The sequence below is a fragment of the Streptomyces sp. NPDC058773 genome (assembly GCF_042746015.1).
Classification (GTDB): domain Bacteria; phylum Actinomycetota; class Actinomycetes; order Streptomycetales; family Streptomycetaceae; genus Streptomyces.
On sequence record NZ_JBHYPE010000008.1, the window covers coordinates 170,585 to 227,003 of the forward strand.

The 56,419-nt window shown below is 69.7% G+C and carries 51 protein-coding genes and 1 riboswitch (1 of these 52 only partly in view); of the genes, 25 read left to right on the forward strand and 26 right to left on the reverse strand.

The window, feature by feature from the left end; genetic code table 11:
* Window positions 1-204 precede the first annotated feature (204 nt).
* The gene (locus ACFW5B_RS10270; protein WP_386436150.1) at window positions 205-1,803 is read right to left on the reverse strand and encodes a peptidoglycan DD-metalloendopeptidase family protein; all 1,599 of its coding nucleotides are present in this window, start codon (window positions 1,801-1,803) and stop codon (window positions 205-207) included.
* Between the two features lie 215 nt (window positions 1,804-2,018).
* Here ACFW5B_RS10270 and rpsB point away from each other — a divergent pair, with 215 nt between their 5' ends.
* From rpsB to ACFW5B_RS10315, 9 genes are all read left to right on the forward strand, one after another.
* Window positions 2,019-2,894, forward strand: a complete 876-nt coding sequence (rpsB, locus tag ACFW5B_RS10275; protein WP_386436153.1) for a 30S ribosomal protein S2 — start codon at window positions 2,019-2,021, stop codon at window positions 2,892-2,894.
* Between the two features lie 108 nt (window positions 2,895-3,002).
* Window positions 3,003-3,839, forward strand: a complete 837-nt coding sequence (tsf, locus tag ACFW5B_RS10280; RefSeq protein ID WP_386436156.1) for a translation elongation factor Ts — start codon at window positions 3,003-3,005, stop codon at window positions 3,837-3,839.
* A 162-nt stretch (window positions 3,840-4,001) separates the two neighbouring features.
* On the forward strand, window positions 4,002-4,772 hold the full coding sequence (pyrH, locus tag ACFW5B_RS10285; protein WP_018087130.1) for a UMP kinase: 771 nt from the start codon (window positions 4,002-4,004) through the stop codon (window positions 4,770-4,772).
* 175 nt (window positions 4,773-4,947) lie between these two features.
* The gene (gene frr, locus ACFW5B_RS10290; RefSeq protein ID WP_006602824.1) at window positions 4,948-5,505 is read left to right on the forward strand and encodes a ribosome recycling factor; all 558 of its coding nucleotides are present in this window, start codon (window positions 4,948-4,950) and stop codon (window positions 5,503-5,505) included.
* Window positions 5,505-6,671, forward strand: a complete 1,167-nt coding sequence (locus tag ACFW5B_RS10295; protein WP_386436161.1) for a phosphatidate cytidylyltransferase — start codon at window positions 5,505-5,507, stop codon at window positions 6,669-6,671. Before frr ends, ACFW5B_RS10295 begins: the two co-directional genes overlap by 1 nt.
* Window positions 6,672-6,857: 186 nt before the next feature.
* The gene (gene rlmN / locus ACFW5B_RS10300) at window positions 6,858-7,964 is read left to right on the forward strand and encodes a 23S rRNA (adenine(2503)-C(2))-methyltransferase RlmN (protein ID WP_386436163.1); all 1,107 of its coding nucleotides are present in this window, start codon (window positions 6,858-6,860) and stop codon (window positions 7,962-7,964) included.
* Window positions 7,965-7,998: 34 nt separating this feature from the next.
* A riboswitch (TPP riboswitch) is annotated at window positions 7,999-8,119 on the forward strand.
* Between the two features lie 103 nt (window positions 8,120-8,222).
* Window positions 8,223-9,299 (forward strand): thiamine ABC transporter substrate binding subunit, encoded by a 1,077-nt coding sequence (locus ACFW5B_RS10305; RefSeq protein ID WP_386436166.1) that lies wholly within the window; start codon window positions 8,223-8,225, stop codon window positions 9,297-9,299.
* On the forward strand, window positions 9,275-11,020 hold the full coding sequence (locus ACFW5B_RS10310) for an ABC transporter permease (RefSeq protein WP_386436168.1): 1,746 nt from the start codon (window positions 9,275-9,277) through the stop codon (window positions 11,018-11,020). Before ACFW5B_RS10305 ends, ACFW5B_RS10310 begins: the two co-directional genes overlap by 25 nt.
* On the forward strand, window positions 11,021-12,094 hold the full coding sequence (locus tag ACFW5B_RS10315; protein ID WP_386436171.1) for an ABC transporter ATP-binding protein: 1,074 nt from the start codon (window positions 11,021-11,023) through the stop codon (window positions 12,092-12,094).
* A 7-nt stretch (window positions 12,095-12,101) separates the two neighbouring features.
* On the opposite strand, the gene ACFW5B_RS10320 is transcribed toward ACFW5B_RS10315, so the two are convergent.
* The 6 genes from ACFW5B_RS10320 to ACFW5B_RS10345 all read right to left on the reverse strand — a co-directional run bounded on the left by ACFW5B_RS10320 (window position 12,102) and on the right by ACFW5B_RS10345 (window position 18,414).
* The gene (locus tag ACFW5B_RS10320; RefSeq protein ID WP_386436174.1) at window positions 12,102-13,055 is read right to left on the reverse strand and encodes a hypothetical protein; all 954 of its coding nucleotides are present in this window, start codon (window positions 13,053-13,055) and stop codon (window positions 12,102-12,104) included.
* A 164-nt stretch (window positions 13,056-13,219) separates the two neighbouring features.
* Window positions 13,220-14,386 carry a Rossmann fold nucleotide-binding protein gene (locus ACFW5B_RS10325; RefSeq protein WP_386436177.1) on the reverse strand — a complete coding sequence of 389 codons (1,167 nt, stop codon included), beginning with the start codon at window positions 14,384-14,386 and terminating at the stop codon, window positions 13,220-13,222.
* A 57-nt stretch (window positions 14,387-14,443) separates the two neighbouring features.
* Window positions 14,444-15,625 carry a hypothetical protein gene (locus ACFW5B_RS10330; RefSeq protein ID WP_386436180.1) on the reverse strand — a complete coding sequence of 394 codons (1,182 nt, stop codon included), beginning with the start codon at window positions 15,623-15,625 and terminating at the stop codon, window positions 14,444-14,446.
* Complete coding sequence (locus ACFW5B_RS10335) at window positions 15,607-16,350, reverse strand: ABC transporter ATP-binding protein (protein WP_386436183.1); 744 nt, start codon at window positions 16,348-16,350, stop codon at window positions 15,607-15,609. The genes ACFW5B_RS10330 and ACFW5B_RS10335 overlap by 19 nt, the downstream gene beginning before the upstream one ends.
* A gap of 214 nt (window positions 16,351-16,564) precedes the next feature.
* Window positions 16,565-17,926 (reverse strand): aspartate aminotransferase family protein, encoded by a 1,362-nt coding sequence (locus ACFW5B_RS10340; RefSeq protein ID WP_386436186.1) that lies wholly within the window; start codon window positions 17,924-17,926, stop codon window positions 16,565-16,567.
* A gap of 2 nt (window positions 17,927-17,928) precedes the next feature.
* Entirely contained in the window at window positions 17,929-18,414 is a 486-nt protein-coding gene (locus ACFW5B_RS10345) for an Lrp/AsnC family transcriptional regulator (RefSeq protein WP_386436189.1), read from the reverse strand.
* A 180-nt stretch (window positions 18,415-18,594) separates the two neighbouring features.
* Here ACFW5B_RS10345 and ACFW5B_RS10350 point away from each other — a divergent pair, with 180 nt between their 5' ends.
* Complete coding sequence (locus ACFW5B_RS10350) at window positions 18,595-20,049, forward strand: gamma-aminobutyraldehyde dehydrogenase (protein WP_386436192.1); 1,455 nt, start codon at window positions 18,595-18,597, stop codon at window positions 20,047-20,049.
* 122 nt (window positions 20,050-20,171) lie between these two features.
* A complete protein-coding gene (locus ACFW5B_RS10355; RefSeq protein WP_386436195.1) occupies window positions 20,172-21,353 on the forward strand; it encodes a spermidine/putrescine ABC transporter substrate-binding protein in 1,182 nt (393 codons plus the stop codon).
* A gap of 65 nt (window positions 21,354-21,418) precedes the next feature.
* On the opposite strand, the gene ACFW5B_RS10360 is transcribed toward ACFW5B_RS10355, so the two are convergent.
* The 4 genes from ACFW5B_RS10360 to ACFW5B_RS10375 form a co-directional block, all read right to left on the reverse strand.
* Window positions 21,419-21,727 carry an MTH1187 family thiamine-binding protein gene (locus ACFW5B_RS10360; protein ID WP_386436198.1) on the reverse strand — a complete coding sequence of 103 codons (309 nt, stop codon included), beginning with the start codon at window positions 21,725-21,727 and terminating at the stop codon, window positions 21,419-21,421.
* A 43-nt stretch (window positions 21,728-21,770) separates the two neighbouring features.
* The gene (locus ACFW5B_RS10365; protein WP_386436201.1) at window positions 21,771-22,910 is read right to left on the reverse strand and encodes an MAB_1171c family putative transporter; all 1,140 of its coding nucleotides are present in this window, start codon (window positions 22,908-22,910) and stop codon (window positions 21,771-21,773) included.
* Complete coding sequence (locus ACFW5B_RS10370; RefSeq protein WP_386436204.1) at window positions 22,895-23,392, reverse strand: hypothetical protein; 498 nt, start codon at window positions 23,390-23,392, stop codon at window positions 22,895-22,897. The genes ACFW5B_RS10365 and ACFW5B_RS10370 overlap by 16 nt, the downstream gene beginning before the upstream one ends.
* A gap of 116 nt (window positions 23,393-23,508) precedes the next feature.
* Entirely contained in the window at window positions 23,509-24,300 is a 792-nt protein-coding gene (locus ACFW5B_RS10375) for a hypothetical protein (protein WP_386436206.1), read from the reverse strand.
* 413 nt (window positions 24,301-24,713) lie between these two features.
* On the opposite strand from ACFW5B_RS10375, the gene ACFW5B_RS10380 reads away from it, so the two are divergent.
* Window positions 24,714-25,256: a ParH-like protein gene (locus ACFW5B_RS10380; protein WP_386436209.1), complete on the forward strand. Its 543-nt coding sequence runs from the start codon at window positions 24,714-24,716 to the stop codon at window positions 25,254-25,256.
* Window positions 25,253-26,488 (forward strand): MAB_1171c family putative transporter, encoded by a 1,236-nt coding sequence (locus ACFW5B_RS10385; RefSeq protein WP_386436212.1) that lies wholly within the window; start codon window positions 25,253-25,255, stop codon window positions 26,486-26,488. The genes ACFW5B_RS10380 and ACFW5B_RS10385 overlap by 4 nt, the downstream gene beginning before the upstream one ends.
* Window positions 26,489-26,649: 161 nt before the next feature.
* On the opposite strand, the gene ACFW5B_RS10390 is transcribed toward ACFW5B_RS10385, so the two are convergent.
* Window positions 26,650-27,117, reverse strand: coding sequence for a helix-turn-helix domain-containing protein (locus ACFW5B_RS10390; protein WP_386436215.1), 468 nt, complete (start codon window positions 27,115-27,117; stop codon window positions 26,650-26,652).
* 534 nt (window positions 27,118-27,651) lie between these two features.
* Between ACFW5B_RS10390 and ACFW5B_RS10395 the strand changes: the two genes are divergently transcribed.
* A complete protein-coding gene (locus ACFW5B_RS10395; RefSeq protein WP_386436218.1) occupies window positions 27,652-28,662 on the forward strand; it encodes a ParB/RepB/Spo0J family partition protein in 1,011 nt (336 codons plus the stop codon).
* A gap of 149 nt (window positions 28,663-28,811) precedes the next feature.
* On the forward strand, window positions 28,812-29,279 hold the full coding sequence (locus ACFW5B_RS10400) for a GNAT family N-acetyltransferase (RefSeq protein ID WP_386436221.1): 468 nt from the start codon (window positions 28,812-28,814) through the stop codon (window positions 29,277-29,279).
* A 113-nt stretch (window positions 29,280-29,392) separates the two neighbouring features.
* Here the strand turns inward: ACFW5B_RS10400 and ACFW5B_RS10405 are convergent, their stop codons facing one another.
* Window positions 29,393-30,328, reverse strand: coding sequence for a LysR substrate-binding domain-containing protein (locus tag ACFW5B_RS10405; protein WP_386436224.1), 936 nt, complete (start codon window positions 30,326-30,328; stop codon window positions 29,393-29,395).
* A 100-nt stretch (window positions 30,329-30,428) separates the two neighbouring features.
* Here ACFW5B_RS10405 and ACFW5B_RS10410 point away from each other — a divergent pair, with 100 nt between their 5' ends.
* Both ACFW5B_RS10410 and ACFW5B_RS10415 read left to right on the forward strand, forming a co-directional pair.
* Window positions 30,429-31,706 (forward strand): MFS transporter, encoded by a 1,278-nt coding sequence (locus ACFW5B_RS10410; RefSeq protein WP_386436227.1) that lies wholly within the window; start codon window positions 30,429-30,431, stop codon window positions 31,704-31,706.
* Window positions 31,707-31,902: 196 nt separating this feature from the next.
* Window positions 31,903-32,394: a hypothetical protein gene (locus tag ACFW5B_RS10415; protein WP_386436230.1), complete on the forward strand. Its 492-nt coding sequence runs from the start codon at window positions 31,903-31,905 to the stop codon at window positions 32,392-32,394.
* Window positions 32,395-32,456: 62 nt separating this feature from the next.
* On the opposite strand, the gene ACFW5B_RS10420 is transcribed toward ACFW5B_RS10415, so the two are convergent.
* The gene (locus ACFW5B_RS10420) at window positions 32,457-33,470 is read right to left on the reverse strand and encodes a GlxA family transcriptional regulator (protein ID WP_386436233.1); all 1,014 of its coding nucleotides are present in this window, start codon (window positions 33,468-33,470) and stop codon (window positions 32,457-32,459) included.
* 141 nt (window positions 33,471-33,611) lie between these two features.
* Between ACFW5B_RS10420 and ACFW5B_RS10425 the strand changes: the two genes are divergently transcribed.
* Window positions 33,612-34,412: a thioesterase family protein gene (locus tag ACFW5B_RS10425; RefSeq protein ID WP_386436236.1), complete on the forward strand. Its 801-nt coding sequence runs from the start codon at window positions 33,612-33,614 to the stop codon at window positions 34,410-34,412.
* A 253-nt stretch (window positions 34,413-34,665) separates the two neighbouring features.
* On the opposite strand, the gene ACFW5B_RS10430 is transcribed toward ACFW5B_RS10425, so the two are convergent.
* From ACFW5B_RS10430 to ACFW5B_RS10475, 10 genes are all read right to left on the reverse strand, one after another.
* Window positions 34,666-35,487 carry a VOC family protein gene (locus ACFW5B_RS10430; RefSeq protein WP_386436239.1) on the reverse strand — a complete coding sequence of 274 codons (822 nt, stop codon included), beginning with the start codon at window positions 35,485-35,487 and terminating at the stop codon, window positions 34,666-34,668.
* A gap of 13 nt (window positions 35,488-35,500) precedes the next feature.
* Window positions 35,501-36,832, reverse strand: coding sequence for a hypothetical protein (locus ACFW5B_RS10435; RefSeq protein ID WP_386436241.1), 1,332 nt, complete (start codon window positions 36,830-36,832; stop codon window positions 35,501-35,503).
* Window positions 36,829-37,911, reverse strand: a complete 1,083-nt coding sequence (locus ACFW5B_RS10440) for an NAD(P)/FAD-dependent oxidoreductase (protein WP_386436244.1) — start codon at window positions 37,909-37,911, stop codon at window positions 36,829-36,831. The genes ACFW5B_RS10435 and ACFW5B_RS10440 overlap by 4 nt, the downstream gene beginning before the upstream one ends.
* A complete protein-coding gene (locus ACFW5B_RS10445) occupies window positions 37,908-39,242 on the reverse strand; it encodes a SidA/IucD/PvdA family monooxygenase (RefSeq protein ID WP_386436247.1) in 1,335 nt (444 codons plus the stop codon). The genes ACFW5B_RS10440 and ACFW5B_RS10445 overlap by 4 nt, the downstream gene beginning before the upstream one ends.
* Before the next feature lie 68 nt (window positions 39,243-39,310).
* On the reverse strand, window positions 39,311-39,679 hold the full coding sequence (gene panD, locus ACFW5B_RS10450; RefSeq protein WP_386436250.1) for an aspartate 1-decarboxylase: 369 nt from the start codon (window positions 39,677-39,679) through the stop codon (window positions 39,311-39,313).
* A 105-nt stretch (window positions 39,680-39,784) separates the two neighbouring features.
* Complete coding sequence (locus tag ACFW5B_RS10455; protein ID WP_386436253.1) at window positions 39,785-41,359, reverse strand: class I tRNA ligase family protein; 1,575 nt, start codon at window positions 41,357-41,359, stop codon at window positions 39,785-39,787.
* A complete protein-coding gene (locus ACFW5B_RS10460) occupies window positions 41,356-41,712 on the reverse strand; it encodes a cupin domain-containing protein (protein ID WP_386436256.1) in 357 nt (118 codons plus the stop codon). The genes ACFW5B_RS10455 and ACFW5B_RS10460 overlap by 4 nt, the downstream gene beginning before the upstream one ends.
* A gap of 97 nt (window positions 41,713-41,809) precedes the next feature.
* Window positions 41,810-43,054 carry an FAD-dependent oxidoreductase gene (locus tag ACFW5B_RS10465; protein ID WP_386436259.1) on the reverse strand — a complete coding sequence of 415 codons (1,245 nt, stop codon included), beginning with the start codon at window positions 43,052-43,054 and terminating at the stop codon, window positions 41,810-41,812.
* 640 nt (window positions 43,055-43,694) lie between these two features.
* Window positions 43,695-44,771, reverse strand: a complete 1,077-nt coding sequence (locus tag ACFW5B_RS10470; RefSeq protein ID WP_386436262.1) for an adenosine deaminase — start codon at window positions 44,769-44,771, stop codon at window positions 43,695-43,697.
* Window positions 44,772-44,876: 105 nt separating this feature from the next.
* Window positions 44,877-45,506, reverse strand: a complete 630-nt coding sequence (locus ACFW5B_RS10475; RefSeq protein ID WP_386436265.1) for an NADAR family protein — start codon at window positions 45,504-45,506, stop codon at window positions 44,877-44,879.
* A 202-nt stretch (window positions 45,507-45,708) separates the two neighbouring features.
* Between ACFW5B_RS10475 and ACFW5B_RS10480 the strand changes: the two genes are divergently transcribed.
* The 6 genes from ACFW5B_RS10480 to ACFW5B_RS10505 all read left to right on the forward strand — a co-directional run bounded on the left by ACFW5B_RS10480 (window position 45,709) and on the right by ACFW5B_RS10505 (window position 53,054).
* Complete coding sequence (locus ACFW5B_RS10480) at window positions 45,709-47,226, forward strand: gamma-aminobutyraldehyde dehydrogenase (RefSeq protein ID WP_386436268.1); 1,518 nt, start codon at window positions 45,709-45,711, stop codon at window positions 47,224-47,226.
* Window positions 47,227-47,371: 145 nt separating this feature from the next.
* Window positions 47,372-48,619, forward strand: a complete 1,248-nt coding sequence (locus ACFW5B_RS10485) for a PotD/PotF family extracellular solute-binding protein (RefSeq protein WP_386436271.1) — start codon at window positions 47,372-47,374, stop codon at window positions 48,617-48,619.
* Window positions 48,620-48,674: 55 nt separating this feature from the next.
* Window positions 48,675-49,838: an ABC transporter ATP-binding protein gene (locus ACFW5B_RS10490; RefSeq protein WP_386436274.1), complete on the forward strand. Its 1,164-nt coding sequence runs from the start codon at window positions 48,675-48,677 to the stop codon at window positions 49,836-49,838.
* On the forward strand, window positions 49,835-50,773 hold the full coding sequence (locus ACFW5B_RS10495) for an ABC transporter permease (RefSeq protein WP_386436277.1): 939 nt from the start codon (window positions 49,835-49,837) through the stop codon (window positions 50,771-50,773). Before ACFW5B_RS10490 ends, ACFW5B_RS10495 begins: the two co-directional genes overlap by 4 nt.
* On the forward strand, window positions 50,773-51,630 hold the full coding sequence (locus ACFW5B_RS10500; RefSeq protein WP_386436280.1) for an ABC transporter permease: 858 nt from the start codon (window positions 50,773-50,775) through the stop codon (window positions 51,628-51,630). Before ACFW5B_RS10495 ends, ACFW5B_RS10500 begins: the two co-directional genes overlap by 1 nt.
* A 5-nt stretch (window positions 51,631-51,635) precedes the next feature.
* Complete coding sequence (locus tag ACFW5B_RS10505) at window positions 51,636-53,054, forward strand: NAD(P)/FAD-dependent oxidoreductase (protein WP_386436283.1); 1,419 nt, start codon at window positions 51,636-51,638, stop codon at window positions 53,052-53,054.
* Window positions 53,055-53,102: 48 nt separating this feature from the next.
* Here the strand turns inward: ACFW5B_RS10505 and ACFW5B_RS10510 are convergent, their stop codons facing one another.
* Both ACFW5B_RS10510 and gabT read right to left on the reverse strand, forming a co-directional pair.
* Window positions 53,103-53,759, reverse strand: a complete 657-nt coding sequence (locus ACFW5B_RS10510; protein WP_386436286.1) for a phosphatase PAP2 family protein — start codon at window positions 53,757-53,759, stop codon at window positions 53,103-53,105.
* A gap of 689 nt (window positions 53,760-54,448) precedes the next feature.
* A complete protein-coding gene (gene gabT / locus ACFW5B_RS10515; protein WP_386436289.1) occupies window positions 54,449-55,798 on the reverse strand; it encodes a 4-aminobutyrate--2-oxoglutarate transaminase in 1,350 nt (449 codons plus the stop codon).
* 276 nt (window positions 55,799-56,074) lie between these two features.
* Here gabT and ACFW5B_RS10520 point away from each other — a divergent pair, with 276 nt between their 5' ends.
* Window positions 56,075-56,419 carry the 5' portion of an ATP-binding protein gene (locus ACFW5B_RS10520; RefSeq protein WP_386436292.1) on the forward strand. 1,866 nt of this gene lie beyond the right edge of the window, so 345 of the gene's 2,211 nt are visible here — the first part of the coding sequence; the start codon lies at window positions 56,075-56,077; the stop codon falls past the right edge of the window.

Below are 56,419 nucleotides of genomic sequence, written 5' to 3' on the forward strand. Positions count from 1 at the left end.
CAGCCCGCAGCCCGCAGCCCGCAGCCCGCAGCCCGCAGCCCGCAGCCCGCAGCCCGCAGCCCGCAGCCCGCAGCCCGCAGCCCGCAGCCCGCAGCCCGCAGCGATGTGGCGCCGGCGTGCGGCTTGCGTCAGCTGCGGCTGGGCCTGGGCGTGTGCGCCGTTGCCGGTGTGGACGTCACGACCGCCTCGCTGAGCCGGTTGCGCTCACCGTGCCGCGATCATCTGCCCGTCGCGATCACAGCCATGTCGCGTTCCCTCACCACCTCGCCGGAGCGTGCGCGAGGCCCAGCGCCGGCCCCGCCGCCTTCGTGTGCCCTCCTTGCTTTCCGCAGTGCGAGCCGAGGGGAGTCGGCCGCATGCCCAGGTCGCTACGGCTGCGAGGGCTGCCGCTTGCAGGAGGGCAGCTGCTGTCGGTGCCGGGCTTCTTTCCTGAGCTGTCGGTTCCTGTGTTTCTGGGTGAGCTGTTGGCTCCGGTTGTTCCGGGGGCTGGGGAACGCTGTGGTCGCCCGTGGGTACCGGCACTCCGATGATCGGCAGGAGTCGGGAGGGGCCGCCGCGGAGCATGCTGCGGGGCAGCAGGGACAGCGGGTCCAGGTAGGTCTTGCCGCGGCGCAGGCCCCAGTGGAGGCAGGGCTCCCGGCAGTGGAAGGGGCCGCCGCGTTGCAGGACGGCGACCGGCTGGCCTGCTGTGACGCGCTGACCTTTCCGGACCGTGGAGCGTACGGGTTCGTAGGTGGTGCGTAAGGGGGGACGGCCCGAGCGGGACACCTCGAGGGTCAGGACGCCGCGGCCGGCGACGGTCCCCGCGTAGGTCACCCGGCCCGGCGCCGCGGCGCGCACGACGGCACCGGCGGATGCGGCCAGGTCCACCCCGCGGTGTCCCGCGGCCCAGGGGGAAGGAGGCGGGTCCCAGCCCCGGATCACCGTGGGCTGGATGCCCACGGGGCCTCCCACCGGCCACGATCTGTCCTCAGCGGACGGCGGCGCAGCACGTGCCGCAGGCGACACGCCCTTGGCGCGCCTCACCGTCTCGCCGCGTTCCGCATCCGCCATCCGGTCCGAGCTCCGCTCCACCACAACACTCGCCGCCCGTCCCAACCCGAGCCCGCGCTCCGCCCTGTGCTGTGCCCCACGGACCGTCGTTTGCTCTGCCGCTGTGGCCAGAGACGGAGCGGTAGTGGCCGCGAGTGTCGGAATGACGAGTGTGAGGATCGCGGCTGCCGTTGGGGCGAGGAGTGCGCCCGCCGCGCGGGCGGGGAAGAAGCAGCTCGGGCCGTAGCCCTTTGGACCTCGGTGCCGTGCCGGAGGGATGGGCCCGGACGGCTGGAAGCTGGACCCCGGCCGCACCTGGTCCCGCACCCGGCCCCGGGCCCGCACCCGGCCCCGAAGCCGGAAAGAAGGGCAGTGGAACCGGGCGGGGAGCCCGAACCGGGCCGGCAGCCCGAACCGGGCCGGGGACCGAAGCCGGCAGCCGGCTTGGCCTTGGGAAGCAGGAAAGGTCTCCCCCTCATGCACCCGTCTCCTGTCATCCCCGGAAAGCCGCCGGCCGGCTGCTCGCGGTGCTGGGAACGGCGAGCAGAGCGGGGAGGTCGGCCAAGGCCGCCCGCACCCCCCACCCCCGTCGAAGCCCCCAAAGCTCTCGCTCCCGCCTTGATTTCGTCCGTTGTCACGTCGCATGTGCCGACGGTGACGCACGCGCTGTGCTGCGTGGGGATCTTGGTCGGGAGCTGTGGATGAGGGGCCGGTTGTGGACAACGGTGTCACTCGTGCGGGGCTCGAAAAGGAGCGTGTCGCCCGGTGCATCGGCCGTCCCGTACACTTCTGGTGGCGATCCGGGTCACCGGGTCGACTTCGCACGCCCCGCCGTCAGTGCACCAGTCCCGTTCGGGCAGCACGACGGCCGCGCCCCTCGGTCCTCGGACGGCTCCGCAAGGTGTCTTCCCCGGCAGGCGCGTCGGGGCGTCAGGCACCGCGGCCGACCGGCCGCAGTGGAACCGAGAACAACAAGGAGTACGGCCATGGCCGTCGTCACGATGCGGGAGCTGCTGGAGAGCGGCGTCCACTTCGGGCACCAGACCCGCCGCTGGAACCCGAAGATGAAGCGCTTCATCTTCACCGAGCGCAACGGCATCTACATCATCGACCTGCTCCAGTCGCTGTCGTACATCGACCGCGCCTACGAGTTCGTCAAGGAGACCGTCGCCCACGGCGGCTCGGTCATGTTCGTCGGCACGAAGAAGCAGGCCCAGGAGGCCATTGCCGAGCAGGCGACCCGCGTGGGCATGCCCTACGTGAACCAGCGCTGGCTCGGCGGCATGCTGACCAACTTCTCGACCGTCTACAAGCGCCTGCAGCGCCTGAAGGAGCTCGAGCAGATCGACTTCGAGGATGTGGCCGCCTCCGGCCTCACCAAGAAGGAGCTCCTCGTCCTCTCCCGCGAGAAGGCCAAGCTGGAGAAGACCCTCGGCGGTATCCGCGAGATGCAGAAGGTGCCCAGCGCCGTCTGGATCGTGGACACCAAGAAGGAGCACATCGCCGTCGGTGAGGCGCGCAAGCTCAACATCCCGGTCGTCGCGATCCTCGACACCAACTGCGACCCGGACGAGGTCGACTACAAGATCCCGGGCAACGACGACGCGATCCGCTCCGTCACCCTGCTCACCCGCGTGATCGCCGACGCCGTCGCCGAGGGGCTCATCGCCCGCTCCGGCGCCGCCACCGGCGACCAGAAGCCCGGCGACAAGGCTGCCGCCGAGCCGCTGGCCGAGTGGGAGCGCGACCTGCTCGAGGGCGAGAAGAAGGCTGACGACGAGGCCCCCAAGGCCGAGGAGAAGCCTGCTGAGGCCCCCGCCGCCGAGGCCGAGAAGCCGGCCGCGGACGCCGAGCAGGCCTGACCCGCAGCATCCGGCTGATGACGGCGGGGGAGGGCGCCACGAGCGCCGCCCCCGCCGTCCACCCGTAGATCTTTCGACTTCGAGATTTCGAGAAGAGATTCACAGACCATGGCGAACTACACCGCCGCTGACGTCAAGGAGCTCCGCGAGCTCACCGGCGCCGGCATGATGGACTGCAAGAAGGCCCTGGACGAGGCCGAGGGCAACGTCGACAAGGCCGTCGAGGCGCTGCGCATCAAGGGCCAGAAGGGCGTCGCCAAGCGCGAGGGCCGTTCCGCCGAGAACGGTGCGGTGGTCTCCCTCGTCGCCGACGACAACGCCTCCGGTGTCATCGTCGAGCTGAAGTGCGAGACGGACTTCGTCGCCAAGGGCGAGAAGTTCCAGGCCGTCGCCAACGAGATCGCCGCGCACGTCGCGAAGACCTCCCCGGCCGACATCGAGGCCCTGCTCGCCTCCGAGATCGAGGCCGGCAAGACCGTCCAGGCGTTCGTCGACGAGGCCAACGCCACCCTGGGCGAGAAGATCGTCCTGGACCGCTTCGCGCAGTTCTCCGACGGCTACGTGTCGGTGTACATGCACCGCACCATGCCCGACCTTCCCCCGCAGATCGGTGTCCTCGTCGAGCTCGACAAGGAGAACGCCGAGGTCGCCAAGGGCATCGCGCAGCACATCGCCGCGTTCGCCCCGAAGTACCTCGCCAAGGACGACGTGCCGGCCGAGGTCGTCGAGGCCGAGCGCCGCGTCGCCGAGGAGACCACCCGCGCCGAGGGCAAGCCCGAGGCCGCTCTTCCGAAGATCGTCGAGGGTCGCCTCAACGGCTTCTTCAAGGACGCGACGCTGCTCGGCCAGCCGTACGCGCTCGACAACAAGAAGTCCGTCGAGAAGGTCCTCCAGGAGGCCGGTGTCACCCTGAAGCGCTTCGCGCGCATCAAGGTCGGCATCTGAGCCTGTCGCGAAGGCAGCGAATGACCTACGACCCCGCTAGGGTCGTACGCAGTCGGCCGCTCAACGGCCGGCCGCAGATGTGACGAGGAGGCCATTGCCGCAGAGGGATCTGGACCAGACCCACGGCAGTGGCCTTCTTCGTATGTGCACGAGGAGAGCTCAATGATTCACGGTGCCGACGGCGCGCACACAGACCATGCCGGTCACGGCGGCAGGCGACGCTTCCTGCTGAAGCTGTCGGGCGAAGCGTTCGCCGGCGGCGGGGGACTGGGCGTCGACCCCGACGTCGTGCACGCGATGGCCCGCGAGATCGCCGCCGTGGTGCGCGACGGCTACGAGATCGCCATCGTGATCGGCGGCGGAAACTTCTTCCGCGGCGCCGAACTCCAGCAGCGCGGTATGGACCGGGCCCGCTCCGACTACATGGGCATGCTCGGCACGGTCATGAACTGTCTGGCCCTCCAGGACTTCCTGGAGAAGGAGGGCATCGACTCCCGCGTCCAGACGGCCATCACCATGGGCCAGGTCGCGGAGCCGTACATTCCGCTGCGCGCGGTGCGCCACCTGGAGAAGGGCCGGGTCGTCATCTTCGGCGCCGGTATGGGCATGCCGTACTTCTCCACCGACACCACCGCCGCCCAGCGCGCCCTGGAGATCGACGCCGAGGCCATGCTGATGGGCAAGAACGGGGTGGACGGCGTCTACGACTCCGACCCCAAGAAGAACCCGGACGCGGTGAAGTTCGACGCCCTCGAATACGGCGAGGTGATCACCCGCGACCTGAAGGTCGCCGACGCCACCGCCATCACGCTGTGCCGGGACAACAAGCTCCCGATCCTCGTGTTCGAACTGCTCGCCGAGGGCAACATCGCGCGCGCGGTGAAGGGTGAGAAGATCGGCACGCTCGTCAGCGATCAGGACACCCGGGCCTGACGGCCTCAACTGCCGTGATTCCGTACGGGCATCGGCCCGCACGGGCGGCAACGCCCTACCGGGGTAACACCCCGGTACGGGGATGGACAACGGCCTGCCGGTCGGACACCGTGCAGGAGAAGACGCGCGGCAGGGGCGAGGCTCTGCTTCTTACCGAAAAGACCAGGAGCAAGTGGTGATCGAAGAGATCCTCCTCGAGGCCGAGGAGAAGATGGAGAAGGCCGTCGTGGTCGCCAAGGAGGACTTCGCCGCGATTCGCACCGGGCGTGCGCACCCGGCGATGTTCAACAAGATCGTGGCGGACTACTACGGTGCCATGACGCCGATCAACCAGCTGGCGTCGTTCTCGGTGCCCGAGCCGCGGATGGCCGTGGTGACCCCGTTCGACAAGAGCGCGCTGCGCAACATCGAGCAGGCCATCCGCGACTCCGACCTCGGCGTCAACCCGAGCAACGACGGCAACATCATCCGAGTGACGTTCCCGGAGCTGACCGAGGAGCGCCGCAAGGAGTTCATCAAGGTCGCCAAGAACAAGGGCGAGGACGCGAAGATCTCGATCCGCAGCGTCCGGCGCAAGGCCAAGGAGACCCTCGACAAGCTGGTCAAGGACAAGGAGAGCGGCGAGGACGAGGTGCGCCGCGCCGAGAAGGAGCTCGACGACACCACCGCGAAGTACGTCGCGCAGGTGGACGAGCTGCTCAAGCACAAGGAATCCGAGCTCCTCGAGGTCTGATGAACGAGTCTTCCTGGGGGGCCCCGCCCGGCGCCGGTCAATGGGGACCGCCCGATCACGGCCCGGCCCCCTCGCTGCGCGGGTCGGCGCCCCCCGCCCCGGCGGGTCCGGTGTACGACTGGGGCGATGCGGCGCAGACTCGGCCCATGCCCTTTGTGCCCGGGCAAGGCGGACACCAGGATGACAACCGGGAACATCGGGACATCCGGGATAGCCGGGATCACCTGGACGACCGGGGGGCTGCTCGACGGAGCGGCCCCCTGTTCCGCGACGAAAAGCCGCAGGAGCCCATGCCCACCTCTCTTTCCGGGTCCGACAGCTCGTCGGACCCAGAGAAGCCGAAGAAGAAGAGCGCGGGCCGTAATCTGCCCGCCGCCATAGGGGTCGGCGTCGGTCTCGGCGCGGTCATTCTGGCGTCGCTCTTCGTCTACAAGCCCGTCTTCATCGGCGTGATAGCGATCGCCGTGGTCGTGGGCCTGTGGGAGCTGACCTCGCGGCTGGCGGAGCGCAAGGACATCCGGGTGCCGCTGGTGCCGCTCGCGGTCGGCGGCACCGCCATGGTGGTCGCCGGATACGTCCGCGGCGCCGAGGGCGCCTGGGTGGCGATGGCGCTCACCGCGCTCGCGGTGCTGGTGTGGCGGATGACCGAGGCGCCGGAGAACTATCTGCGGGACGTCACCGCCGGTGTGTTCGCCGCGTTCTACGTGCCGTTCCTCGCGACGTTCGTGGCGCTGATGCTCGCGGCGGAGTCCGACGGGCCGCAGCGGGTGCTGACGTTCCTGCTGCTGACGGTCGTCAGCGACACCGGCGCGTACGCGGTCGGCTGGCGGTTCGGCAAGCACAAGCTCGCCCCGCGCATCAGCCCCGGCAAGACCCGCGAGGGACTCGTCGGCGCGGTGCTCTTCGCGATGGTGGCCGGCGCGCTGTGCATGGAGTTCCTGATCACGGACGGCGCCTGGTGGCAGGGCCTGCTGCTCGGCCTCGCCGTCGCGGGCAGCGCGACCCTCGGTGACCTCGGCGAATCCATGATCAAGCGGGACCTCGGGATCAAGGACATGGGCACCCTGCTCCCCGGTCACGGCGGCATCATGGACCGGCTCGACTCGCTGCTGCCGACCGCGCCCGTGGTCTGGCTGCTGTTCGTGGTCCTCGTCGGAGCCGGCTGAGCGCGGGGTTGTCACGGTGAGGGCAGGGAGAGGGATTCCTCTCCCTGCCCTTCTCCATGTGCGGACCGCCCGCCGGCGGGGACGGACTCGGTCCTGCCCTCGCCGATGGACCGGCCTCCGCGGGTGACCGTGCTCTCAGGGCTCCGGCCTGGGGCTCCTCAGATGATCTGCCACACTGGACCCACCATGCCTGCACCCGGAGAACTCACTTTCGTCGCGCCGCGCGGGGCCAAGAAGCCGCCGCGGCACCTTGCCGATCTCAGCCCCGTCGAGCGTCGTGAAGCGGTGGCCGCGATCGGGGAGAAGCCGTTTCGCGCCAAGCAGTTGTCGCAGCACTACTTCGCCCGCTATGCGCACGACCCGGCGCAGTGGACCGACATCCCGGCGGCGGCGCGCGAGAAGCTGGCGAGTGAGCTGCTGCCGGAGCTGATGACGGTGATGCGGCACATCTCGTGCGATGACGACACCACGCGCAAGACGCTGTGGAAGCTGCACGACGGGACGCTCGTCGAGTCGGTGCTGATGCGCTACCCGGACCGGGTCACGATGTGCATCTCCTCGCAGGCCGGTTGCGGGATGAACTGCCCGTTCTGCGCCACCGGCCAGGCCGGGCTGGACCGCAACCTCTCGACCGCCGAGATCGTGCACCAGATCGTCGACGGGATGCGTGCGCTGCGCGACGGCGAGGTGCCGGGCGGTCCCGCGCGGCTGTCGAACATCGTCTTCATGGGGATGGGCGAGCCGCTGGCCAACTACAAGCGGGTGGTCGGCGCGATCCGGCGGCTGACCGACCCCGAGCCGGACGGGTTGGGCCTGTCGCAGCGGGGGATCACCGTCTCCACGGTCGGCCTGGTGCCGGCGATGCTGCGGTTCGCGGACGAGGGCTTCAAGTGCCGGCTGGCGGTCTCCCTGCACGCGCCGGACGACGAGCTGCGGGACACCCTGGTACCCGTCAACACGCGCTGGAAGGTGCGGGAGGTGCTGGACGCGGCGTGGGAGTACGCCGAGAAGTCAGGCCGCCGGATCTCCATCGAGTACGCGCTGATCCGGGACATCAACGACCAGGCGTGGCGCGGTGACCTGCTGGGCCGGCTGCTGAAGGGCAAGCGGGTCCATGTGAACCTCATTCCGCTGAACCCGACGCCCGGCTCGAAGTGGACCGCCTCGCGCCCCGAGGACGAGCGGGCGTTCGTCCGGGCCATCGAGGCGCACGGGGTGCCGGTGACCGTCCGCGACACCCGCGGCCAGGAGATCGACGGCGCCTGCGGGCAGCTCGCGGCCTCGGAGCGCTGACCGCCCCGCTGGTACGGTGTGGTCGAACACATACACATTCCGACAGGGGAGCGCCACAGCGCTGAGAGTGCGGAAGCGTCGTCGTCACACGGTGCCCGCAGACCCTTGAACCTCGCCCGGGTCATTCCGGGTAGGAAGTTCGGTCGTCACTCATGCTGTTGCGCCCTGCCCCGGGCCGCTTCCGGTACGTCCACGTACGACGGAGCCGCGGACCCGGGGCAGGGCCGCGTCTCTTCCTGGCCAGCCAGGAGGAAATCAGTGAGCACCACCAGAAGGATCGCCGCGACCGCCGTCGCCGCCGCGGTCGGCATGACCGCGCTCGCCGCGTGCGGTGGCCAGGGTGGCGCGGGCGCGGATGCCAAGACCGTCACGCTCGTCAGCCATGACTCGTTCCAGGTCTCGAAGTCCGTCCTCGCCGCCTTCGAGAAGGAGAGCGGCTACAAGGTGAAGACCCTGCGGGGCGGGGACGCCGGCAAGGCCGTGAACCAGGCCGTGCTGTCCAAGGGCAACCCCCAGGGCGACGTGCTCTTCGGCATCGACAACACCCTGCTCTCACGCGGTCTGGACGAGGGCCTCTTCAGCCCGTACGAGGCCAAGGGGCTGGACAAGGTCCCCGCGGAGCTGCAGCTCGACAAGGGCGAGCACCGGGTGACGCCGCTCGACTACGGCGACATCTGCGTCAACTACGACCGCGGCTACTTCGACCGGCACAAGACCGCGCCGCCGAAGACCTTCGACGATCTCCTCGAACCCCGCTACAAGGGGCTGCTGGTCACGGAGAACGCCGCCACCTCCTCCCCGGGCCTCGCCTTCCAGCTCGCCACCGTCGCGAAGTACGGCGAGAAGGGCTGGCAGAGCTACTGGAAGAAGCTCAAGGCCAACGGCGTCGAGGTCGTCGACGGCTGGGAGCAGGCCTACAACGACCGCTTCTCCGGCTCCGCGGCCGGCAAGGGCAAGGGCGACAAGCCGCTGGTGGTCTCCTACGCCTCCAGCCCGCCCGCCGAGGTGCTCGGCAAGAAGCCCGCGCCCAAGGAGGCACCGACCGGTGTCGCGGCCGGCACCTGCTTCCGGCAGATCGAGTTCGGCGGTCTGCTCAAGGGTGCGAAGAACGAGAAGGGCGGCAAGGCGCTGCTGGACTTCCTGCTGAGCAAGCAGTTCCAGGAGGACGTGCCGCTGCAGATGTTCGTCAACCCGGCTCGCAAGGATGCCGAGGTGCCCGAGCTGTTCACCAAGTACGGCACGACGATCGACCAGCCCAACACGCTGGCGCCCGGGGCGATCACCAAGAACCGTGAACAGTGGATCAAGCAGTGGACCTCGCTCGTTCTGAAGTAACGCCCGCGGAGGTCACGGGGGCCCGGCGGGGCAGGCCCGCGCGGGGGACGGCGGTGCGGCTCGGCCTGATGGCGGTGCCGTGCGCCTTCTTCGCGCTGTTCTTCGCCTATCCCGTGCTGGCGATCGTCGGACGCGGGCTCAAGGACGGCGGGCAGTGGCAGCTCGGCCGGTTCGGAGCCGTGCTGAGCGACCCGGATGTCGCCCAGGTGCTGTGGTTCACCGTCTGGCAGGCGGCGGCCTCCACCGGGCTGACGCTGCTGATCGCGGTGCCCGGCGCCTATGTCTTCGCGCGCTTCGACTTCCCCGGCAAACAGCTGCTGCGGGCGGTCGTGGCGGTGCCGTTCGTGCTGCCCACCGTGGTGGTCGGCTCGGCCTTCCTCGCCCTCCTCGGGCGGGGCGGGCTGCTGGACGACCTGTGGGGCGTGCGGCTGGACACCTCGGTGTGGGCGATCCTGCTGGCACATGTCTTCTTCAACTACGCCGTCGTCGTACGGACCGTCGGCGGGCTCTGGGGGCAGCTCGACCCGCGGCAGGAAGAGGCGGCGCGGGTGCTGGGAGCCGGGCGGTTCGAGGCCTGGCGGCGGGTGACGCTGCCCGCGCTGGGCCCGGCCGTCGCGGCCGCCGCCCTGATGGTCTTTCTGTTCACCTTCACCTCCTTCGGGGTGGTGCAGATCCTCGGCGGCCCCACCTTCTCGACGCTGGAGGTGGAGATCTACCGGCAGACCGCGGACTACCTGGATCTGCCGACGGCCGCCGTACTCACCCTGGTCCAGTTCGGCGCGGTGCTGGGCGTACTGGCGCTGCACGCCTGGACCGTGCGCCGCCGGGAGTCCGCACTGCGGCTGGTGGACGCGGCGCGCACCGCCCGCCGGCCGCGCGGCCCCGGCCAGTGGGCGCTGCTGTGGGGGACGCTCGCGGTCATCGCCGTCCTGCTCGTCGTGCCGCTGCTGGTGCTCGTGGAGCGGTCGTTCGCCGGGCCGGACGGCTACGGAACGGTCTTCTACGCCTCGCTGCGCTCCGCCGCGCGCGCCGACAGCACCTTCGCCGTCGCCCCCCTCGACGCCCTGTGGAACTCCCTCGCCTACGGGGCCGCGGCCACCGCCATCGCCCTGGTGGTGGGCGGACTGGCGGCCGCCGCCCTGGCCCTGCCCCGGCTGCGCCGCGGACCGTCCGGGCGGACCCCCGTGGTCAGCCGGTTCGTCCGCGGCTTCGACGCGCTGCTGATGCTGCCGCTGGGCGTCTCGGCGGTGACCGTGGGGTTCGGCTTCCTGATCACCCTCGACGAGCCGCCGCTCGATCTGCGTGCCTCGTGGTGGCTGGTCCCGCTCGCCCAGGCCCTGGTCGGGGTGCCATTCGTGGTCCGGACGATGCTGCCGGTGCTGCGGGCGGTCGACGGGCGGCTGCGGGAGGCGGCCGCCGTGCTCGGCGCCTCGCCCTGGCAGGTGTGGCGCGAGGTCGACCTGCCGATGGTGCGGCGTGCGCTGCTGATCGCCGCGGGCTTCGCCTTCGCCGTGTCGCTCGGTGAGTTCGGCGCGACGGTGTTCATCGCGCGGCCGGACCAGCCGACCCTTCCGGTGGCCGTGGCCCGGCTGCTGGGACGTGCGGGGGAGCTCAACTACGGGCAGGCGATGGCCTTGTCGACCCTTCTGATGGTGGTGTGCGCCGCCGCGCTGCTCATACTGGAGCGCCTGCGCCCCCTCGACCGATCCGGGGAGTTCTAGATGACGGCACGGGCCGGGAGCACGGCACAGGAACTGCTGCGGCTGGGCGGGGTGACCGTCCGCTTCGGCGCCGGCGGGCGGCCCGCGCTGGACGCGGTCGACCTGGACGTCGCCGCGCGGGAGATCGTGTGCGTCCTGGGGCCCAGCGGCAGCGGCAAGTCCACGCTGTTGCGCGTCGTCGCCGGGCTCCAACAGGCCGACGCGGGGCAGGTGTTGCTGGAGGGGCGGGACCAGTCGGGCGTGCCGGCGCACCGGCGTGGGGTCGGCCTGATGTTCCAGGACCACCAGCTCTTCCCGCAGCGCGATGTCGCGGGGAACGTCGCCTTCGGGCTGCGGATGCGGCGCGCCCCGCGGAGCGACCGGGAGCGTACGGTCGCCGAACTGCTGGACCTCGTCGGGCTGCCGGGCGCCGAGCGGCGCGCCGTGGCGTCTCTGTCCGGCGGCGAACAGCAGCGGGTCGCCCTGGCCCGCGCCCTGGCCCCGCGCCCCCGGCTGCTGATGCTGGACGAGCCCCTCGGCCAGCTCGACCGCGGGCTGCGCGAACGGCTGGTGGCCGAACTCCGGCGGCTCTTCCACGAGTTGGGCACGACCGTACTGGCCGTCACGCACGACCAGGGCGAGGCCTTCGCGCTCGCGGACCGGGTGGTGGTGATGCAGGACGGCCGGGTCGCGCAGTCCGGCACCCCGCTGGAGGTCTGGCAGCAGCCCGCCACCGAGTTCGTCGCCCGTTTCCTCGGCTTCGACAACGTGGTCGGGGCGACGGTGCAGGGGGACGCCGCCGCCACCCCCTGGGGGAAGGTGCCGGTGCCCGCGGCCACCCCGGACGGGCCCTGCCGGCTGCTGGTCCGCCCGGCCGGGGTCCGGCTCACGGCCGCCCCGGACGGCCTGCCCTGCACGGTCGCATCCCGCACCTTCCGCGGCACCCATGTCGCGCTGCTGCTCCGGCCGGCCGCCGGACCGCAGATGGAGGCGGCCTGCGCACTGCGGGACGCGCCCGAAGTGGGCGAGCGGGTGGGCATCGCCTTCCAGGCGCAGGACGTGGTGGTGCTGGACGCCTCCGGCCCGGAGGGCTGACGACGCCTCAGCGGGCCGCGGCCTCCGCGGGCAGCTCGCCGGCCTCCGTCGCCCCGGCCTCCGTGGCCCCGGCCCGCGGGGCGCCCGGCTCCGGTTCCGGCTCGCCGAACCAGGCGACCGCGACCGCCCCGGCCACCGCCACCACGAAGCCGAGGACGGCGACCCAGGCGAAGCCCGGACGGGACGCGTCACCCAGCCACAGCACCCCGAGAATCCCGGGGACCACCGTCTCGCCCACCACCAGCGCCGCCGTGGCACCGTTCACCGAGCCGATCTGCAGGGCGACGGTGTGCAGATACATGCCGCCGATACCGGCGACGAGGATCGCGTACAGGGCGGGGTCGCCGAGCAGCGCCGGCAGATCGAAGGGGTCCACGCCGTTCAGCACCCGTACGCCGACGCCGAGCGCACCGAAGCCCAGGCCGGAGAGCAGACCGGCCAGGATCGCGGCCCGCCCCCCGAGCAGCCGCACGATCAGGGTGCCGCCACCGATGAGCACCACGGAGGCGACGAGCAGCCACCAGTGTGCGGCGATCGGGGTGTGGCCGCTGCCCTCCGCGCCCGCGGCGGTGGCCAGCAGCACCAGCGCCGAACAGACCACCGCGATGGAGGTCCACTCGGCGCGGTTGAGCCGCAGCCCCAGGAGCCGGATGCTCAGAACGGCCGTGATCACCAGGTTGGCGCTGATCACGGTCTGGGAGAGGAACAGCGGCAGCATCCGGGCGGCCAGCGCGCCCAGCCCGAAACCGACGAAGTCCAGCACCGTGCCCACCATGAACTCCCAGGTCACGGCCGCCTTCGCGGTCGATGACAGGCTGGGCCCGCCGTGCTGGGTGACCCCGGTGCCGGCGGACTCGGCCGCCTCCTGGCGGGCGGCTTTACGGGAGCCCACCGCCTGCAGGACCGATCCCGTGCCGTAGCAGGCCGACGCCGCCACGGCCGTCACAAGGCCGATGATCACCAAGAGCTCCGTTCGCCCGCTGTCCGCATGACGCGTTCATTACCTTCTGGCAGACGTGCATTTCCGGACGGGAGTTGCTTCCGGTGGCACACCCGTCGCGTCGCGCGCCCATGGGACCGGCGACGCGGCTCCTCAGCGCCGGGAAGCGGCGGGCGGCCGTCCGGTCAGGCCGGTGCCTGCGTGCGGAGGCGGGCCAGCGCGTCCGGGGCCTCGTCCACCGAGTCGACCAGCGCGATCCGGGCCGCCATGGGCCGCTCCGCGGCGAGCGCCTGGAGCAGCGGCCAGGCGGGGAGCTTCTCGGTCCAGTGCACGCGGTCCACCAGCACCATCGGGGTCGGCTCGCCCCGCGACCCGTAGTAGTTCGGGGTCGCGTTGTCGAAGATCTCCTGTACGGTCCCGGCCGCGCCCGGCAGGAACACGACACCGGCGTTGGAGCGCGCCAGCAGGCCGTCCTCGCGCACCGCGTTGACGAAGTACTTCGCTATGTGGGACGCGAAGGCGTTCGGCGGCTCGTGGCCGTAGAACCAGGTGGGGATGCCGGCCGAGACGCCACCGCCGGGCCACCCCTGCCGTATCTCGAAGGCGGCCCGCGCCCAGTCGGTGACGGACGGGGTGAAGTGCGGTGTCTTGGCGAGGAGTTCCAGCGCCGCGTCGAGCATCCCGTCCTCGAAGGGCGCGGCGTACGCCCCGAGGTTCGCCGCCTCCATCGCGCCGGGGCCGCCGCCGGTCGCGACGGTCAGCCCGTCGCGGGTGAGCCGGCGGCCGAGCCGGGCCGCGCCCGCGTAGGCCGCGGTGCCGCGCTCCAGGGCGTGGCCGCCCATGATGCCCACCACCCGGGCGCCGTCGAGGTGTTCGTCCAGGGCGTCGGACACCGCGTCGTCGTGGATGCTGCGCAGCATGGAGGCGAAGATGTCGCCGTCCGACTTCGTCTCCTGGTACCAGCGGTAGGTGCGGGCGTCCGGGGTGGCGTCGAAGCCGTCGTCGGCCAGCCCCTCGAAGAGCTCGTCCGGGCCGTACAGACCGCCCCGGTAGGGATCGAAGGGCAGGCCCGGGACCGGAGGGAAGACCAGCGCGCCGCCGGCGCGCACCTTGGCGGCGGCGTCCGGTTCCATGGCACAGCCGAGGAAAACCGATTCTGTGGTGTCCGCGCCGAGCAGCGCGAAGGTACGGTCCGTCAGATCGACCGACTGGACCCGGTGTCCGGCGAGGCCGCCGGAGGCGACGACGCGGTCGAACTCCTCCAGGGACTCGATCTCCCGGTCGTCGCTCTCGTGGTGGTCGTTGTGGGCGCGGGCGGGGCGGGACGCCGGTGGCGGTGAATTCGACAGCACGTCCGTCATGTTAGGACCGCGCCGCCGCCGCTCCGGACCGCCCCCGGCCCCGGACCCTCAACGCACCAGCGGCAACGTTGCCATCTCCGCGACGGTCCAGGTCAGCGGGGCGAGGACGAGGACCAGCGCCAGGAAGCGCAGGGCCGCGGCGCGGTGCAGCACGGAGGCGGACGCGCCCAGGCGGCGCAGGGCCGCCGTGGTGTGGGCGCGGGCCGAGCGCGATTCCACCGCGGCGGTCAGCGCGCTGGCGGTGACACAGGCGAGCACGACGGCCGCGCCGACGGCGGTGAGCGGTCCGAACGGGCTGGCGGGCGAGGCCTCGTACACCTTCACCGCGGCGTACGCGGCGGAGGCCACCGCACACAGCACCCCGAGCGGGCGGCCGAGGCGGTGCGACTCCTCCTGGAGGACTCGTCCGGACAGCAGACGCAGGGCGCCGGGCCGGCCGGCGCAGAGCAGCCGGCCGCACAGATGCACCAGCCCGGGGCCCGCCAGCACGAGGCCGAGGGTCGACAGCGCCCAGCCGGCGAGTACGCCCGGGGGGCTGCCGACCAGCCGGCCGGGCAGCGGCAGCAGTCCGCCGGGGGCATGGGCGCCGCGGCTGGTGTACGCCTCGATCGCCAGGCCGGCCGCGGCCAGCGCGATGCCCCACGGGAGGCCGGAGGGCGGCGCGGTGCGGGGGCGGGCCTCGGCCTCGGGGGCGCCGGGCTCGGTGCGGGGGCGCAGGGCGACCGCGGTCGCGACCGCGGCGGTCAGCGGCACGGTCGCCAGCAGCAGCAGGGCGCCGGCCAGCGGCACGGGGTGGCCGGCGCCGAGCAGGTCGGCGTCGATCCCGAGGCCGTCCGGGCGGCCGGGGTAACCCGGCCAGCCGAGGTCGCCGCGGAGCCGGAGGAAGGCGAGCAGGGCCAGCAGGACACCGAGGAAGCAGGTCAGCGCGGTGGAGGCGGTGGCGAGCAGGGTGAGGCGGAGCGGTCCCAGACCGGCGGCGGTCATCCCGCGCTGGAGGCGGGCCGCGGGGTCCGTACGGGCCGTGGACACCGCGAACTGGGCGGTGGCGGCGAGCGGCGCCGCGCACCACAGCAGCCGCACCAGGGACTCGCCGGCCGCGGACGGGTGGCCGGCCGCATGGCCGACGGTGGAGAGCAGAAGGAAGCCGGTGCCGGCCGCCGCGGCGGTGACGGAGAGCCGGCGCAGCTGGACGAGGGGGTGCGAGCCGCGGGCTAGACGGAGAGCGAGCACGCTGCCCTGCTTTCCTCGTCGTCGGAGCCGGTGGTGGCGGGCGCCCCGTGCGACTGGTGGCCGTCGAGGAGCGCCAGGGACCGGTCGGCGAGCGTGGCGACATCGGGGTCATGGGTCGCCAGGACCACGGTGATCTGGTGCGAGCGGGCCGCGGTGGTGAGGGTGCGCAGCACCTGGGTGCCGTCGGCGCGGTGCAGCGGCGCGGTCGGCTCGTCGGCGAACAGCACCTGGGGGGTGGTGGCGAGCGCGCGGGCGATGGCGATGCGCTGCCGCTGGGACTGGTCGAGCTGCGCGGGGCGGCGGTTCGCGCACATGCCGACGTCGAGGCGGTCCAGCCATTCGAGGGCGGTGTGCTTGGCGGAGCGGGTGCCGGTGCCACGGAGCAGGAGGGGGAGGGCGGCGTTCTCCCAGGCGGTGAGTTCGGCGACGAGGTGCGGTTCGGTGTCGATCCAGCCGAACCGGTCCAGGCGCAGCCGCTCCCGGCTGGGGGAGGAGAGGGTGTGCACGGGGGAGCTGTTGAACCACACCTCGCCCTCGGCCGGGACGAGTTGACCGGAGAGACATTTCAGGAGGGTGGACTTGCCGCTGCCGCGCGGGCCGGTGACGGCGAGGATCTCGCCCTCGCGGACACCGACGGAGACTCCCGCGAGGGCGGCGGTGCCGCCGTAGGTGTGGTGCAGGCCGCGGGCCCAGAGAACGTCGTCGTTGTCAGGCGGGGCCACCATCTGCGCACCTCTTGTTGTAGGCGTCGAATCGTTCCCCCGACCGGGTGAACGACCACGGAGGGTATCGGTCACAAGCACGGTAAGGAGTGGTGACCCCCGGTATTCGCCGCTTGGCAGCACAACGGCCCAGATTCACTCGTATGGCTTGAAGTGAGTGAATCTGGGCCGCTGGATGTTCACTTGTGCAGACGCGGGCCGGAACGCCCGAGGGGGATCAGAGCTTGGCCCAGGCCTCGGTGAGGACCGTGCGCAGGATCTGCTCGATCTCGTCGAAGACCGACTGGTCGGCGACCAGCGGCGGGGCGAGCTGGATGACCGGGTCGCCACGGTCGTCGGCGCGGCAGTAGAGACCGTTGTCGAACAGCGCCTTGGACAGGAAGCCGTACAGGACGCGCTCGGTCTCCTCCTCGTTGAAGGACTCCTTGGTGGTCTTGTCCTTGACGAGTTCGATGCCGTAGAAGAAGCCGTTGCCGCGGACGTCGCCGACGATCGGCAGGTCGTGCAGCTTGTGGAGGGTGCTCAGGAAGTTGCCCTCGTTGTCGAGGACGTGCTGGTTGAGGCCCTCGCGCTCGAAGATGTCGAGGTTGGCGACGCCGACCGCCGCGGAGACCGGGTGGCCGCCGAAGGTGTAGCCGTGCAGGAAGGTGTTGTCGCCCTTGTAGAACGGCTCGGCCAGGCGGTCGGAGATGATGCAGGCGCCGATCGGGGAGTAGCCCGAGGTCATGCCCTTGGCGCAGGTGATCATGTCCGGGACGTAGCCGAACTTGTCACAGGCGAAGGTCGTGCCGAGGCGGCCGAAGGCGCAGATGACCTCGTCGGAGACGAGCAGCACGTCGTACCGGTCGCAGATCTCGCGGACCCGCTGGAAGTAGCCGGGCGGCGGCGGGAAGCAGCCGCCGGCGTTCTGCACCGGCTCCAGGAAGACCGCGGCGACGGTCTCCGGGCCCTCGAAGAGGATCTGCTGCTCGATCTGGTCGGCGGCCCAGCGGCCGAAGGCCTCGGGGTCGTCGCCGTGGATCGGGGCGCGGTAGATGTTGGTGTTGGGGACCTTGTGCGCGCCGGGGACCAGCGGCTCGAAGGGGGCCTTGAGGCCCGGCAGACCGGTGATCGACAGGGCGCCCTGCGGGGTGCCGTGGTAGGCCACGGCACGGGATATCACCTTGTGCTTCATCGGCTTGCCGGTGAGCTTGAAGTACTGCTTGGCCAGCTTCCAGGCGGTCTCGACCGCCTCGCCGCCGCCGGTGGTGAAGAAGACCTTGTTGAGGTCGCCGGGCGCCTCGTTGGCCAGCCGCTCGGCCAGCTCCACGGCCTTGGGGTGGGCGTAGGACCACACGGGGAAGAAGGCCAGCTCCTGCGCCTGCTTGTAGGCGGTCTCGGCGAGCTCGACGCGTCCGTGGCCGGCGTTGACCACGAACAGGCCGGCGAGGCCGTCGATGTAGCGCTTGCCCTTGTCGTCGTAGATGTTGGTGCCCTCGCCGCGCACGATCGTGGGCACGGGGGCGTTCTCGTACGACGACATGCGGGTGAAGTGCATCCACAGGTGGTCGTAAGCCGTCTTGGAGAGGTCGCGACTCATTGCTATCTCGTTCCCCAGGTGTAGGTCTGCTTCCGGAGCTTGAGGTACACGAAGCTCTCGGTGGATCGGACGCCGGGAAGCGTGCGGATCCGCTTGTTGATCATTTCCAGCAGGTGATCGTCGTCCTCGCAGACGATCTCGATGATGAGATCGAAGGAGCCTGCCGTCATGACGACGTACTCGACCTCTTCCATGACCGTCAGGGCGTCGGCCACGGGGTCGAGGTCACCCTCGACGTTGATGCCGACCATGGCCTGCCGCCGGAAACCGACCGTGAGGGGGTCGGTGACCGCGACGATCTGCATCACGCCTTGGTCGAGCAGCTTCTGTACGCGCTGCCGCACCGCCGCTTCCGACAGGCCCACGGCCTTGCCGATCGCGGCGTACGGACGGCGGCCGTCCTCCTGGAGCTGCTCGATGATCGCCAGGGAGACGGAATCGATCGACGGAGTGCCGGATCTGTCAGGACTGTTACGGGAAGGCGCCACGTCGTTCACTGTGCACGAGCCTCGTCGGTCTTGCAACCCCAAACCGATGAAATTAGTCGTGTGGCGATCGAAAATGCACTGATTCCGTTGTTCCTGAGTGGCGGGTGTGTTGAAAGCGTGGGTTCCATGGCTAGGGTGGGAGAGCCAAACCACCAGACTTCTGACTGAAGGGGGCGCACAGTGACCACCGCACTGCGTCGTCTGCGCAACTACATCGACGGGGAGTTCCGGGACGCCGCCGACGGGCGGACCACGGAGGTGGTCAACCCCGCGACGGGTGAGCCGTACGCCACCGCCCCGCTCTCGGGCGCCGCCGACGTGGACGCGGCGATGGCCGCCGCCGAGGCCGCCTTCCCCGCCTGGCGCGACCTGATCCCGGCCGAGCGCCAGAAGGTCCTGCTGAAGATCGCCGACCGCTTCGAGGAGCGGGCGGAGGAACTGATCGCCGCCGAGTCGGAGAACTGCGGCAAGCCGGTCGCGCTCGTACGGTCCGAGGAAATCCCGCCGATGGTGGATCAGATCCGCTTCTTCGCGGGTGCCGCCCGGATGCTCGAAGGCCGCTCGGCCGGCGAGTACATGGACGGCTTCACCTCGATCATCCGCCGCGAGCCGGTCGGCGTCTGCGCCCAGGTCGCGCCGTGGAACTACCCGATGATGATGGCCGTGTGGAAGTTCGCCCCGGCGCTGGCCGCGGGCAACACCGTCGTCATCAAGCCCTCCGACACCACCCCCGCCTCGACGGTGCTGATCGCCGACATCATCGGCAGCGTGCTGGACGAACTGGGCCACTCCCGCGGCGTGTTCAACGTCATCTGCGGTGACCGCGAGACCGGTCGGCTGATGGTCGAGCACAAGGTCCCGGCGATGGCTTCGATTACCGGCTCGGTGCGCGCCGGTATGCAGGTCGCCGAGTCCGCGTCCAAGGACCTCAAGCGGGTCCACCTGGAACTGGGCGGCAAGGCGCCGGTCGTGGTCTTCGAGGACACCGACATCCCCAAGGCCGTCGAGGACATCTCCGTCGCCGGCTACTTCAACGCCGGCCAGGACTGTACGGCCGCCACCCGCGTGCTCGTCCACGAGTCCATCCACGACGAGTTCGTCGCCGCACTGGCCAAGGCCGCCTCGGAGACCAAGACCGGCGCGGTCGACGACGAGGACGTGCTCTACGGCCCGCTGAACAACGCCAACCAGCTCAAGCAGGTCAAGGGCTTCATCGAGCGGCTGCCCGCCCACGCCAAGATCGAGGCGGGCGGCGAACAGGTCGGCGAGAAGGGCTACTTCTTCGCCCCGACCGTGGTCTCCGGCCTCAAGCAGGACGACGAGATCGTCCAGCACGAGGTCTTCGGCCCGGTCATCACCGTCCAGTCGTTCAGCGACGAGAAGCAGGCCGTGGAGTGGGCCAACGGCGTCGAGTACGCGCTGGCCTCCTCGGTGTGGACCAAGGACCACGCCCGCGCCATGCGGATGTCCCGCAGTCTCGACTTCGGCTGTGTGTGGATCAACACCCACATCCCGCTGGTCGCCGAGATGCCGCACGGCGGCTTCAAGAAGTCCGGCTACGGCAAGGACCTGTCGGCCTACGGCTTCGACGACTACACCCGGATCAAGCACGTGATGACCTCGCTGGACGGCTGAGCCGGCCGGCACACACCACCGTCGGGCGGCACGACCGCTCGGCACACCGTCGCGGGCGGAGGCCCGGCAACTGACGCTCTGTCGCTTGCCGCCTCCGCCCGCGACGCGTGAGAGTGCACGCCATGGCTGATCTTTCGCGGCGGGCGCTGCTCCGGGGTACCGGCGGACTGGGTGTGACGGGGGCGCTGGCCGCCCTGACCGGATGTGGCGTGCCGCCGGCCTACGTCGAGGCGGCGGACCGCGGAGGTCCGGACCGCTCGGCACGGGACCACAGGCTCACCTTCGCCAACTGGCCGCTCTACATCGACGTCGACGACCGCGACGAGCAGCGCCGGCCCACCCTGGACGCGTTCGAGCGGCGCACCGGGATCTCCGTCACGTACACCGAGGAGATCAACGACAACGACGAGTTCTTCGGCAAGATCAGCCCGGCGCTGATGAACCACCAGCGCACCGGCCGCGACCTGATCGTCATGAGCGACTGGATGTGCGCCCGGTTCGTCCGGCTGGGCTGGGTGCAGGAGATGGACCGCGCCGCCCAGCCGCACGTCACCCGGCATCTCGATCCGCTGCTGCGCCGACCGCACTTCGACCCCGGCCGCCGGCACTCGGTGCCCTGGCAGTCCGGGATCACCGGCATCGCCTACCACCGCAAGAAGCTCGGCCGGGAGATCCGGCACACCGCCGACCTGTGGAAGGACGACCTGCGCGGCCGGGTCACCCTGCTCTCCGGGCTCGATGAATCCTTCGCCCTGCTCATGCAGGGCAACGGGGTGGACATCACCCGCTGGACCGCCGACGACTTCCACCGGATGACCGACCAGGTCCGCCGGCTCGTGCACAAGGGCCACATCCGGCGGTTCACCGGCAACGACTACATCAAGGACCTGGACTCCGGCGATGTGCTCGCCGCGCAGGCCTACTCGGGCGATGTGATCCAGCTCCAGGCGGACAACCCCGACATCGAGTTCGTGGTGCCGGAGGAGGGCGCGGAGCTGTGGGCGGAGAGCCTGCTGATCCCCAACCGTGCCGAGCACAAGCGCAACGCCGAGCGGCTGATCGACTACTACTACCGCCCGGAGGTGGCCGCGGACCTGGCCGCCTGGGTCAACTACGTCTGCCCCGTACCGGCCGCACGGGACGTCCTCGCCTCCTCCAAGGACAAGGAGCGCGCCGCGCTCGCCGAGGACCCGCTGATCTTCCCCGACGACGCGATGCGCAAGCGGCTGGCGATCGCCCGCGACATCACCTCCAAGGAGCGGACCGAGTTCGCCAAGGAGTGGAACGGGATCGTGGGGCTGTGAGGGGGGCGCTGTGAGGGGCTGGCGGGAGGGTGCCGGCCGCGAGGACTCACTCCCAGCAGCTGTCGCTATGCGGAGGGCGTGGTATCCGTGATGCGTTGCTCAAGAAGTTCGATCTTACCGTCGAGAGGGTGGGCCATACCCGGCCAGATATCGGCTTTGACGACGAGCTGAACGCGGGGTGCTTTGGCGGCGACGGCCTCGGTGGCACCCTTGACGACCGCCATCACTTCGTCCCATTCGCCTTCGATCATGGTGTACATGGAGTCGGAGCGGTTCGGGAGGCCGGATTCGCGGATGATCTTCACCGCGTCGGCGATGTAATCCGCGACGGTTTCTTCCACGCCCATGGGGGTCAGGGCGAAGGCGATGAGCACGGTGGGCTTCCTCTCGTCTTTCTTTGTCCTGCTTGTTCTCGCGCTAGGCCGTTTCGAGGAGCGATGCCTTGTAGGCCTGGACGGTGGGTGACCGGTAGGCGGCTGCGACCTGGAGAAGGTGGTTGATCTCCGCCGTGAGGTCTTGGGCGCCGGGGCCGGCCAGGTTGGCTGACTGGGGTTCTGGTGTGCGTCCTCCTTGCCGGGCATGCAGGGCGGCGGTGAGCCAGCAGGCGGTGATATGGGCCTCGGCTGAGTGCCCGGAAGCGGCGTACCGGGGAACGTGCTGGTGGGCCAGGTCGAGGGCGGCGGGGGTGACATAGCTCCGCAGCGCGATCATCGCGTCCCGAATCTCAATGACACGCCGGTACAAGCGCAGTTGGAGAGGGGTGACCGCGGAGTGCAGCCGGTTGCCCGGCCCGAATATCACGTCCGGGGCGGCGGCGGTGAGGTCCCGCCACAGTGGTGCGAGGTCGCGGAACGCCTTCTGGTGCTGTCGACGGGTCCTGATCCGGGTGAGGACGGGGAGCGCGGCTCCGGCCGCCAGGAACAGCGCTTCGACGCCGGTAACGGGCGAGAACAACGAGGCGCAGGCGGCCGAGCGCGCATGCAGGTACGCGAGCTTGAGGATCCACAGCAGTGAGGCCAGGAGGAAGCCGGTGCCGAACAGCCGTAGCCCGTAGCGCAGCAGCCGGGGCGCGCCGCGTCGGCCCTGGCTCCAGCACACCAGGCCGCAGCTGGTGTCCGCAGCCAGGTGGAAGGCGAAAAAGATCCACCAGTAGGAGTCCGGGACACTCGGTGTCGCAGTTGAGGGGGCGATCTGGTTCCGGGTGTGCGGGGGCGCACCCATGTCCAGGAGCACCAGTGCGGTCATGACCGCGAAGGCGGCACCGAACACCACGGTGGCGGGACGGTGCCGTTCCGCCGCATGAAGGATGAACCACAGCACGGCGGCGGCGTCGATGATGCTGAACAGGTGCGTGGTCAGGTCGACCCAATGTGCGCCGGGGACCATGTGCGCCAACACAGCGGTGACCGGGGTGAGATGCATCGACATCGCGAGCGCGATCATGATGAGCGCGAACCACAAGGGACGCTGCTCCCGGTTGCGGATGCCCTGGGGGACCCGCACGATCGCCACCACCCACAGTGCGGTGATGCCTGCCGTCTCTATCCACGAAGGCATGACGTTCCCGCAGGCCGGGCTCCCCGTAGCCCCATGGCGGACTCCAGCCCGCCCAGGAGCCCGGACATCGGCGTCGGGGCGGGGACCCGGCCGATGGCTTCCAGGATGAGGCTGGCGATCATCTCGGCCTCCCGTTCCTGCTCATCGGAGTAGTGCAGGCGAGGCAGGGCCTGCCGGATGGAATGCGGATCCGCAAGATCGATGTGCCGGTAGAGCCGCTGGTCATCGCTTGCCGATCGGTGGTCGCAGACCATGTGCCCGATCTCGTGCACGATGATGTGTTCTTGGTGCAGGGGGCTGGTCTGCTCGTCAAAGAAGATGTAATCGCCGTACTCGGCGGTGAGCCACATGCCCGACGGCGTGCCGGGAACTGTCGGTGTCGGCAGCGGGAGAAGGTGCAGCGGACGGCCCCGCTCCTGTGCGAGGTGGGTGCAGAGCTCCTGGACGGAAAAGGGCTCGGGCAGGGACAGGTTGCCGATCACTTGCCGGCATCGGCGGCGCAGGCGCCTCCAGCGCATCAGGTGCGGTACTCCTGGGCTCGTCGGGACAGTGGGACACATGATCCGGTAGCTGCGTCGCATCGCATCACCACCTCGGCTCAGGTCTGCTGCGGTGGCGGTGACTGATGCGCGCCCCGCTCCAGTTCACGGATTTGCCGGATCATGTCTGCGGCCATCCGCTTCCCTTCCGGGGACAAGGCCGCGAGATCGCCCCGCAGATACACCGCGCTCACTCCCGCCTCGGCCATGGACCTGTCCAGGTCCCGGCTGGCCGAGAGGTCGTCATCCATCACTTTTCGAGCCACATCATCGTCGGTGAAATACGCCACTGGCACCTCGAAGTACGCTGCCAGAGCGGAGAGATGATGCAGGGTCGGGTTTGTACACTTCCCGGAGTGCAGCTGGGAGAGATACGCGCCGGAGAACGGAATTCCCGACAGTGCGGCGATCTTGCCTGCCAGCTCTTCGTGAGGTGGCGTGCGGCCCTCGGTCGGCCGTGCGCGCAGCTTGAGCAGGTGATCCAGTTTCTCCGCCAGAGTCATCCGGTACTCGGCGGGACCGTCCTTCTCGCGGGCGGTCGCCTGCTGCTGGGCCTCCTGGGCGGTGGCGTCCGCGCTGGAGGGGGTGTCCTGGAGATCATGGAAGTAGGCTGCCGGAACGCAGAAGTACTCTGCCAGGGCCTCTAAGTGACGCTTGGTTGGATTGTCCCGTTTCCCTCTGCGTAAGTGCCAGATGTAGTTGCCCGAGATCACCGGCTTCCCGGCCTTGATGTTGAGCGCCGTGGCAACCTCGTTGACGGAGAGCGGTCGGCCCCGCTCACGACTGCGGACGCTGAACAGACGATCCAGCTTTTCGGCCAGGCTGACCGGCTCGCGGTCCTCGGTCTCCATCGCATCACGCTCCTCTCACGGTCGCATGCAGGAGACAACCACTTTAGTGGTCCTCCCGATTCGCTGACCAAGTCTGTCTACGGGGGTGGTCCTGGCAGGCCGCGCCGAAAAGTGATCTACCCTCCGCGCGGAGGTACTACAGTCATTGACTCAAGTGCGAAAGGGGAGGGGGTTCCCCGTGATGCCGGCCAGCGCCGCGCGGGGTGGTGAAGGCCGGCGGCACCGCCTCCGCAGGTTCCTGCGAGTGGGGAGGTGCGAGTTGCCGTGCGCTGCTCCTCCTGCCGATACCGGCGACGGGCGACGCGGCGTATGCGGTCCATGTGAAGTCGAGTCCGGGCGTCCAGATGAAGACGGGCACCCACGTATGCACGTTGTTCACTGGCGCGGTTGCGCGGTGACGGACCATGGAGGGGGTGGGCCTGATCAGGCGTAGGAGGCTGCGTCGTCAATGCGAGGCGCTCATACGGAGCATCGATCTTCCGGATCCCTTCGACATCGGTGTGTTGTGCCAACGGCTGGGGGCGAGCCGCGGGCGCCCGATCCGACTGGCGCCGCTTGCCCTGCCTGCCGAGAGCCCGGTCGGACTGCTCGTCTCCACACTCGAGGCCGACTACATCTTCTATGAGGCGGACACGACGGCGATGCACCAATCACACGTCATCGCCCACGAGTTAGGGCACCTGTTATGGGATCACAAGGCAAGCTCCAGCCGGTTGCCGATCCCGCAGACGCATCACACGCTGCCTGACGACCTCGACCCTCTGCTGATCCAGCACATGTTCGGCCGCAGTCAGTACGCCGACGCAGAGGAATGGGCAGCCGAGTACTTCGCTACGCAAGTTTTGCGCCGGGCCAGCCAGTGGTCGCCCCGGCCGCCGACGGTTCCCCCGGACATGATGGAACTCGTTGGCCGGCTGGAGCGGTCCTTGCACCACCGCCGGCAAGGTGCTGCGTGATCCCCGGGGTCGCTGCTGCCTTCGACATCGCGCATCCGGTCTGTGCGGTGGCCAGTTTCCTGGCCCTCGGCTACAAGCTGCGAGACCTTCGGCAGGACCCCGGCAACGCAGCGCTCAAGGCGCTGTGCGCGGCTCGGCTGTGCACAGCACTGGCGTGGGTCTGGCTCACCCCGTGGCTGTACGTCCGCATCGACCACCTCACGGGTATCGCCAACCTGAGTGCGCTGCTGAGCAATGGATGCATCGTGCTCAGCGCACTGAGTACCCAGCTGATGCTGCTGGGCTGGTTCCATGATCCTGCCGAGGCCCGCCGCAAGGCGCCCTGGGTATGGGGCTTTTTCTGTACGGCCCTCATGGCCATGATCGTGCTGTTTCTCGGCTGCCCGTTGCACGGGGAACACCCCGTCGACTTCGAGGTGCATTTCGCGCGCGTCCATCACGCTGACGCGTACATAGCGGTCTACTTGGCCACCTACATCATCAATCTGGCCAACATTGCCCGGCTGACATGGCCGTCGTCGCACGCCATCAGCCGCCCGTGGTTGCGCCGGTCGCTGCGACTGACCGCGCTGGGATCCATCGTTGTGGCCGGCTATCCCCTCGGCAAGCTGCTGGGTGTGGTCGGCCGCTGGTTCGACACGGACCGCCTCGACGCGGCAGCCGTCCTCGGCGCGCCGATCTGCGCCATCGGCGGCTCCTTGGTCCTTGTCATCGGCGGTACCTTCCCGGGATGGGGGCAGCGTTTGCTGGCCCGGGTCCGGCAGTACCAGTCCGTGCGCCGGCTCTACCCACTTTGGTTCGCGCTCTATCAGGCCACTCCTGGCATTGCCCTGTTTCCGAGGCGCTCGTCTCGCCCACCCTGGTTTGTCCCCGACCTTCAGATGCACCTCTACCGTTTGATCATCGAGATCAGGGACGGACAGCGTGCTTTGCGGCCCTACGTGGATGCGGCCCTGCTCGATGCCATGGCGCGGGAAGCCCAGGCGGCCGGCGTCGACGAGGAGGAGCTGCAGGTGACCCGGGAGGCTGTGGCGATCAGACTGGGAGTGCGCCAGAAGGCACAAGGAGCGCCGGGCGCACATCCAGGGACCGAGGGGAGCAGCAGCCCTTGCTCCACCGACCTGGTCACTGAGCTGGCCTGGCTGGAACGCGTCGCGCACGCCTTTTCCTCCTCAGCTCCGGGCGAGAGGCCCGGGCCCCAAAAGACCCTTGCCGCGCGGCAGCGCGAGTGACGCCGTGCTCCGTGCGCCGAGGGGTTCCGGCAGGACTGCGGCGCAGGATGCAGGAGTGCCCAATACGCAGGGCGGCCTGACATCGGTGAGGTAGGTGCCCTCCCGTATGAGATTGTCGGCAAGGTTCACCCCGGCGCGGTCGACATCGACCAGCACATGCGTCATTGATTGCCGGGGGGCTTGGGCGGGAGCCCTTCCATCTCGCGGAGCTGGTCGAGCAGCAGTGAGGCGAAATTCAGCCCCTTCGGCGATAGCCCGGCGGCTCGCGTCGCCACCTCGGTGACCCCCGCATCCTTGAGCGCCAGCAGATCATCGGCATGGACGCCCGCGTCTCGCAGGGCCGTGAGCTGGTTGAGTCTCGCATCGACCTCGGTGGCGGTCTCGTCGTCGAAGAAGTAGGCGGCCTTCACTCCGAAAAACCGTGCGAGTGCCTCCAAGTGATGCATACGCGGGTTGTCTCGTTGCCCCTTGCGCAGGTAGGCGATGTACTGCTTGGAGATGTCGCCACCTTGAGCGCGGATGGCTCTGGCGACCTCTTCGTTGCTGTACGGACCGCGTCCACGCGGGTGAATCGTCTCAAAGAGGCGGTTCAAGCGGTCGGCAAGCCGGCTGGGCGGAACCTCTCCCACTTGATACCTCGGCCTTTCATTGTTGGCTGTCAACGGGCGTGTGCGGACCAGGCGAGTCCGAGAGCGAAGAGAGTAACGCCAGTTGACGATCGTGTCGAGGTGGCGATAGCGTCAGTGACAACTGGCATGGCCGCATGGGCTGTTCGAAGCGGGCCCTGCTACGCGCACGGTCTTCAAGGCCGGCGTCGCGTATCGAAGTAGCCGCTAGCCAAGCGGGTGGCGGAGCATGACAACTCGTATGTACTGAATCGGTGCCATCGGCCGATCCCGTACTCGATCCAGGCATGCCAAGAGACAGCGAAACCGTACTGAGCGAGGGGCAGTGCGAACGACGATCTCACAACCATTGTGGTGGCCATGCGATGCGCCGGTACTCGCCGGATGCCTGAGCCGCGGCCCGTCGCGAGCCGAACGGGGGGTACTCAACTGCAATGCCAGAGCTTCCGACGGGGGCATGGAACTCCCCGGCGCCTCCGTAAGCATTGAGGTCGAGTGCTTCGGCAGGAAGGTTGCGTCACTGTGGAAACGTCATCCATGAGAACTTCTGGCAAGTGCGGTTTATTGGATCCGCATGTGGAAAGCGTATCCGTCGCTTCGCTGGCCACGGCAGACTCGGCCCGCCTGGCTGGGGAAAATATGGAGCACGCTCAGACGCTTGCCCGGTCCGAGACTTCGTTTCCCCCGATCATCGTGCATCGCTCGTCCATGAGAATCATCGACGGAATGCATCGATTGCGCGCTGCGATCTTGCAGGGGCGGGATGAAATCGATGTCAGGTTCTTCGACGGAGACGAGAAGGATGCCTTCGTGCTTGCTGTTGAGCGCAATGTGCAGCATGGCTTGCCGCTGACTCTGTCCGACCGCACCGCGGCGGCAGAACGGATCGTCAAGTCGCATCCGGAGTGGTCTGATCGCGCCGTTGCCACCGCGACCGGGCTGGCAGCCAAGACTGTCGCTGCGATTCGGCGGCGGTCGGCAACTGAGCACCTTCCGCAGTTGCACAGCCGAATCGGACGGGACGGCAAGGCCCGTCCGGTCAACAGCGCGGAGGGGCGCAGACTGGCGAGCACGCTCCTCATGGAGAACCCCGACGCCTCACTGCGGGAGATCGCCGTGGCGGCCGGTGTCTCGCCCGGCACCGTGCGCGACGTGCGTCAGCGTCTTCAGCGTAACGAAGACCCGGTTCCTCCCCGCCAACGCGAGGCGGAGATGAACGCCGCACCGACTGTCCGCACCGCGACGGACGGTGGCACGGGCGCTGCCGTTCAGGGCCTGGACCAGAAGAGGGTGATGCAAACCCTCATGCGCGATCCGCAGCTACGCATGTCCACGGAGGGCAGGCTCCTGTTGCGCCTGTTCGCCGCGCACGTCGACAAGCGGCAGTGGCAGCGGCTCGTCAAGTGGATACCCAGACGTTGGAGATGCACCGTCACGGAACTCGCCTACTCGGCTTCACGTGACTGGTATCAGTTCGCCAAACAACTGGAGGCGGGCGAGGGGGAAGAGACGGCCGGCGACGAGCAAGTCCTGGAGGAGGTCGGCTGAGTCCGACCCTCGCGAGGGTAACCACTCGTAGCGCTTCGGCGATCGGCACGAGAAGCTCTTCACGACCCCAGGCCGGATTCAGGTTTCCTGAAACCACTGATTCGCGGTCTTGCATGCCGGAGGAATCCCTGCCGAACGAAAGGAAGACGATGCAGAATACCGAAAACAAGCAGGTGTGGCGCGTCAGCCCGGCGACAGAGGGCGACTATGTGCACTGGCGCAAGCTGTATCAAGGCTATGCCGACTTCTACAAAAAGGAGATGCCGGAGTCCCGCGCCGAATGCGTCTGGTCGTGGATCATGAACCCGGAGCATGAGGTCAATTGCATCCTGGTGCGTGGTGAGGACGGTGTTCCGGTGGGTCTTGCTCACTACCGCCCGTTCGCCCGCCCATTGACTGCGACGACGGGGGGTTTCCTCGACGACTTGTTCGTCGCTCCCGAGCTGCGGGGCAGCGGTGCTGCAGACGCGCTGTTCACTCGACTGCGGGAGATCACGGCTGAGCGTGGTTGGAGCGTCTTGCGTTGGATCACGATGGATGACAACTACCGCGCGCGCGGCAAATACGACCGCGTGGCACAGCAGACGAAGTGGGTCACCTACGACATGGCGCCCTAGGCGTAGTTGAGCCAGGGGTGCCCGCCGCGCGGCGCGCCCCTGACCCAGCATGCGCATTCCTGCGTCCTCATGCCAATCGATCGTCCGGCTCAGTTGTCTGTCGGCGACACCGGTCAGGAAGGCGAGCTCTCCGGCCGGTGCCGGTGTTCCCCGGTGATGCTCATCTCGCGTGCCAGGGCCACCGTCAGGGCACGGAAGATGCGTACTTCGGGATTGGTGTCGGTGGTGCGGGTGGCGAGGACGCTGTGTGCACGAGGCGCGTCCAGCACCGGTACGTACCGTGTGCCGGGCCAGGGGTAGTAGCGCGCGAAGGATTTGAGGCCGGAGCCGGCACCACGGCCCGCCGCCACACTCGTGAGGATGTCCTGAGGGGTGAGGGCGTAATCGGGGGCACGGTGCTCGCCGGATTCGAAGTACAGGTAGTCGGTGAAGTTGCGAGGCGTGTGCTGGGGCAGCTGCAGGTAGGGCAGGTCGATCACGTCGGCCAGGTGGACACCGGTTGCGGCGGCGTCCGCGAGGTGAGAACGGGCCGGGACCGCCACGATCCGCTGTTCGGCGGTGAGGATGTCCACCTCTAGGCCCTCGGCTTCGAAAGCGGGGCGGACGAAGGCCACGTCCACGCGGTCTTCGCGCAGCGCACTGATGTGCTCGGTGAAGTTCAACTGGACGAGTTCCAGGGGCACTTCGGGGCGAGCGCGGCGGAAGGCGTTGACGGCGGCCGGGGTGACCTCGGCCGAGCCGTGGCCCATGATGCCCACCCGTAAGGTGCAGGCGGCCGCCGGCGGAGCGAGGGCGGCCTCGGTCACGTCCTCGACGGCCGCATTCGCCGCGGCGAGCAGGGAGCGGGCATGGGAGGCGAGTCTGCGTCCGGCGACGGTCGGCACGACAGGGCCGTTGCCGCGGTCCAGCAGCCGAGTACCGAACTCCCGCTCCAGCTGCTGTACGTGCAGCGTGACGGCGGCCGGAGACAGAAAGAGCCGGACGGCGGCCCGCCCGTAGTGTTCCTCCTCGACCACCGCCAGAAAGGAGGACAGCTTCCGCAGATCCATACGGGCCACGATACGACCGCTCTGCGCCCGGTCACGAAGGCATTCAGGATTCCTGAACGGGGGCAGCGCCGGGCACCGCCCGGCCCGTACAACGGTCGGCATGAGCAAGCACGCCGCCCCGACCAGTACACCTGCGTCCACTTACCCCCCGCCGATGGGCTCGGGCACACCCTCGCCCCCACCCCGGTACTGGCTGAGCGCCGGCTGGGTGATGACGGCCTCCGGCTGGAGTGCCAACCAGTTCTCCGCCCTGTTGGGTTCCTACCGCAGTGAGCTGGGTCTGACCACGGCCAGCACGACCGCTCTGTTCGGCATTTATGTGCTGGGGCTCATCCCCGGCCTGCTGCTGGGCGGGCCGCTCGCCGACCAGCGGGGCCGTCGGCCCATCGTCTTTCTCGCGCTGGGCACGTCGGCTCTGGCCACCTGTCTGCTGATGATCGGCCCGGCAGCCTCCGCCTTCTTGTGGCCCGGGCGTTTCCTGACCGGGATCGGTGCGGGTGCCCTGCTGTCGGCAGGCAGCGCGTGGATCAAGGAACTGTCTTCGCCACCGCACGGCACCGCCCCCAACCCAGGGGTGGCGGCCCGTCGTTCCGGACTGTTTCTGTCCGCCGGCTTCGCGACCGGCGGTCTGGCCGCCTCCCTCATCGCCCAGTGGGCGCCGCACCCCATGGTCACCGCCTATATCCCGCACCTGATCCTCTCCGCCGTCGCGGCGCTCTGCGCCGTCCGCGCCCCGGAATCCTCGCCGGCTCACCCTGAAAAGGCCTCAGCGGCTCCCGTGCCCGGCGGACGGCGGGAGCAGCGCGCCTCGACGGCCGAGTTCCGCAGGCTGGTCGCCCCTGTGGCTCCGTGGGTATTCATCGCCCCGGCAGTGGCCTTCGCTACGCTGCCCGGCCTGGTCGACGCCGACCTCGAAGGCTGGCAGACCGTTTACGCCGGTGTGATCACAGCTGTCACCCCCGGCGCCGGCATCGTCGTGGCGCCCTTCGCACGTTCTCTGGCCGCCCGGCACCGCATCGCTACCGGCGCCATCGGACTGGCGGCCGTCGCCCTCGGGATGCTGATCGCCGCGCTCGCCGCGGCGCAGGCCCAGCCCGTGGTCGCCCTGATCGCATCGATGGTGCTCGGCGCGGGCTACGGCCTGTGCGTCGCCTATGGCCTCACCGAGGTCGCCGCCCTTGCACCGGCGCACCGGCTGGCGCGGCTGACCTCGTACTTCTGGACGCTGGCATACCTGGGTTTCCTCGCCCCGTACGTGATCACCCTGTGCACCGGGGTCTTTTCGCCGCCCACCATTCTCATCGGCGCCGCCACGCTGGCCGTGATCACGCTCGTGGTCATCGCTTACCGCGGCACCCGGCAGGCGCACGCGCACTGACCCGAATGCGCCGCGGCCGTGGGCCGGTCACGGCGGGGACCGTCCATGGCGGCGGACCAGTAGCCACTCCCCAGCCAAACCCTCGCTCCTGGGCCCTCCGAGCCCGGGGCGCACCGTGTACACCACGCAGCACCAGTACCGGCGTACTCCCGTGTGCAGGCTCGCGGGTACTCGACGATCAGGAAGGTTGCCGTCCATGCCGTGGGATGAGAAGTGGCTCATCAGCGATGAGGTGGCCCACGCTCTCGACCAGCTCGACGCCCACTACGCCCTCCTGGGCGAGGGCGTCGGCGATCCTCAGTTCGACGCATTCCTCCGGGACATCGAGCCCTATCAGACCCGGCGGGCCGGTACGGTGCTGCGCTCGGCCTTCCAGTCACTGGCTGCCACGGGCCGGACCGAGCACACCGCTTACGGTCTGTCATGGGGCAGCCTGGTGAGCTTCCTTGAACCGGCCCCTGGGCTCGCCGAGATTCTCGACAGCTACTGCCTGGCCGATGACGCGGTGATTCGCCCCGGCTCGCTCGGGCGCGAGTGGGCCCGACGCACCTGCGAGGCCGCATGGCCGGTCTGGCTCGCCGCATGCGCTTCGGAATCCGGGCGGCACCGGCGCCTCTTGGGCACCCTGCCGCCCGTGCTCACCGGCCGGCTCCGGCTGCACGGCCTGGAGCCCCACGAGCGCCGCTGATGGCCGGTATTCCCCCGGCCGGCCATCAGCGGCTCACACAACTGGAGAGTGTGCGACCTCGCTCAGGACGCTTGCGGCAAGGCCTCCCCGCGGCTCGCCTGCTGAGGCATCGGCGTGAATTCGGCCGGAGCTCGTCCAGCACGGAAGGCGCGTCGGTAGGGGTCCGGCGGCATCCCCACTGCCCGGCTGAAATGGCGGCGCAGCGTAGCCGCCGTTCCCATTCCGGTCTGTACAGCGATCTGCTCGATGCTGTGGTTGGAGGTCTCGAGGAGTTCTTGTGCGCGCTGAATCCGTTGTGTGAGCAACCACTGCAGCGGCGATTTCCCGGTTACCGCGTTGAAGTGCCGGCTGAGGGTGCGCGTACTCATATGGACCCGCCGCGCCAAATCGACAACGGTCAGCGGCTCCGCCAGGTGGGCTTTCGCCCACGGCAGCAGTTCCGCCAGGGCGTGATCTACTCCCTGCGTGGCAAGGGGGGCGATGAACTGGGCCTGATCGCCGTCGCGGAGCGGTGGCATGATGAGGCGTCGTGCCAAGTCGTTGGCCACCGCCGCGCCGTAGTCGAGTCGGACCAGGTGAAGACACATATCGATACCGGCCAGTTTCCCGGCGGAAGTGAGAATGTCGCCGTCATCGACGTAGAGCACGTCAGGGTCCACCTTGACTTGCGGGTATCGCGTGGCCAACAGGTCGGCGTAGAGCCAATGAGTGGTGGCGCGACGGCCATCCAGCAGACCGGCGGCGGCCAATACGAATGCCCCGGCGCAGACGGAAACAATTCGGGCGCCGGCGTCGTGGGCTGCGCGTACTGCATCGACCAGGTCGGCAGGCTGTTTCCCGGGGGTGTAGCGGGAACCCGGGACGATAACGGTGTGGGCTTTCACCAATTCATCCAGGCTCCGATAACCGTCCGGGCGAAACCATCCCCCGGCTCTTGCGTTTCCAGAACCACAGATGATGAAGTCATACCAAGAGTTCGTGAGCTGAGATCTGTCGACACCGAAAATCTCACACGGAGCCGCTAACTCGATTAGTGACACATGCTCAGCGAGTGCTAAAGCTACGGTATTCCCCATGTCGACAGCTTGCCTACCGCGTCAATTGCTAGTCAACGAGCCTTCATGCGAAGTTGCACACCGGCGCGAATTTCTTGAAGAGCGTACCTACTGGTAAGTAGCATGATCTTCCTCATGGTTTGCGAAGGGTAGGCTTCCGGAATGGCGGAAATGACTTCACTGCATGAATCCTTCTACCGCCCTCTGGGCGGTGGCCGATACGCGAGCAGTCCCTCCACAGCAGGGCCGTGGAGCCCGAAGACGCAGCATGGCGGTCCTCCCTCTGCGCTCATGGGGCGGGCGTTCGAGCAGCACGCGGCCCGAGAGGGGTTCCGCATCGCCCGCATCACGCTGGAGCTTCCGCGCCCTGTTCCCGTGGGTGATCTGCGGGCCGAGGTCCGTACCCTCCGTTCGGGCGGGCGCACCGAGTTGTTGGAGGGCGAGCTGACCTCGGACGGTAAGAGTGTGCTGATGGCGCGGGCCTGGAGAGTGGCCTGCAGCCCTGCCGGCACTCCCCGGCTGCGGCCCGTTTCGGACCCGCCGCGGCTGCCTCACCCACAACCCGCACAGACGATGGCGGGTGCTCATGTGGATGGCTATATCTCGGCAATGGAATGGCGGTTCGAGCCAGGAAAAGGATTTGACACGTCCGGTCCGGGCGTGGCCTGGGCGCGGCAGCGCATTCCGCTGGTAGCGGGCGAGGACGACACTCCTCTGACGCGTGCCCTCACCCTGGCTGACAGCAGCTGGGCCGTGGCCTTCGAACTCGACCATCAGCAGCGGCTCGTCATCAACACCGACGTCACGCTGGCGTTGCACCGAGAGCCTGTCGGTGAATGGTTCTGCATACGGTCTGTGACCGCGGCCAGCCCCCGGGGGTCCGGCCTGGCGCTCGGGCATCTCGACGACAAGGACGGAGACTGCGGCCGCATCCTGCAGACCTTGTTGGTCGCCGACCGCTGACGGCCCGGGAGCATCCTGCGAATTCAGGTGGCGGGAGCGGCCGTTCGCTCACCGCTGGAACCCGCGACGCTCCCGGTGGCACCCGTGGAGCCGGCCGGTCAGCCGACGACCGTCCAGGTGTCCTTGCCCGCCGGAAGCGCGGCGAGGTCGCCCGTGCGGTCCGGCGGCTACCGGGAGCTCACGCTGTTCGGCAACTGCCATGATCGGCCTGTTCTGCTGGACCGGGGCCGGGAAGGCGGGGGAGGGGGAGGCGTCAGAGGCCCGGGGCCGTGCTGTCCCACACCTCAGCCAGGACCCCGTCGGGCAGCGGTATGAGGGCGTTCGAGCTGGTGGGAGCGGATGCCTCCGCGATCCGCCGCGGGTCAGGGGCCAGCAGCGCGACGGCAGTGGCCGCGTCGGCAGCAGGGTCGTGGCCGTCCTTGCCGAGGAGGAGCAGGTTCCCGATGACCGCGACGTCCAGGTCACGTGCGCTCGGGTCCGCGTGGGGCCGGGCGGCGGTCTCCAGGACCCTCTCGTAGAGGGCGACGGCGTCATGGAAGTCGGCCCGGGGCACTTGACGCCGTACCAGGAGCCGCGGAGCGGGCCGCGCGCCGCCATCAGGGGGCGCGGTGCGCGGCGGTGCGGGCATCTCGCCGGGCTGCGGGCGGTGTTCGACCAGCTCCGCCACGGAGTCGTCGCGGTAGCGCACGCGCGCCCGGGCACCGGGCAGGATGTCCTCGGGCGGTTCGAGGACGGTGCCCCCTGCGGAGCGCACGGTCTCCAGCTGTGCGGTCAGCGACGGCACGATGAGGGAGTAGGCGGTCCGCCGCTGGATCGGGGTGAACGGGCGGACGCTGGCGATCAGCAGCAGGTTTCCGACAGCGGCCAGTTCCAGGCCGCCGAAGTCGGGGATGGGCATACGCAGATCGGCGGGTACGGCGAGCAGCCGCTCGTAGAAGGCGATGCGATCGTCCAGATCGGCCGCGTCGATCAAGGACCGGGCGAGCAGCCGGGGCCGGTCGTGCACGGACGAGTCCGGGTGGGTGCGGAACCACCGGTCGGGCAGGGCGGTGGCGGTGGGGTGGGGCGCGGTCATCGCTCGGTTCTCCTCATACCTCTTGGCTGATCGGGGTCCACCACTGCCACCCTGACAGTCCCCAGGCGGCGAGTTCCTCGGTGACGCGGCTGCTGAGGCCGGCGGCGTCTCCGAAGTGATCGGGGAGGCCGGTGACGGTCAAGGTCATTCGCTCGCCGGCCTGCAGGAGGCACAGGGAGGCGCGCAAGCGGGCCTTTTCCGGGACGAGCCCAGGGACATTCATGGTCCGTAGACCGACGCTTTCGGCGAGACTGCCGCCGAAGTGCGCCACCGGGTCCGGAGCCGTTCCGAAGTTTGAGGCGACCACATCGGTCTGCTGAGCCCCGGGGGCCTTGAGCCGGTTGGCCCAGCGGGCCGGCAGCAGGTGCCACAGCGGTTCGGGGACGAGCGTGCCGCTGTGTTCGCCCGCTGTCCGGAGCAGTTCCTTGGTCGCTGTCCGGGTGTTGCGCAGATTGCGGTGCGGCCGGCTGCCGCCGGGGACGGTCAGCGGCAGCACGACCAGGGCGTTGGCGCGGCCGTCGTCCTCCGCTGTGCGCACGCTCATGGGGATGCCGACATCTATGGTGACCTGCTGGTCCCGCGGCACGTTGCGGCGGATCAGATTGGCCGCGATCTCGATGAAGAGGCTGTTGGCCGTGCCGCCGTGGGCGCGGGCCTGCCGTTCCCAGTCCGCGGCCGGTACGTCGAAGAGGGCCGAGGAGAAGAAGCGGGGTGCGGAGCCTGCCGCCGCGGGCTTGGCGGTGGTGTTGCTGAGGGCGGCGCCGAGCCGGGCGCGCCTGCCCGGGTCCGTGAGCAGGTCAAGTCCCCAGCGTGCGGTTCCGGTGAAGGCTCGGGTGACTTGCCCGAGGGCCTCGCCGAGGTCACCGTCGGCGCCCTCGTCCGCCGGGGCGGGATGTGCGCGGGAGCCGGTGTCATGGGAGGCGATGGCTCGGAAGATGCCCATGCCGTCGCAGCGGAAGTGCGGCACGGTGAGGGAGACGAGAGTGCCGTCCCTGTAGGGAGCGGCCGCCAGCCGCCACAGAGCGGTGGAGCCGACCGGCAGGGGGGCGCGCACCTGCTCGTCGATCCACTGTGAGGCGGTGGCCTCGTCCAGCACCTGCTGGTCGGTGTGCAGGGGTTGCTCGTTGGTGGCGCGGACCCATCTGCGGCGCGCCGCGGGCAGGCGGGCGGGGGCCACTTGGCGGCTGAGCCGGCTCTGGTTCAGCCGGTGCCACTCGGCCACCAGCGCGCTGCGGGAGACGGGGTGCGAGAATTTCCAGAGCACCTGCACGACGCGGGACGAACCCAGGGTCTCTTCCGCGGCGTGCAGCATCTCGTCGGTAGGGTTCAGCCGCCAGGTCGTCATGCCAGCACCTCTCGGAGCCGGGCGGCCGTGTGGACGCCGACGGCGGGCGCGAGCTTGAACCCGCCGCCGTTCCATCCGGTGGCGGTGACCAGGCCGTGCGGTTCGGACCAGGCGGTGACCGTGCCGCCTCCGGCAAGGGCCTGCGCGTCGTAAGCGGTGCGCCCGCCCACCGCGGGGGCGCTTGCCAGGCACGGGATACGCCGGCTCATGACCCCGCGGATACGCTCCTCCTCCGGCGCCGAGATTCCGGTGCGCACGGTCTCCGGTACGTCGGTGGCACCGGAACGCACGCCGGCGAGCAGGGTCGGGTGCGCATCCCATCTGCGCACCCACGCCCCCGTGGTGACATCGACGATGGTCGGCAGTGCGGCGTCCGGGGCGCCGGTGCCCGGGTCGAAGAGGCCATAGGCCACCGACCGGGTGCGCAGCGGCAGGGAAACCCCCACAGACGCGGCCAGCGGGCTGCTGCCGACGCCGGCGGCGAGCAGTACGGCGCCGGCCCGTATGGAGCCGACACCGGTGGCAACGCCGGTCACGCGGGAGCCGGCGGTGCGTACGGCGGTGGCTCGGGCGCGCAGTACCCGCAGGCCGGGGCCCGCGTCGCACAGCAGCGCATGGGCCACCTGCCGGGCCGGGAGCCAGCCGCCCCGTGGTTCGTATACCCCCGACAGGCCGTCGGGTACGTCGAGCCCGGGAAAGCGGGTGCGCATCTCGTCCGCGGACAGCAGCGCGAGGTCATGGCCGGCCTCGCGCAGCGCGCGGGTCTGTGCGCTGTGCCGGGGCAGGTCCGCGCTGGGCAGGAGGGTCAGGGCGCCGTGCTCGCGCACCTGGGGCCAGGTGCCCCGCCAGCCGCACCGGAGGTAGCGCTCCAGGCCCTGTGCCGCCCAGGACGCATGGTGCCGGGCGGGGTCGAAGGCGCGGATGAGGCCGCCGGAGGCCCCGGTGGCACCTCCGGCGATGCCCGAGTCGTCCACCAGGACCACCGACAGCTGCTGCGCGGTGAGCCGTTCGGCAGTGGCCAGGCCGATGATGCCGCCGCCGACGACGACGACATCCGCGCGGGCGACGAACTGCGTCACTGCAGCGCCCCCGCGACCAGGGGCCGTTCGTGCGTCCGCTCGCCCTTGCACATCAGGGAATCGGCGATGTCGGAGGAGCGGGCCGAGAGCATGGCCAGCGCTCCGGCGTCTCCCATGCCGTGACTCGCCTCGCACAGCCCGTTGAGGTACACCCGCCGAGGGGTGGGTGTGTGCTCCTGAGCGGTGAGCTCGATCGAGTAGTCCCGGGCGACGACCGGAACGCCGACCCGGTCGAGGGGGAATCGGTGGGCGATGCCCTCCAGCAGGGGGTGGTAGGGCTCGTCGTTCGGCCCGGTGCCGAAGTCGCGGAACCCCGTACCCAGAATGATCACGTCGGCGTCGAGGGTCTGTTCCACGGCGTGGTTGACATCGCGCACGCGCAGCCGGTGTTCCCCGCCGGGTGCCCGGGTGATCTCGGCAGTCTCGGAGAACGGCACCATGCGCAGTCGGTCGGACCCGGTCAGCTCGTACTCGCGCTGCACCGTGACGAGCTGGTCGATGACGTCCTGGTCACAGGCCGCGTAGTTGATCGACCGAAGTTCTTCCCGCATACGGCGCTTGGTCTCGCTGGGCAACGGGTGGAAGTAGTCGACGAACTGCGGGAGGAACACCTGCCGGCTGAAGGGACTGGTGTCCTTGAGCCGGAATCCGATGCCGCGGTGGAGGGAGGTGACCTGCTCGACGTTGGGGCGGCGCAGCAGGTCGAGGATGATCTCGATGGAGCTCTGGCTGGCACCCACCACGGCAACCTTGATCCGCCGGTCGCGCAGGTGCTCGATGGCGGACAGATACTGAGTCGAGTGGAAGACGGTAGGCCCCAGGACGTCCTGGAAGGGGTAGGGGATGCGCGGGGAGCGGCCGGTGCCCATGACGACGGTCTCCGCCAGGTAGCGGCGGCCGCCCGCGGTGTGAACCGCGAACAGCTCGCTGCCGTCGTCCCCGGTGACCAGGGACAGCCCGGTGGCGGACTGTCCGTAGTCCACCGAGTCGCGGAAGGCTTCAGCCGCCCAGCCGAGGTAGCCGGCGTACTCCCGCCGCAGTGGGAACTTGGCGTTCAGGTGCAGGTAGTCGGTCAGCTCACCGCGTTCGGCGAGGTAATTGACAAAGGTGTAACGGCTGTACTGGTTACGTTGCATCACCAGGTCGCGGAACGGGTTGTTCTGGATGTCCGCGCCGGGCAGTAACTGCTGCTCCTGCCACTGAAAGCCGTCGGCACGCTCGATGAAGTGGGCGGTGCCGCCATGGCCGAGTTCTTCAAGTGTTACCGCGAGGGAGAGGTTCGCGGGTCCGAACCCTACCCCGAGTACGGGATGAATCTGTTGATTCGTCACTGGTCACGGTCCTCTTCGGGCATGCAGGGACGCGAAGATGCGGGTCGTTGAGGGGCGTTCACGCCGGTTCAGTGGCTCTGGAGTTCGGTGCTGGTGATCCGGTTCTCTTCGTCCACGTGAACCACGCGGGACTTGTGCTCGGCGAGCTCGGTCTCCGTCAGCTGCGCGTAGCTGATGATGATGACCTTGTCGTTGGGCTCCACCAGGCGTGCAGCGGCACCGTTGACGATCACCTCGTTGGCGTGCGGGGCACCCAGGATGGTGTAGGTCTCGAACCGTGCGCCGTTGTTGACGTTGACCACGTGCACCAGCTCGTGGACGCCGATCTCCGCGGCCTCCAGCAGTTCGGGGGAGATGGTGATCGAGCCGACGTAGTTGAGATTGCAGTCGGTGATCGACGCGCGGTGGATTTTCGAGTTCATGAACGTGCGGAGCATGAGGAACTTCCTTTGCGGTGTCGGTGCGGTGCGGGGTGTCGGCCGGTACGCGGTGCGAGCGTCGTATCGGCGGTGATGTCAGGACATGGTGGTCAGGACGTCGCGTCAGGGCGTCGTATGCAGGCCGCGGAAGGCGCAGGCCGGTGGCTCGGCGAGCTCGGTGAGCAAAGGGGCCTGCTCGACGACGGAGGGGGCGCCGAAGGACCGGGCCACCCGCTCGGAGAGGTCCGGGGTGACGGGCCAGGCGAGGGTGCGCAGCGACCAGAGGAACTGCAGCACGCCGGAGACGTCGGCCGGGTCGTTGACGTCGATCTGCTCGCTGCGCAGGGCGAGCACCTCCAGGTGCAACGCCAGAGCCTCGGCGGCCTTGCGGATGCTGAAGGTCTCCAGTCGGTAGGCCTCCTCGAACCGCTGCCGGGAGGCCGTCAGAGCGGCCGTCCACCAGGAGGAAGGCGCGGTGTCGGCGCTGCGGCCGGCCAGGTTGGTGTTCAGTGCCCGGGTGAGGGCGGAAATCGGCTCGTCGAAGCGGCGGTTGATCGTCGAGAGGGCGATCTCCTCGCTGAACTCCGACTGCTGGAGCTCGGGGCTGGTCAAGGCGAGCACGAAGCGCGCCCGGTCCCGGCCGACGCTCTCCAGGTACTCCCCGGCCCAGCGGACATCGCCCTTGCTGGTGGAGAACTTGCGGCCCTCCAGGAGGTAGTACTGGTTGGTGAGGGTGCGCGTCTTGGGCAGGGCGACCGGCAGGCCGTGCTTGGCCGCCAGCAGCGAGAGCGTCACATAGACGAAGGCGTTGTAGAACCCGTTGTCGATGCCGATGAACTGAACCAGCTCGTCGCAGTCGCCCAGTCCCGTCTTGCGGGCCTGGGCCAGCCAGTACAGGTGCCCGACGTAGATCTCGGGCCAGGCGTTGATGGCCTGGGCCGGAGCATCGGGGCCGTCCCAGCCCACCGCGATCCCCCACGTACTGGGGTAGGTGATGGGGATGTAGGGCAGACGCGTGGCGAGGGAGTCGGAGACGACCCGGGCCAGGTCGGGGCGGAGCTGTACGTCGGAGTTCCGGTACCAGTCGGTGATCTCCGCGCGGTAGCGCTCCAGGTCCAGGACCCAGATCGACGCCGTGCACCGCGGCAGGGCGGCGGCGGTGTCGCTCGGCAGCATGGCGGCGGGAAGGTTGTAACCGCCGCAGGCCTCGCACACCCCGGCACGGGCATGCGCCAGGCAGGCGGGGCAGCGGCCCGTGACGAAGGCCTCGGCCCGGTACTCCCCGGCCTCGGCGTCGTAGGGAAGCTCCACCTCCCGCTGCTCGAAGGCGCCGTGCTGCCACAGGTGGGTGAAGAAGCCCTCGACGAACTCCGTGTACGCCGCGTCGGGACGCTCGAAGAGATCGACTTGGACTCCGGCCCGCTCCAGGGTGCTGGTGACGCTCTTGAACGCATGCTGGATCAGTTCCTCGGGGCCGGTGCCCATGCGTTCGGCAGTGGTGACCACGTAGGTCTGGTTGTCATCCGTGCTGGTCGAGAACGCCACGTCGTGGCCGAGGACCTTCTGCGAGCGTGCGCAGACGTCGCTGCCCAGTACCGGGCCGGCCAAGTGGCCCAGATGCAGGTCCCCGTTGGGGGTGGGCGGGGAGAAGGTGACGTTGATGCGCCGCTTCCGGTGCGCGCTGTGCGGGTCGCTCATCGCTGGTCCTTGTCCTGCTCCGAAGGCTGGAGCCAGTAGATACTGATGAATGTCAGCGGGTCCGAGTCACTGGTGTTGGTGACGACGTGACGGGTCCCGTGCGGGATGTAGATGACGTCCCCGGAGATGACCGCGCGCTCCTCCTCTCCGACCCGCACGTGCCCCTTACCGCCGGTGAAGATGAACGTCTCGTCCGTGGCGTGGTCGTGCGGGGTGCTCGACTCGGACGGCCGGATGGAGCACAGGGTGCTGTTCCACGGCGGTGTGACGACGTTCTCCCACGGGTACAGCTGGCGCAGGTCGCAGCCGTTCTTGCGGATCTGCTCGTCGCCGTCGGCGGTTTTCACGTACATGGAATCTCCTCGTTGACATGTCGTCGCCGATGCGCCTGCGCCCGGCGGCGGGCCTGGTGTGCTCGATCGCTCTGCGCCCCCGGTGGGGTGCCGCTGTCTACTGGAGGGCGAAGAGACGCTTGATGACACCCGGGTCGAAGGACTCCGGGGGAACCTGATCCGGGCCCTTGAAAGTCGCCATCCGCGAGCCGGCCAGAATCGGGTCGGCCTGCATCGCCTTGGCATAGGCCTTGCGGCGAGCCCTGCCTTCAGGGGTGAACGTCATCTGCATCGTGGTGCGCACCGACCCGGAGATACGGATGCGGTGCATGCGTACCGCGCGCTCCGCGGCGTACGCCTCGAACGCCTCTGGCGTCCAGGAGTGGTGGGATCGCAGCGTTTCCCAGACCGAGCGGGCATCCCGCAGCGCAATGGACAGCCCCTGCCCGACGACCGGGTCGCTCCACCCAGCGGCGTCGCCCACCAGCACCGCGCCCGGGGCGAAGGGGGTGGCGGCCCAGGCGTCGTTCATCGGGTAGAACGCGCAGGACCGGGAGGGCGTGGCCGAGGCAAACATGTCGCTGCCGGGTATGCACCGGAACTGAAAGGCCTTCAGGAAGTCCGCCTGTCGGGTGGGCCCGGAAAAGCGCCCCTTCTGATCGACGCCGTGCAGAATATAGAGCCGTGCCCGGGCGCCATCACGTGGGAAAACGAAGTAGAGCAGGTCGCCCTCGGTGCCGATCGATGTGACGTTGACCGGCCAGTCCTGCAGGTCTTCGACCAGCATTCCGCCGCCCAATGAATTCGGCGAAGTCTGCGTGAGTGCGATGTCCAGCTGGCGGCGTACGGTCGACATCCGGCCGTCGGCGCCGACAACAATGCGGCACGGGACTTCGTATTCCATGTCGTCGAGTTCGTAACGGACGCTCGGGTTCGGCCCGGCGGTCACGTTCACTTCACCTACACCGCGAACGACGGTCGCGCCGGCCTTTTCGGCGGCGGTGGCCAGCGCTTCGCAGGCTTCGGGGTGCCCTACATCCAGAACTCCGGGTATTTCCGGGAGCATCTCGTCCAGGTGCAGCGCATTCTCTCGGGCGGTTTCCGGGTCGACCGTCTCGTCGAAGCCGACGAAGCGGTTCACGAAGGTGCCGCCGGCCTCCAGCAGGGCCTGCTCCAGACCAAGCTGTCGCAGTTCGGCCACGCCCCAGCAATTGACCACCTCCCCGCGGACCTTGTCGCGGTAGACGGTCTGCCGTTCGAGAAGCAGAACCTCGTATCCGTCCCCCGCCAGCGCCGCCGCCAGGGCCGATCCGGCGATGCCGCCGCCGACCACTACAGCATCGATGCGCTCAGCCTTCGCCATGGATTCCTCCGGGAGCCCTAAGTGCGTTCACGTGCCTGCCGTTGCGAAAGGTCGGCCGGGCCAACCACGGAGATAAGGCTTCCCGAACACGGCATCCCGGGGCGATGCATGGAAGCGACATGCCTCGTCACCTTCCGGACACGCGTGTCCAACTGGCGCCGTATTGTGGCTCTGTGCGTACTTCTCCTATGCCGAGCCAAGGAAGGGATTCCCGCTGTGTTGCATCGAACGGAAACCGTTTCTGCCGGTCGGCCGGAGTTCCGACCTGGGTAGGCTGATGCCTTTCAAGGCTGCGCCCGGACGCCTGCTTCATTGGCTTCGAGAGCGCTTCCAGGAAGCTTCGTCGGTTTCGATTCAACGGCGGTCGATTGAGCCGGAAGAGCTGGCTTCCAGTTCGCCGCGCCTGGCTGCAGTGATCCGCGCCCTGTTCCGTGGCACGTGTGAACTCGACTCAACAGGCGGTGCGTTGAGCTGATGCAAGGTTGCCGTGCGCCGGACGCACTGGTGCTCCAGTGCGTGTGTGGCACGGCGTAGGGGCAAACCCGGTTGGCGGCACGACGTATGGGCAACCCTGGTGGCCCCGCCGGCCGTGGCGCAGGGAGGAGGGGCGGCGGGCGTCAGGGCGCCACGGCCCGTTTCGCTAGCCCCGCCAGGACGCGGCGTAGCTGTCGATCTCGGCCGTCAGCTTCGCCTTGGCGGCGCCGTCCATGAAGGAGGCGTCGACGGCGTTCCTGGCGAGGGCGGCCACGCCCTCGGCGTCCAGCTCCAGCAGCCGGGCGGCGACGGCGTATTCGGTGTTGAGGTCCGTGCCGAACATCGGCGGGTCGTCGCTGTTGATGGTGACCGGCACGCCCGCCGCGACCATCTCCTTGAGCGGGTGCTCCTCCAGGGTGCGCACCGCGCGGGTGGCGATGTTGGAGGTGGGGCAGACCTCCAGCGGGATGCGGTGCTCGGCGAGATGGGCCAGTAGCCGGGGGTCCTGGGTGGCGCTGGTGCCGTGGCCGATGCGCTCGGCGCCCAGGTCGTTGAGGGCGTCCCAGATCGTGCCGGGGCCGGTGGTCTCCCCGGCGTGCGGTACGGAGTGCAGACCGGCCGCGCGGGCCCGGTCGAAGTACGGCTTGAACTGCGGGCGCGGCACCCCGATCTCCGGGCCGCCGAGACCGAACGAGACCAGGCCCTCGGGCTGCAGACCGCAGGCGATCCGGGCGGTCTCCTCGGCGGCCTCCAGCCCCGCCTCACCGGGGATGTCGAAGCACCAGCGCAGCACCACGCCCAGCTCCGCCTCCGCCGCCTTCCGGGCGTCCTCGATGGCCTCGACGAACGCGGCGTCGGGGATACCGCGGCGGGTCGAGCTGAACGGGGTGACGGTCAGCTCGGCGTAGCGGATCTGCTGCCGTGCCATGTCCCGGGCGACCTCGTACGTCAGCAGCCGGATGTCCTCGGCGTCGCGGATCAGGTCCACGACGGAGAGATAGACCTCGATGAAGTGCGCGAAGTCGCGGAAGGTGAAGAAGTCGGCGAGCGCTTCGGGGTCGGTGGGGACGGCGGAGTCGGGGTGCCGCGCCGCCAGTTCGGAGACGATGCGCGGTGAGGCCGATCCGACGTGGTGGACGTGCAGCTCCGCCTTGGGCAGGCCCGCGATGAAGGCATCGAGATCGGACAACGGTTCCTCCTGGTCACAGCGTGCGCGGGGTGCGCGGAACGGCGGCCCGGCCATGCTATGCGCCGTCCGGGGGGCCGCGGGGGCGGGTGTGCGGACCGCGCCCTCACCGGCCGCACGACTCGGTCTTACGTCCCCGTGCCGTCCGTCTCCCGCAGCCCGCTACCGGACCGGCTCCGTGCCGTCCGTCTCCCGCAGTCGCTGCCGGGCCGCCATCAGCGCGAAGCCCAGCAGGTTCAGCCCGCGCCAGCGCGCCGGGTCCGCGGCCCGGTCGTCATCGGCGGCCAGGCCGATGCCCCATATCCGGTCCAGCGGGCTGGCCTCCACCAGCACCCGGGACCCCGTGCCGAGCAGGTACGCCCGCAGCGCGGCGTCCTGGCCGAATTTGTGGACGCCGCCCTCGACGACCAGCTCGAAGCGGTGTTGCTGCCAGGTCTCGTCGTCGAAGCCGCGAACCCGGCGCCCGGCGTCCTTGGCCTGCTTGGGGTGGCGCGCCGCGAGCGCCTGCTGCTCGGCCTCCGCGTCGCCGAACAGCCGGGCCTTGCCGGCCATCATCCAGTGCTCCGCGGTGGCGTACCGGACGCCGTCGACCGTGAAGGGGGCGGGCCACCACTGACTGAAGCAGCTCGCGCCGAGGCTGCCGTCGCGGCGCGGGCCGTGGCCCCAGAACTGGACGTACTTCACGTGCTTCCCGGCGGCGGTCGCCCGCCGTAGCTCGTCGACCGAGCGCGGCCCGTCCGCGGCGCGCCCGGCCGCCTCCCCCGTGGTGATCCCCGTGCTGCCGTGCATCATGCCGGGATTCTGACAGCGGGCACCGACAACGTGTCGGGGGCCCCGAGGGTGAAATCGCGTAATCCGTCGCGTAACCAAAAGGCAACAACGGAATCCCTTGTTGAGGCTCTTCTCCTCTGTCAAGATCGGCCATCGAATCCGGAAATAGCTACGCCAGACAGAGCCGCTGAGCGGCCCCGGGCGCCCGGCGGAGGAGAGCACCATGGATCACCGATTCGATGTCACCGAGCGGTTCGCCGAGGGCGCGCAATTCATCGCGGGCAGTCTCCGCGGCGGCACCTCCGGCCGTACCCAGGACGTCGTGGACCCGGCGACCGGCGAGACGGTGTACTCCTACGAACTCGCGGGGACGGCGGACATCGACGCGGCCGTGGAGGCCGCCCGGGAGGCGTTCCCCGAGTGGGGCGGCGCCACCCCGGGCGAGCGCTCCGACGCGCTGCACCGCTTCGCCGCCGTACTCGCCGAGGACGCCGGTGATCTCGCCTACGCGGAATCGCTGAACTGCGGCAAGCCGATCAAGCTCAGTGCCGAGTTCGACGTACCGGGCTCGATCGACAACGCCGCCTTCTTCGCCGGCGCCGCCCGGCACCTGGAGGGCAAGGCCGCCGGCGAGTACAGCGCCGACCACACCTCCGTCATCCGCCGCGAACCGATCGGCGTCGTCGGCTCCATCGCACCGTGGAACTACCCGCTCCAGATGGCCGCCTGGAAGGTGCTGCCGGCCATCGCCGCGGGCAACACCATCGTCCTGAAGCCCGCCGAGATCACCCCGTTCACCTCGCTGCTCTTCGCCCAGGCCGCCCAGCGCGCCGGGCTGCCCGACGGGGTGCTCAACATCGTTTCCGGCGCGGGCCGGGACGCCGGTGAGCGCCTGGTCGGCCACCCCTCCGTCGCGATGACCTCCTTCACCGGGTCGACGGCCGTCGGCAAGCGCGTCGCCGAGATCGCCACCGGTACGGTCAAGCGGCTGCACCTCGAACTCGGCGGCAAGGCCCCGTTCGTCGTCTTCGACGACGCGGATCTGGAGGCCGCCGTCCATGGCGCGGTCGCCGGCGCGCTGATCAACACCGGCCAGGACTGCACCGCCGCCACCCGCGCCTATGTCCAGCGCCCGCTGTACGACGCCTTCGTCAGCGGCGTCGCCGACCTGATGGCGACCGTACGGCTCGGCGACCCCTTCGACCCGTCCACCGACCTGGGCCCGCTGATCTCGCACACCCAGCGCGACCGGGTGGCCGGCTTCGTCGACCGGGCGCGCGACTACGCCACCGTCGTCACCGGCGGTGAGGCCCCAGGCGGCGAGCTCGCCAAGGGCGCCTACTACCGGCCGACGCTGATCGCCGGGGCCGCGCAGGACAGCGAGGTCGTGCAGTCCGAGATCTTCGGGCCGGTGCTGGTCGTGCTGCCCTTCGACAGCGACGACGAGGGCATCGCGCTGGCCAACGACACCCCCTACGGGCTGGCCGCCTCCGCCTGGAGCCGGGACGTCTACCGCACCGGCCGCGCCGCCCGCGAGATCAACGCGGGCTGCGTCTGGGTCAACGACCACATCCCGATCATCAGCGAGATGCCGCACGGCGGCGCCAAGGCATCCGGTTTCGGCAAGGACATGTCGGCCTACTCCTTCGACGAGTACACCCAGGTCAAGCACGTCATGTACGACAACACCGGGGTGGCGCGCAAGGACTGGCACCGCACGATCTTCGGGGACCGCCCGTAAGGGACGTCCCCGGCGAGCACCACCGAGCACCACCGAGCCCCCCACCGGCCCCACCCCCACCACGGGCCCCACCCAGCGGCCAGTGCCGCGCGGCATCGTCACCACCGGCCGAAAGCCGGGCTCACCCCCTGAAAGGGCACTGCGCATGGAGCACCACCAGCAGCCCGAACCCCTGTCCCCGGTCGAACTCGCCGCCGTGCGCCGCAGCATGACCGACGGCCGGCTCGCCATGACCCGCCGCTCCCTGCTGCGTGCGGGCGGCGCCGTGGCGGCCACCGTCGGCGGCCTCGGTGCCCTGTCGGCCTGCGGCATCCCGCCCGCGGGCCGGACGGACGCCGGCCGTTCCACGGACCACTCCAGGGCGGAGAAGCGGATCAACTTCTCCAACTGGACCGAGTACATGGACGTCAGCGACGACGGCAAGCACCGGCCGACGCTGGAGCACTTCACCAAGCGCACCGGCATCGCGGTCAAATACACCGAGGACATCAACGACAACGACGAGTTCTTCGGCAAGATCCAGGCCCAGCTCGCGGCGGGCCAGGACACCGGCCGGGATCTGATCGTGCTCACCGACTGGATGTGCGCACGGATGATCTCCCTCGGCTGGATCGAGTCGCTGGACCCGGCCAACCTGCCGCACGCCTACGCCCATCTCTCCCCGCAGTTCCGCAGCCCCGCCTGGGACCCCGGCCGTGCGCACTCCTACCCCTGGCAGGGCATCCCGGCGATCATCGCCTACAACAAGAAGGCCACCGGCGGCCGGAAGGTCGATTCGGTCAGCCAGCTGCTGGAGGACCCCAAGCTCAAGGGCCGGGTCGGCTTCCTCTCCGAGATGCGCGACAGCGTCGGGCTGACCCTGCTGGACATGGGCAAGCGGCCCGAGGACGTCACCGCGGACGACTACGACGCGGCCCTCGCCCGGCTCCAGAAGGGCGTCGACTCCAAGCAGATCCGCCGCTTCACCGGCAACGACTACACCACCGACCTGGACAAGGGCGACCTCGCCGCCTGTGTGGCCTGGGCGGGCGACGTCGTCCAGCTCCAGAACGACAACCCGGACATCGCCTTCGCCATCCCCAAGTCCGGCTACATGACGTCCAGCGACAACCTCATGGTGCCGAACAAGGCCCGCCACAAGCAGAACGCCGAACGGCTCATCGACTACTTCTACGAGCCCAAGGTGGCGGCGAAGGTCGCGGCGTACATCAACTACGTCTGTCCCGTGGAAGGCGTACGCGAGGAGCTCGCCAAAATCGACAAGAAGGCGGCCGAGAACCCGCTGATCATTCCGGACAAGGAGATGGCCGAGCGGTCACACTCCTTCCGCGCGCTGTCCGCCAAGGAGAACAAGGCGTTCACCCAGAAGTTCTCCGACCTCACCGGAGCCTGAACCCCCACCGGGCCCGCCCGAGCCGCTTCGCCCTCCGACCCACGGGACGACCGACATGACCCACACCGCGACCCCCCAGAGCAGCGGCGGCGACGTCCGCCTCCACGGGATAAGCAAGACCTACGGCTCCTTCACCGCCGTCCATCCGCTCGATCTGACCGTCCCCGCGGGCTCCTTCTTCGCGCTCCTGGGCGCCTCGGGCTGCGGCAAGACCACCACGCTGCGGATGATCGCCGGACTGGAGGAGCCGACCACCGGCACCGTCGAACTGTCGGGCCAGGACGTCACCGTTCTGCCGCCCTACAAGCGCCAGGTCAACACCGTCTTCCAGAACTACGCGCTCTTCCCGCACCTGGACATCTACGAGAACGTCGCCTTCGGCCTCCGCCGCCGCGGCATCAAGTCCGTGAAGAAGCAGGTGGAGGAGATGCTGGACCTGGTCCAGCTCGGCCCGATGGCGCGCCGCAAGCCGCAGCAGCTCTCCGGCGGCCAGCAGCAGCGCGTCGCGGTCGCCCGCGCGCTGATCAACCACCCCCAGGTGCTGCTGCTCGACGAGCCGCTCGGCGCCCTCGACCTCAAGCTGCGCCGCCAGATGCAGCTGGAGCTCAAGCGCATCCAGACCGAGGTCGGCATCACCTTCGTGCACGTCACCCACGACCAGGAGGAGGCCATGACGATGGCCGACACCGTGGCCGTGATGAACGGAGGCCGGGTCGAGCAACTCGGTGCCCCCGCCGACCTCTACGAGAACCCCGGCACCACCTTCGTCGCCAACTTCCTCGGCACCTCCAACCTCATCGCGGCCGAGGTCACCGCGGCCGGCGGCGACGAGCTGCTGCTCAAGGCCGCGGACACCACACTGCGGCTGCCCGCCGACCGGTGTCGGGCCACGGCCCGCAAGGGCGAGAAGGTGCTGGCCGGGATACGACCCGAAAAGGTCTCCCTGACACACGCCGACGACGCCGACACGGTCGCCGACGGACGCAACCGGCTGACCGGCCGCATCAAGGACGCCGGCTTCATCGGCGTCTCCACCCAGTACGTCGTCGACGTGCCCGGCCTGGGCGAACTCGCCGTCTACGAGCAGAACGTCGAGCGCGACGGGCGCCTCGTCCCCGGCGCGGACATCGTCCTGCACTGGAACCCCGCGCACACCTTCGGCCTGGACGCCGCCCAGGACATCCAGGCCGGCGCGGACCTCGACGAGGAGGCCGCGTGACCACCACCGAGACGCCCGCACCACCGGACGGAGAGGCCGGGACGGCACCCCTGGAGGTGCGCAAGTCCCCCGCCCGCAAACGGCTCGTCCCCTACTGGCTGCTGCTGCCCGGCATCCTCTGGCTGATCGTCTTCTTCGCCGCCCCGCTCGTCTACCAGGCGTCGACCTCGGTCCAGACCGGCTCCCTCGAAGAGGGCTTCAAGGTCACCTGGCACTTCGCGACGTACTGGGACGCGCTCGGTGAATACTGGCCGCAGTTCGTCCGCTCCGTGGGCTACGCCGCCACCGCCACCGCGCTCTGCCTGCTGCTCGGCTACCCGCTGGCCTACCTCATCGCCTTCAAGGCCGGACGCTGGCGGAATGTCGTGATGATCCTGGTCATCGCGCCGTTCTTCACCAGCTTCCTGATCCGTACGCTCGCCTGGAAGACGATCCTGGCCGACGGCGGTCCGGTCGTCGGCCTGCTGAACTCGCTGCACGTTCTGGACGTCACCAGCTGGCTGGGGCTCACCGAGGGGCAGCGGGTGCTGGCCACCCCGCTCGCGGTGGTCTGCGGACTGACCTACAACTTCCTGCCGTTCATGGTGCTGCCGCTCTACACCTCGCTGGAGCGCATCGACCCGCGGCTGCACGAGGCCGCCGGGGACCTCTACGCCCGGCCGTCCACCACTTTCCGCCGGGTGACCTTCCCGCTGTCGATGCCCGGTGTCGTCGCCGGCACCCTGCTCACCTTCATCCCGGCCGCCGGTGACTACATCAACGCCGAACTGCTGGGCTCCACCGACCAGAAGATGATCGGCAACGTCATCCAGTCGCAGTTCCTGCGGGTCCTGGACTACCCGACCGCCGCCGCCCTCTCCTTCATCCTCATGGCGGCCATCCTCGCCATGGTCACGCTCTACATCCGCAAGTCGGGGACGGAGGACCTGGTCTGATGGCCGTCCACGAGACCACGAAAGACTCCGCGGCCCCCGCGGCCCGCACGCCGAACCGGGGCCTGCGCTGGCTGCGCCGCAACATCGTCACGCTCGCCGGCCTCGCCACACTGGGCTATCTGATCCTGCCCAACCTCGTGGTGCTGGTCTTCTCCTTCAACAAGCCCAACGGCCGCTTCAACTACCAGTGGCAGCGCTTCTCCACGGACGCCTGGCGCGACCCGTGCGGCGTCGCCGACCTGTGCGGATCACTGGGCCTGAGCCTGCAGCTCGCGCTGTGGGCCACGGTCGGCGCGACCGTCCTCGGCACCATGATCGCGTTCGCGCTGGCCCGCTACCGCTTCCGCGCCCGGGCCGGCGTCAACACCCTGATCTTCCTGCCGATGGCGATGCCCGAGGTCGTCATGGCCGCCTCGCTGGCGACCCTGTTCCTCAACATGGGCATCCGGTTCGGCTTCTGGACGATCCTCATCGCGCACATCATGTTCTGCCTGAGCTTCGTCGTCACCGCCGTCAAGGCCCGGGTGATGAGCATGGACCCGCGGCTGGAGCAGGCCGCGCAGGACCTCTACGCCTCGCCCTTCCAGACCTTCCTGCGGGTGACGCTGCCGATCGCCGCCCCCGGCATCGCATCCGGCGCGCTGCTGTCCTTCGCCCTGTCCTTCGACGACTTCATCATCACCAACTTCAACGCGGGCTCCACCGTGACCTTCCCCATGTTCGTCTGGGGCTCGGCGCAGCGGGGCACGCCCGTTCAGATCAACGTCATCGGCACGGCGATGTTCCTGGTCGCCGTGGTGTGTGTAGTCGTCGGCCAGCTGGCCGGGGCCCGCCGCAAGAGGAGCAAAAGGAGCTGAGAACCATGGCACGAGCTGCCATGACCCCGTCCGCCGCACATGCGCTCGCGGATGCCGAACCCACCCCCTTCTGGCTGACCGACCCGGACCGGCCGGCCGCCCGCCCCGCCCTCGTCGGCGACGAGACCTGCGATCTGCTCGTCGTCGGCGGCGGCTACTCGGGCCTGTGGACCGCACTGATCGCCAAGGAACGCGACCCCCGCCGCGAGGTCGTCCTGGTCGAGGGCGCCGAGATCGGCTGGGCCGCCTCCGGGCGCAACGGCGGCTTCTGCGCCGCCTCCCTCACCCATGGCCTCGGCAACGGCCTGGCCCGCTGGCCCGGCGAACTCGCCACCCTCGAAGCGCTCGGCATCCGCAACCTCGACGCCATCGAGGAGGCCGTCGCCCGCTACGACATCGACTGCGCCTTCGAGCGCACCGGTGAGATCGACATCGCCACCGAGCCCCACCAGGTCGCCGAACTCAAGGAGTTCGCCGAGGACGCCGCCGGGCTCGGCCTGGACCGGCACACCTTCCTCGACGAGGACGAGCTGCGCGCCCAGGTCGACTCGCCGACCTTCCGCGCCGGACTCTGGGACCGCGACGGCGTCGCCATGCTCAACCCGGCCCGGCTCGCCTGGGGCCTGAAGCAGGCCTGCCTCGGCCTCGGCGTCCGCATCTACGAGCGCACCCCCGCCACCGGCCTCGCCTCCGACGGTGCAGGCATGGCCGTCCGCACCCCCTACGGCCGGGTCTTCGCCCGCCAGATCGCGCTCGGCACCAACGCCTTCCCGTCCCTGGTCAAGCGGGTACGCCCGTACATCGTCCCGGTCTATGACCACGCCCTGATGACCGAGCCGCTCTCGGCGGAACAACTCGACGCCATCGGCTGGAAGAACCGCCAGGGCCTCTCGGACTCCAACAACCACTTCCACTACTTCCGTATCACCGCCGACAACCGCATCCTGTGGGGCGGCTACGACATCGTCTACCGCTACGGAGGCGGCGTCCGGGCCGAGTTCGACCACCACCCGGCCACCTACGAGAAGCTCGCCCGGCACTTCTTCCGCTGCTTCCCGCAACTGGAGGGGCTGCGCTTCACCCACGCCTGGGGCGGCGCCATCGACACCTGCTCCCGCTTCTCCGCGTTCTTCGGCACCGCACACGCCGGCCGGGTCGCCTACGCCGCCGGCTACACCGGCCTCGGCGTGGGGGCGACCCGCTTCGGCGCCGACGTCATGCTCGACCTGCTGTCCGGCGAGCGCACCGAGCGTACGCAGCTGGAAATGGTCCGCAGCAAGCCGCTGCCGTTCCCACCCGAGCCACTGCGCTGGGCCGGCATCGGCATCACCCAGTGGTCGATGACCCAGGCCGACACCCGAGGCGGCCGCCGCAATCTGTGGCTGAAGGCCATGGACAAGGTGGGGCTGGGCTTCGACAGCTGATGTGCGGTCGGGGGCGGGCGGTCGGGAGCCGTTCGCCCCGTGTGGCCCTCAGGACCCAGGCCCCGCCCCCGACCACCGGTCGCACACCGCACACCACACCGCGAGCAGCGCCCCGGCCAGGCACCAGCTGCCGAGCACGTCCAGCGGCCAGTGATAGCCCCGGCGCACCAGACCGAGACCCACGGCGGCTTCGAGCAGCGCGACCGCGGCCACGACCGCCGGCCCGAACAGCCGGGCGGACGGGCGGTCCGCCCGTGTCCCCCGCCCGGTGCGGAGCACCAGCAGCGCGGCCACGCCGTACGCCACCGCCGCCGTCGCCGCATGGCCCGACGGATAGAAGCCGTCGTGCGCACCGCCCGCCATCCGCGCCGGACCCGGCCGGGCGAGCCACAGCTTGAGCGGGACGACCAGCGCGGGCACCACCGCCAACGCGAGGCCGGCGGCGAGCGGCGGCAGCCACCAGCGCACCGGCCCACCGCCGTCGGACTCCCGCTGCCTCCCGGTACGCCACCCGCGCCCCCCGGCCCACAGCATGACCACGCACAACACCGGCAGCGCCACGGTCGTGTTGCCGAGATCGGCACAGAACTCGGCGGGCCCGCCGGGGAGTTCACCGGCGGTCAGGGCGCGCCCGAGCCGTTCGTCGAGGGTGCGCAGCGCACCGTGGACCGCCACCTGCCAGGTGAGCGCGGCGAAGAGCAGCACAGCGGCGGAACAGATCCACCACGGTGAGCGGCGCCGGGAGCCGCGCCCGTACGGGCCGGGGGAGCCAGGGCAGTCAGAAGAGTCAGGGGCACCGGAGGGGTCAGGGGCCCCGGGGGTGCCCGGAAAAAGGGTCGGCCGCCTCGGAACAGGGGGGGTGGTTCCGAGGCGGCCGCGTTGACCGGTGTCCCGCGCGCCCCGGGGGGTATGGGGCGGGCGGACATCCGATCGGTGAGGATTCCCGGAACCGGGGGTTCCGGTGTTGTGCGCGAGGGCACGGCCTGATCGGAGCCGGGGAAGCGCCGACCGGGCGTCGCCCGCAGTCCCCTGCGAGCGGGGTGTTTCTCTCATCTGCAGAAACCGTACGGCACGGGGAGCGCACCGGACAGCCGCATCACCCGGCCGCCATGGCCCCCGCACATCTTCTTCACGCCATGTCTCCAGCTACGCGCGTCCATACGGAAATGAGTGCAGAAATGCGGACAGGAGGGGTGGGAGGGGGACAGGCAGCGGGAGAGGGTGAAGGCATGCCCGAGGCCCGGCCGGGGGGGGCGGCCGGCACGGAGCGCGTCCGGAACGCGCCACGGCCCGGGGCACGACATGAATCGTGCCCCGGGCCGTGGCCGAGGTTCCTCCCGCGGACCGCGGACCGCGGACTGCGGAGGCGGGGGTTGTACGGGGCGGGACGCCGCTCAGAGCGCGGTGAAGGCGCCCTCCAGGATGTCCAGACCCTCGTTCAGCAGGTCCTCGCCGATGACCAGCGGCGGCAGGAAGCGCAGCACATTGCCGTACGTGCCGGTCGTCAGGACCAGCAGGCCCTCCTGGTGGCAGGCCTTGGCCAGCGCGGCGGTGGCCTCCGGGTTCGGCTCCTTCGAACCGGACTTGACCAGCTCGATCGCGATCATCGCGCCGCGGCCGCGGACCTCGCCGACGATGTCGTACTTCTCGGCGAGGGCGTTCAGCCGGGCCTTCATGACCTCGCCGATCCGGCGGGCCTTGGCGTTCAGGTCCTGCTCGCGCATGGTCTCGATGGAACCGAGCGCCGCGGCGCAGGCCACCGGGTTGCCGCCGTAGGTACCGCCCAGGCCGCCCGCGTGCGCCGCGTCCATGATCTCCGCGCGGCCGGTGACCGCGGCCAGCGGCAGACCGCCCGCGATGCCCTTCGCCGTCGTGATCAGGTCCGGGACGATGCCCTCGTCCTCACACGCGAACCACTGGCCCGTACGGCAGAAGCCGGACTGGATCTCGTCCGCGACGAAGACGATGCCGTTCTCCTTGGCGAAGTTGGCGATCGCCGGGAGGAAGCCCTTGGCCGGCTCGATGAAGCCGCCCTCACCCAGCACCGGCTCGATGATGATCGCCGCGACGTTCTCCGCGCCGATCTGCTTGGTGATCTGAGAGATCGCCTGGTCGGCGGCCTCCTGCGCACAGTTCTCCGGGCCGGTCAGCCAGCGGTAGGGGTAGGCCACCGGGACGCGGTAGACCTCGGGCGCGAACGGGCCGAAGCCCTGCTTGTACGGCATGTTCTTGGACGTGAGCGCCATCGTGAGGTTCGTCCGGCCGTGGTAGCCGTGGTCGAAGACGACGACCGCCTGGCGCTTGGTGTGCACACGGGCGATCTTGACGGCGTTCTCGACGGCCTCCGCACCGGAGTTGAACAGCGCCGACTTCTTCGCGTGGTCGCCCGGCGTCAGCTCGGCCAGCTGCTCACAGACCTCGATGTACGGCTCGTACGGCGCCACCATGGCGCAGGTGTGGGTGAAGGCCTCGAGCTGCGCGGTGGCCCGGCGGACGACGGCCTCGGCGCTGTTGCCGACCGAGGTCACCGCGATGCCCGAGCCGAAGTCGATCAGGGAGTTGCCGTCCACGTCCTCCAGGACGCCACCGCCCGCGCGCTTCACGAATACGGGCAGCACGGCGCCGACACCAGCGGCCACCGTGGCCTGCTTACGGGCCCACAGCTCCTGCGACTTCGGGCCGGGGATCGCAGTGACGACGCGACGCTCCTGGGCGAGGGCGGGGCCTCCGGACAGTTCGGTCATGGCAGTCTCCTGGGGGTGGAACGGGACCTACAGAGGTGTTGTTCTCGCAGGCTAGGGGCGGCCGGGCGGGTCTGGCATGTTCCGTTCGGGAGAAGTGCGCGTGTTGCGTTGTCCGCACCGGACATAGCCGCGGCCCACGGCCAGTAGATTGAACGGCGGCCCGCCCGGCAACGGGCGGACGCCAGCGCGGGCATGACAATGGCAACGCGGCCGGCCGCCCCGGCCGCCGCACCACGACGCAGCAGGCCACGGCTCAAGGGGGACAAGGGGCACCGGATGGACACCGAGGGCACGCACGACGCACAGCACACCGCTCCCCAGCCGTCCGGCGGAGCGCACCGACCCGAACCCACCGTGCCGCGTCCCGCGGCACCTCCCGCCCCACCGGCCGCGCCGCCGAACACCCCGCCGCCACCCGCTGTCCCGCCCGCCTTCCCGGCGGCGGCTGCCACGTCCCCGGGCACCGCGCCCACCGGCTCCGCCGCCGAACCGCCGCTGCTGGGCTGGCTGCGCACCCCGCGCCCCGCTGCCGCACCCGGGATCTGGGCATACGGCCACCGGCCCCGTCCGGCCGAAGAACCCGACCGGGTTCCCGGACGCCAGCTGATCATCGGCGCGGTG

What these genes read in the sequence shown, in the direction of transcription:
- ACFW5B_RS10270 (WP_386436150.1), bottom strand. Translation starts at nt 1,803, where the DNA reads ATGCACCGGGCGACACGCTCCTTTTCGAGCCCCGCACGAGTGACACCG.
- rpsB (WP_386436153.1), top strand. Translation starts at nt 2,019, where the DNA reads ATGGCCGTCGTCACGATGCGGGAGCTGCTGGAGAGCGGCGTCCACTTC.
- tsf (WP_386436156.1), top strand. Translation starts at nt 3,003, where the DNA reads ATGGCGAACTACACCGCCGCTGACGTCAAGGAGCTCCGCGAGCTCACC.
- pyrH (WP_018087130.1), top strand. Translation starts at nt 4,002, where the DNA reads ATGATTCACGGTGCCGACGGCGCGCACACAGACCATGCCGGTCACGGC.
- ACFW5B_RS10295 (WP_386436161.1), top strand. Translation starts at nt 5,505, where the DNA reads ATGAACGAGTCTTCCTGGGGGGCCCCGCCCGGCGCCGGTCAATGGGGA.
- rlmN (WP_386436163.1), top strand. Translation starts at nt 6,858, where the DNA reads ATGCCTGCACCCGGAGAACTCACTTTCGTCGCGCCGCGCGGGGCCAAG.
- ACFW5B_RS10315 (WP_386436171.1), top strand. Translation starts at nt 11,021, where the DNA reads ATGACGGCACGGGCCGGGAGCACGGCACAGGAACTGCTGCGGCTGGGC.
- ACFW5B_RS10335 (WP_386436183.1), bottom strand. Translation starts at nt 16,350, where the DNA reads ATGGTGGCCCCGCCTGACAACGACGACGTTCTCTGGGCCCGCGGCCTG.
- ACFW5B_RS10340 (WP_386436186.1), bottom strand. Translation starts at nt 17,926, where the DNA reads ATGAGTCGCGACCTCTCCAAGACGGCTTACGACCACCTGTGGATGCAC.
- ACFW5B_RS10355 (WP_386436195.1), top strand. Translation starts at nt 20,172, where the DNA reads ATGGCTGATCTTTCGCGGCGGGCGCTGCTCCGGGGTACCGGCGGACTG.
- ACFW5B_RS10365 (WP_386436201.1), bottom strand. Translation starts at nt 22,910, where the DNA reads ATGCCTTCGTGGATAGAGACGGCAGGCATCACCGCACTGTGGGTGGTG.
- ACFW5B_RS10375 (WP_386436206.1), bottom strand. Translation starts at nt 24,300, where the DNA reads ATGGAGACCGAGGACCGCGAGCCGGTCAGCCTGGCCGAAAAGCTGGAT.
- ACFW5B_RS10395 (WP_386436218.1), top strand. Translation starts at nt 27,652, where the DNA reads ATGAGAACTTCTGGCAAGTGCGGTTTATTGGATCCGCATGTGGAAAGC.
- ACFW5B_RS10400 (WP_386436221.1), top strand. Translation starts at nt 28,812, where the DNA reads ATGCAGAATACCGAAAACAAGCAGGTGTGGCGCGTCAGCCCGGCGACA.
- ACFW5B_RS10405 (WP_386436224.1), bottom strand. Translation starts at nt 30,328, where the DNA reads ATGGATCTGCGGAAGCTGTCCTCCTTTCTGGCGGTGGTCGAGGAGGAA.
- ACFW5B_RS10410 (WP_386436227.1), top strand. Translation starts at nt 30,429, where the DNA reads ATGAGCAAGCACGCCGCCCCGACCAGTACACCTGCGTCCACTTACCCC.
- ACFW5B_RS10415 (WP_386436230.1), top strand. Translation starts at nt 31,903, where the DNA reads ATGCCGTGGGATGAGAAGTGGCTCATCAGCGATGAGGTGGCCCACGCT.
- ACFW5B_RS10420 (WP_386436233.1), bottom strand. Translation starts at nt 33,470, where the DNA reads ATGGGGAATACCGTAGCTTTAGCACTCGCTGAGCATGTGTCACTAATC.
- ACFW5B_RS10425 (WP_386436236.1), top strand. Translation starts at nt 33,612, where the DNA reads ATGGCGGAAATGACTTCACTGCATGAATCCTTCTACCGCCCTCTGGGC.
- ACFW5B_RS10430 (WP_386436239.1), bottom strand. Translation starts at nt 35,487, where the DNA reads ATGACCGCGCCCCACCCCACCGCCACCGCCCTGCCCGACCGGTGGTTC.
- ACFW5B_RS10435 (WP_386436241.1), bottom strand. Translation starts at nt 36,832, where the DNA reads ATGACGACCTGGCGGCTGAACCCTACCGACGAGATGCTGCACGCCGCG.
- panD (WP_386436250.1), bottom strand. Translation starts at nt 39,679, where the DNA reads ATGCTCCGCACGTTCATGAACTCGAAAATCCACCGCGCGTCGATCACC.
- ACFW5B_RS10455 (WP_386436253.1), bottom strand. Translation starts at nt 41,359, where the DNA reads ATGAGCGACCCGCACAGCGCGCACCGGAAGCGGCGCATCAACGTCACC.
- ACFW5B_RS10460 (WP_386436256.1), bottom strand. Translation starts at nt 41,712, where the DNA reads ATGTACGTGAAAACCGCCGACGGCGACGAGCAGATCCGCAAGAACGGC.
- ACFW5B_RS10465 (WP_386436259.1), bottom strand. Translation starts at nt 43,054, where the DNA reads ATGGCGAAGGCTGAGCGCATCGATGCTGTAGTGGTCGGCGGCGGCATC.
- ACFW5B_RS10470 (WP_386436262.1), bottom strand. Translation starts at nt 44,771, where the DNA reads ATGGCCGGGCCGCCGTTCCGCGCACCCCGCGCACGCTGTGACCAGGAG.
- ACFW5B_RS10475 (WP_386436265.1), bottom strand. Translation starts at nt 45,506, where the DNA reads ATGATGCACGGCAGCACGGGGATCACCACGGGGGAGGCGGCCGGGCGC.
- ACFW5B_RS10480 (WP_386436268.1), top strand. Translation starts at nt 45,709, where the DNA reads ATGGATCACCGATTCGATGTCACCGAGCGGTTCGCCGAGGGCGCGCAA.
- ACFW5B_RS10485 (WP_386436271.1), top strand. Translation starts at nt 47,372, where the DNA reads ATGGAGCACCACCAGCAGCCCGAACCCCTGTCCCCGGTCGAACTCGCC.
- ACFW5B_RS10490 (WP_386436274.1), top strand. Translation starts at nt 48,675, where the DNA reads ATGACCCACACCGCGACCCCCCAGAGCAGCGGCGGCGACGTCCGCCTC.
- ACFW5B_RS10500 (WP_386436280.1), top strand. Translation starts at nt 50,773, where the DNA reads ATGGCCGTCCACGAGACCACGAAAGACTCCGCGGCCCCCGCGGCCCGC.
- ACFW5B_RS10505 (WP_386436283.1), top strand. Translation starts at nt 51,636, where the DNA reads ATGGCACGAGCTGCCATGACCCCGTCCGCCGCACATGCGCTCGCGGAT.
- gabT (WP_386436289.1), bottom strand. Translation starts at nt 55,798, where the DNA reads ATGACCGAACTGTCCGGAGGCCCCGCCCTCGCCCAGGAGCGTCGCGTC.